Annotated in this window: 39 protein-coding genes (1 of these 39 running past the window's edge); 15 read left to right on the forward strand and 24 right to left on the reverse strand. The window is 67.5% G+C overall.

The genetic code is table 11. The annotated features are described in order from the left end of the window. Positions 1-671, forward strand: partial view of a transglutaminase-like domain-containing protein gene (locus tag AC6EUL_RS16620; protein WP_499871399.1) — the 3' portion only. 154 nt of this gene lie to the left of the window's left edge; the window shows 671 of its 825 coding nt (coding positions 155-825); its start codon lies off the left edge, out of view; it ends in the stop codon at positions 669-671. A gap of 170 nt (positions 672-841) precedes the next feature. On the opposite strand, the gene AC6EUL_RS16625 is transcribed toward AC6EUL_RS16620, so the two are convergent. Beyond that, entirely contained in the window at positions 842-2,617 is a 1,776-nt protein-coding gene (locus AC6EUL_RS16625) for a glucan ABC transporter ATP-binding protein/ permease (protein ID WP_056350040.1), read from the reverse strand. Between the two features lie 248 nt (positions 2,618-2,865). Here AC6EUL_RS16625 and AC6EUL_RS16630 point away from each other — a divergent pair, with 248 nt between their 5' ends. Further along, positions 2,866-3,639, forward strand: coding sequence for a motility protein A (locus AC6EUL_RS16630; protein ID WP_056221112.1), 774 nt, complete (start codon positions 2,866-2,868; stop codon positions 3,637-3,639). Positions 3,640-3,672: 33 nt separating this feature from the next. Further along, a complete protein-coding gene (locus AC6EUL_RS16635) occupies positions 3,673-4,506 on the forward strand; it encodes an OmpA/MotB family protein (protein ID WP_056271697.1) in 834 nt (277 codons plus the stop codon). 199 nt (positions 4,507-4,705) lie between these two features. On the opposite strand, the gene AC6EUL_RS16640 is transcribed toward AC6EUL_RS16635, so the two are convergent. Both AC6EUL_RS16640 and AC6EUL_RS16645 read right to left on the reverse strand, forming a co-directional pair. Continuing rightward, the gene (locus AC6EUL_RS16640; protein WP_499871402.1) at positions 4,706-5,173 is read right to left on the reverse strand and encodes a CAP domain-containing protein; all 468 of its coding nucleotides are present in this window, start codon (positions 5,171-5,173) and stop codon (positions 4,706-4,708) included. Positions 5,174-5,236: 63 nt separating this feature from the next. Further along, the gene (locus AC6EUL_RS16645; protein WP_499871404.1) at positions 5,237-7,909 is read right to left on the reverse strand and encodes a DUF3772 domain-containing protein; all 2,673 of its coding nucleotides are present in this window, start codon (positions 7,907-7,909) and stop codon (positions 5,237-5,239) included. Positions 7,910-8,485: 576 nt separating this feature from the next. Here AC6EUL_RS16645 and AC6EUL_RS16650 point away from each other — a divergent pair. Further along, on the forward strand, positions 8,486-9,034 hold the full coding sequence (locus AC6EUL_RS16650) for an HNH endonuclease (RefSeq protein WP_055950293.1): 549 nt from the start codon (positions 8,486-8,488) through the stop codon (positions 9,032-9,034). A 347-nt stretch (positions 9,035-9,381) separates the two neighbouring features. On the opposite strand, the gene AC6EUL_RS16655 is transcribed toward AC6EUL_RS16650, so the two are convergent. From AC6EUL_RS16655 to AC6EUL_RS16665, 3 genes are all read right to left on the reverse strand, one after another. After that, entirely contained in the window at positions 9,382-10,302 is a 921-nt protein-coding gene (locus tag AC6EUL_RS16655) for an outer membrane protein (RefSeq protein ID WP_056271691.1), read from the reverse strand. 148 nt (positions 10,303-10,450) lie between these two features. After that, on the reverse strand, positions 10,451-11,296 hold the full coding sequence (locus AC6EUL_RS16660) for an outer membrane protein (protein ID WP_499871407.1): 846 nt from the start codon (positions 11,294-11,296) through the stop codon (positions 10,451-10,453). A gap of 256 nt (positions 11,297-11,552) precedes the next feature. Further along, a complete protein-coding gene (locus AC6EUL_RS16665) occupies positions 11,553-12,422 on the reverse strand; it encodes an outer membrane protein (protein WP_056350035.1) in 870 nt (289 codons plus the stop codon). A gap of 239 nt (positions 12,423-12,661) precedes the next feature. Here AC6EUL_RS16665 and AC6EUL_RS16670 point away from each other — a divergent pair, with 239 nt between their 5' ends. Continuing rightward, entirely contained in the window at positions 12,662-12,964 is a 303-nt protein-coding gene (locus AC6EUL_RS16670; protein WP_244472588.1) for an MmcQ/YjbR family DNA-binding protein, read from the forward strand. Between the two features lie 64 nt (positions 12,965-13,028). Here AC6EUL_RS16670 and glmM read toward each other — a convergent pair whose 3' ends face one another. From glmM to AC6EUL_RS16710, 8 genes are all read right to left on the reverse strand, one after another. Further along, positions 13,029-14,372, reverse strand: coding sequence for a phosphoglucosamine mutase (gene glmM / locus AC6EUL_RS16675; RefSeq protein WP_056379416.1), 1,344 nt, complete (start codon positions 14,370-14,372; stop codon positions 13,029-13,031). A gap of 238 nt (positions 14,373-14,610) precedes the next feature. Next, entirely contained in the window at positions 14,611-16,527 is a 1,917-nt protein-coding gene (ftsH, locus tag AC6EUL_RS16680) for an ATP-dependent zinc metalloprotease FtsH (protein WP_056221088.1), read from the reverse strand. A gap of 159 nt (positions 16,528-16,686) precedes the next feature. Beyond that, positions 16,687-17,586, reverse strand: coding sequence for a tRNA lysidine(34) synthetase TilS (gene tilS / locus AC6EUL_RS16685; RefSeq protein ID WP_499871410.1), 900 nt, complete (start codon positions 17,584-17,586; stop codon positions 16,687-16,689). Positions 17,587-17,684: 98 nt separating this feature from the next. Then, positions 17,685-18,653 carry a tol-pal system protein YbgF gene (gene ybgF / locus AC6EUL_RS16690; RefSeq protein ID WP_499871412.1) on the reverse strand — a complete coding sequence of 323 codons (969 nt, stop codon included), beginning with the start codon at positions 18,651-18,653 and terminating at the stop codon, positions 17,685-17,687. 168 nt (positions 18,654-18,821) lie between these two features. Beyond that, on the reverse strand, positions 18,822-19,340 hold the full coding sequence (pal, locus tag AC6EUL_RS16695; protein WP_056221079.1) for a peptidoglycan-associated lipoprotein Pal: 519 nt from the start codon (positions 19,338-19,340) through the stop codon (positions 18,822-18,824). 332 nt (positions 19,341-19,672) lie between these two features. Continuing rightward, on the reverse strand, positions 19,673-20,062 hold the full coding sequence (locus tag AC6EUL_RS16700; protein ID WP_499871414.1) for an Hpt domain-containing protein: 390 nt from the start codon (positions 20,060-20,062) through the stop codon (positions 19,673-19,675). Between the two features lie 146 nt (positions 20,063-20,208). After that, the gene (locus tag AC6EUL_RS16705; protein WP_499871416.1) at positions 20,209-20,472 is read right to left on the reverse strand and encodes a hypothetical protein; all 264 of its coding nucleotides are present in this window, start codon (positions 20,470-20,472) and stop codon (positions 20,209-20,211) included. 138 nt (positions 20,473-20,610) lie between these two features. Continuing rightward, a complete protein-coding gene (locus tag AC6EUL_RS16710; protein WP_499871418.1) occupies positions 20,611-21,615 on the reverse strand; it encodes a WcbI family polysaccharide biosynthesis putative acetyltransferase in 1,005 nt (334 codons plus the stop codon). Positions 21,616-21,699: 84 nt separating this feature from the next. Between AC6EUL_RS16710 and AC6EUL_RS16715 the strand changes: the two genes are divergently transcribed. Further along, positions 21,700-22,749: a GSCFA domain-containing protein gene (locus AC6EUL_RS16715; protein WP_499871441.1), complete on the forward strand. Its 1,050-nt coding sequence runs from the start codon at positions 21,700-21,702 to the stop codon at positions 22,747-22,749. 4 nt (positions 22,750-22,753) lie between these two features. On the opposite strand, the gene hemC is transcribed toward AC6EUL_RS16715, so the two are convergent. Next, positions 22,754-23,677: a hydroxymethylbilane synthase gene (gene hemC / locus AC6EUL_RS16720; RefSeq protein ID WP_499871421.1), complete on the reverse strand. Its 924-nt coding sequence runs from the start codon at positions 23,675-23,677 to the stop codon at positions 22,754-22,756. A 255-nt stretch (positions 23,678-23,932) separates the two neighbouring features. Between hemC and AC6EUL_RS16725 the strand changes: the two genes are divergently transcribed. Together AC6EUL_RS16725 and AC6EUL_RS16730 are read left to right on the forward strand one after the other, a co-directional pair. Continuing rightward, positions 23,933-24,280: a hypothetical protein gene (locus tag AC6EUL_RS16725; RefSeq protein ID WP_056271672.1), complete on the forward strand. Its 348-nt coding sequence runs from the start codon at positions 23,933-23,935 to the stop codon at positions 24,278-24,280. Positions 24,281-24,327: 47 nt separating this feature from the next. Further along, positions 24,328-24,747, forward strand: a complete 420-nt coding sequence (locus AC6EUL_RS16730; protein ID WP_499871423.1) for a hypothetical protein — start codon at positions 24,328-24,330, stop codon at positions 24,745-24,747. Positions 24,748-24,754: 7 nt separating this feature from the next. Here AC6EUL_RS16730 and AC6EUL_RS16735 read toward each other — a convergent pair whose 3' ends face one another. Then, entirely contained in the window at positions 24,755-25,054 is a 300-nt protein-coding gene (locus tag AC6EUL_RS16735) for an antibiotic biosynthesis monooxygenase family protein (protein ID WP_056350023.1), read from the reverse strand. A gap of 32 nt (positions 25,055-25,086) precedes the next feature. After that, complete coding sequence (gene kdoO, locus AC6EUL_RS16740) at positions 25,087-25,953, reverse strand: Kdo hydroxylase KdoO (protein WP_056491326.1); 867 nt, start codon at positions 25,951-25,953, stop codon at positions 25,087-25,089. A gap of 279 nt (positions 25,954-26,232) precedes the next feature. Between kdoO and AC6EUL_RS16745 the strand changes: the two genes are divergently transcribed. Together AC6EUL_RS16745 and AC6EUL_RS16750 are read left to right on the forward strand one after the other, a co-directional pair. Beyond that, positions 26,233-26,691 carry a hypothetical protein gene (locus AC6EUL_RS16745; RefSeq protein ID WP_056271663.1) on the forward strand — a complete coding sequence of 153 codons (459 nt, stop codon included), beginning with the start codon at positions 26,233-26,235 and terminating at the stop codon, positions 26,689-26,691. Positions 26,692-26,778: 87 nt separating this feature from the next. Then, positions 26,779-27,084, forward strand: a complete 306-nt coding sequence (locus AC6EUL_RS16750; protein ID WP_056271659.1) for a hypothetical protein — start codon at positions 26,779-26,781, stop codon at positions 27,082-27,084. Positions 27,085-27,157: 73 nt separating this feature from the next. Here AC6EUL_RS16750 and AC6EUL_RS16755 read toward each other — a convergent pair whose 3' ends face one another. Further along, entirely contained in the window at positions 27,158-27,631 is a 474-nt protein-coding gene (locus AC6EUL_RS16755) for an Hsp20 family protein (protein WP_056350020.1), read from the reverse strand. A 179-nt stretch (positions 27,632-27,810) separates the two neighbouring features. Between AC6EUL_RS16755 and AC6EUL_RS16760 the strand changes: the two genes are divergently transcribed. Further along, positions 27,811-28,794 (forward strand): alpha/beta fold hydrolase, encoded by a 984-nt coding sequence (locus tag AC6EUL_RS16760; RefSeq protein ID WP_056271652.1) that lies wholly within the window; start codon positions 27,811-27,813, stop codon positions 28,792-28,794. Positions 28,795-28,853: 59 nt separating this feature from the next. Here AC6EUL_RS16760 and AC6EUL_RS16765 read toward each other — a convergent pair whose 3' ends face one another. Continuing rightward, entirely contained in the window at positions 28,854-29,564 is a 711-nt protein-coding gene (locus tag AC6EUL_RS16765; protein ID WP_056350018.1) for a glutathione S-transferase family protein, read from the reverse strand. Between the two features lie 109 nt (positions 29,565-29,673). Here AC6EUL_RS16765 and AC6EUL_RS16770 point away from each other — a divergent pair, with 109 nt between their 5' ends. Beyond that, entirely contained in the window at positions 29,674-30,237 is a 564-nt protein-coding gene (locus AC6EUL_RS16770) for a TetR/AcrR family transcriptional regulator (protein ID WP_056379402.1), read from the forward strand. Between the two features lie 171 nt (positions 30,238-30,408). Here AC6EUL_RS16770 and hisN read toward each other — a convergent pair whose 3' ends face one another. Together hisN and AC6EUL_RS16780 are read right to left on the reverse strand one after the other, a co-directional pair. Beyond that, a complete protein-coding gene (hisN, locus tag AC6EUL_RS16775) occupies positions 30,409-31,197 on the reverse strand; it encodes a histidinol-phosphatase (protein ID WP_499871427.1) in 789 nt (262 codons plus the stop codon). A gap of 120 nt (positions 31,198-31,317) precedes the next feature. Next, positions 31,318-33,270, reverse strand: coding sequence for an AI-2E family transporter (locus AC6EUL_RS16780; RefSeq protein ID WP_499871429.1), 1,953 nt, complete (start codon positions 33,268-33,270; stop codon positions 31,318-31,320). A 584-nt stretch (positions 33,271-33,854) separates the two neighbouring features. Between AC6EUL_RS16780 and AC6EUL_RS16785 the strand changes: the two genes are divergently transcribed. Next, positions 33,855-34,895 carry a methyl-accepting chemotaxis protein gene (locus tag AC6EUL_RS16785; protein ID WP_499871431.1) on the forward strand — a complete coding sequence of 347 codons (1,041 nt, stop codon included), beginning with the start codon at positions 33,855-33,857 and terminating at the stop codon, positions 34,893-34,895. A 6-nt stretch (positions 34,896-34,901) separates the two neighbouring features. Here the strand turns inward: AC6EUL_RS16785 and AC6EUL_RS16790 are convergent, their stop codons facing one another. Further along, positions 34,902-36,194 carry a nicotinate phosphoribosyltransferase gene (locus AC6EUL_RS16790; protein ID WP_056271641.1) on the reverse strand — a complete coding sequence of 431 codons (1,293 nt, stop codon included), beginning with the start codon at positions 36,192-36,194 and terminating at the stop codon, positions 34,902-34,904. A 424-nt stretch (positions 36,195-36,618) separates the two neighbouring features. On the opposite strand from AC6EUL_RS16790, the gene AC6EUL_RS16795 reads away from it, so the two are divergent. Beyond that, positions 36,619-38,781, forward strand: coding sequence for a molybdopterin-containing oxidoreductase family protein (locus AC6EUL_RS16795; protein ID WP_499871434.1), 2,163 nt, complete (start codon positions 36,619-36,621; stop codon positions 38,779-38,781). A 291-nt stretch (positions 38,782-39,072) separates the two neighbouring features. On the opposite strand, the gene AC6EUL_RS16800 is transcribed toward AC6EUL_RS16795, so the two are convergent. Both AC6EUL_RS16800 and AC6EUL_RS16805 read right to left on the reverse strand, forming a co-directional pair. Beyond that, complete coding sequence (locus AC6EUL_RS16800; protein WP_056221034.1) at positions 39,073-39,576, reverse strand: pyridoxamine 5'-phosphate oxidase family protein; 504 nt, start codon at positions 39,574-39,576, stop codon at positions 39,073-39,075. 65 nt (positions 39,577-39,641) lie between these two features. After that, positions 39,642-40,925: a GGDEF domain-containing protein gene (locus tag AC6EUL_RS16805; protein WP_056379393.1), complete on the reverse strand. Its 1,284-nt coding sequence runs from the start codon at positions 40,923-40,925 to the stop codon at positions 39,642-39,644. A gap of 447 nt (positions 40,926-41,372) precedes the next feature. Here AC6EUL_RS16805 and AC6EUL_RS16810 point away from each other — a divergent pair. Continuing rightward, the coding region (locus tag AC6EUL_RS16810) for an iron-sulfur cluster assembly protein (RefSeq protein ID WP_499871437.1) at positions 41,373-41,689 on the forward strand (317 nt) is incomplete at its 3' end.

A 41,689-nucleotide genomic window follows, 5' to 3' on the forward strand; every position in this document is an offset into this window, starting at 1 on the left:
ATGTCTTCGGCAATCGGACCGTGCGCTTCATGGCTCCCGCCGGTGCCCTGACCCTGAGCGTGCATGCGGAGACGGAGGATGACGGCGCCCTCGATCCGGTGGTGCTGGAAGCCGAGGAGCACGCGGTCGAGGATCTGCCGGAAGAGGCGCTGCCGTTCCTCGTAGCGAGCCGCTACTGCGAATCCGATCTCCTCTCGAGCGAGGCCTGGCGGCTGTTCGGGGACCTCGAGCCCGGCTGGTCGCGGGTGCAGGCGATCTGCGACTACGTCCACGGACACATCACCTTCGGCTATGGGTATGCCCACGTCGACCGCACCGCTGCCGATGCCTTCGCAAGTCGGCGCGGCGTGTGTCGCGACTATGCTCACCTGTTCGTCGCCTTCTGCCGGGCCCTGAATATCCCAACCCGCTACTGCACCGGCTATCTCAGCTTCATCGGCGAGCCCGAGCCGCATGCCCCGGGGGACTTCGCCGCCTGGACGGAGGTCTATCTCGGTGGCGCCTGGCACGTCTTCGACCCGCGCAACAATGCTCCGCGCCGAGGCCGGATCCTGGTGGCCCGTGGGCGCGATGCGGCGGACGTGCCCCTGACCCATACCTTCGGACCGAACCGCCTGACGAAGTTCCGGGTTTGGGCGGAGGACGGTGCGACGTCCGCCGCCTCGGATTGATCGCCTGCACCTGAAGACGCCGCATCGAGTGGGACGCGGATACCGTTCAGACGCAAGCGCAGCGTGAAGCCATAACTTTCAGGGTGCCGTCTAAGTCCTTGGCAAGACAACCAAAAGCCCTCGTCCAAGAACCGGCGAGGGCTTTTGGTTGTCGATTTGCGCTGCGCGGATCACGCCGCGAGCGGCATGCCTTGCGGCTCGGACCCCGCCATGAACTGGGCTCGCGCGAGATCGGCGAAGCGTCCGTTCTGAGCGACGAGCTCGTCGAAGCTGCCCGATTCGACGATCCGGCCCTCATGAAAGACGAGGATGCGGTCGGCGTTACGGATCGTCGCCAGGCGGTGGGCGATGACGAAGGTGGTGCGACCTTCCATCACGGCCTCCAGGGCACCCTGCAGCTTGCGCTCAGTGGTGGCATCGAGGGCCGAGGTGGCTTCGTCGAGGATCAGCACCGGCGGGTTCTTGAGGAGCGCGCGGGCGATGGAGAGGCGCTGGCGCTCGCCGCCGGAGAGCGAGCGTCCGCGCTCGCCGATCACCGTATCGAGGCCGTCGGCTTGGCGGGCCATGAACTCGGTGGCCTGGGCCCGCTCCAGGGCGTCGAGCATCTCGGCATCGGTGGCGTCCGGGCGGCCGACCTGCAGGTTCTCGCGGATCGAGCGGGCGAACAGCATCGGCTCTTGGAACACAACACCGATGTTGTGGCGCAGGCTGGACAGTCCGATGTCGCGGATATCGCTGCCGTCGATGCGGATGGCGCCGTGGTCCGGGTCGAAGGCGCGGTGCAGAAGGCCGAGCGTGGTCGACTTGCCCGAACCGGTGGTGCCGACCAGGGCGATCGTCTCGCCGGCCCGGGCTATGAAGGAAACATCTTCCAATGCCTTGCGGCGAGCGTTGTACGAGAAGCCGACGCCTTCAAAAGCGACCTCACCGTCGAAGCGCGTGACGTGCTGGGCACCCGGACGGTCGTGGACCGCTGGTGTGGTGTCAAGGATTTCGAAAAACTCGTCGATCTTGGGCATCTGCTGGAACAGGCCGTTGATGCAGGTCGCAACCTGGTCGAGGCGCGAGACCAGCATGGTCGCGAGGCTCATGAAGGCCACGACCTCGCCGACGCTCGCCTGACCGTGCTGGTGCAGGGCGATGCCGGTGATGAAGATCGCCGTCATGGTCAGGGTCGCGGAGGCGCGGGTGGCAACGTTGGCGAGCGCCCACCAGGACAGAACCGGGATCTGCGCGGCGAGCAGGTTGCGGATGATGTCGTGCATCGCGTCCTTCTCGGCCTTGGCACGGGTAAAGGATTGGATGACGGCGACGTTACCCAGCGCGTCAGAAGCGTGCTCGGCCAGGCCCGACTGGTAGGCCTCGACCCGGCCCTGCAGGGTCTCGGTACGACGCATGACCATCGTGGTCAGGGTCGTGAAGGCCAGCACGAGCACAACCAGGATCGAGCCGAGCTGCCAGTTCACGAACAGGGTCATCGGCAGGAGGACGATCAGGGAGACGAAGGCCACGAAGTGATCGCGGAAAAAGCCGAGCCAGAGCCAGAACATGCCGTTTGAGCCCTCCAGCATCGCCTTCAGGACGCGACCGGAATGGTTCGAGGAGTGGAAGGCGAGCGGCAGCTCGAGCACGTGCTCGAAGTAGTTGGCCATGGCGGTCAAACGGTTGCGGTGGGCCAGCCGGTCCGCGTGCAGGGCGATCGTCACGCCGGCCGCGATGGTGAACAGGCCGAAGGCCACCCAGGCGCCAATCAGGGGCGCCAGCGTCGTGAAGGCATTGGTGCTGCTCTTGAGGTGGGTGAGCTGGTCGATGATGCGGCCCATGAGAAGCGGCTCGGCGAACGCCGCCACCGCCAGGGCCACATTGGCGCAGGCCAGGACCGCCGCCAGACGGCGGTCGGAGCCCAGAAGACCCATGACCCGTACGTAAAGACGAACCAACGACATGATACCGTGTGCTCCGATCCCTGACCGGGTTGCGCGAACGCGTCCCGGCGGAAGCCGCCAAATCCTTGGCGTTGCGTGCCTTATGCGGAGCGCTCCCTGAACGGTGCATGACGCGAACCCCTCGGGTTTGGCCAGAGTCCGGCGGTGTTTTTTACGGTTCGTTCAACCTGAATCCGTAACGGTGGGGACGGCGCCTCGTCGTGCGGCGCCAACGCGGCATGCGGGCAGCCGCTCAGGCTCGAGTGATCATGGATCTCGCAACCGGTATCGGCCTCGTCGGCGGCTTCGCCGTCGTCTTCGTCCTGATCATGATCGACGGCGGCAACTTTGCCGCCTATTTCGACAAGCACGCCGTCATCGTCATCTTTGGCGGCGCCACCGCCGCGACGATGATGCGCTTCCCCTTCTCGACGATGATGCACGGGCTCCCGATGGGCCTGCGCTACGCCTTCTCGATGCGCGCCATCAAGCCACGCGACCTCATCGAGGAGATCACCAAGATAGCCGACGTGGTGCGGAAGTCCGGCCCGATGGCCTTGGAAAACATGGAGATCTCCGATCCCTTCCTGGCCCAAGGGGCACGCTACATCGCTGATGGTTATGACCGCGAGTTCATCCGGGACACCATGGAGCGCGACCGCGACAACTTCCTCATGCACCTCGACGAAGGCTCGAAGATCTACCGCGCCTTCGGCGACTGCGCCCCGGCCTGGGGCATGATCGGAACCATCCTCGGCATGGTGACGATGTTCGCCAACATGTCGGACCCCTCGAAGCTGGGCCCGGCTATGGCGACTGCCCTCCTCGCCACCCTCTACGGCGCCCTGATCGCCAACATGATCACCCTGCCGCTCGCCGACAAACTCCACGTGAAGCTGGAGGAGGAAGATGTGTCGCGCTCGCTTATCATCGACGGCATCCTGCTCATCCGCGACGCCAAGAGCTCCTCCCTGGTGCGCGAGATGCTCATCGCCTACCTCCCGCACAACCACCGCGACGAACTCGTGGCCGAGCCGGCGTGATGGCGCGCACCCGCATCACGCGCGACGGCGCCGATGGCTAAAAAGAAGCGCGGCGGCGCGCATGGCGGCCACGGCTGGTTCGTGACCTTCGCCGACCTGATGGCGCTTCTCATGAGCTTCTTCGTGATGATCGCCGCCTATTCGACCCAGGACCAGAAGAAGATGCAGGCGGTGGCCGGCTCCATGCGCGACGCGTTCGGCGTCAACAAGGAGTCGCGCTTTGCTGGCATCATCGAGAAGGACGGCCTCGCCCACGCCGACAAGGTCAAGTACAAGCGCGACATTCCCCCTGACCTTGCCTCCGATCACACCACCCCGCCCGCGGTCGACGGCAACGTTGACGAGGGTATGCCGGACAAGGGCTACCCGGACGGCGCCGGTCTCGCGGCAGCGAGCCTGCGTCAGGCGTTGCAGGACATGCCCGAGGTCGCCGAGCTATCGAAGAACATCATCGTCGCCCCCTCGCAACGCGGGATCGACGTGTCGATCGTCGACCAGGATGGCGCCTCGATGTTCCCCGATGGATCGAGTCGGCCCAATGCCCGTACCCGACGCCTCTTGGAGCGGATCGCCGGGACCTTGCGCAAGATGCCTAATCGCATCGCCATCACGGGCTACACTGCGACGGAGAGACCCGGAACGCGACTTCTCGCTCCGCCTTGGGAGCTTTCGGCCAATCGCGCGATCAGCGTGCGCGAGATCCTGGCCGGCAGCGGCGTACCCGATGACCGTTTCGCATCCGTGACCGGGAAAGCCGATACGGAGCCGCTGTTTCCGGACAATCCCTACCTCCCGGCCAATCGCCGGGTGACGGTGACGCTCCTCAGCGAAACGTCACCGACGCCTCGCATGAAGAACTTTCCCTGAGCCGCCGCGCCTGCGCCTCGTGCACCGTCCGGCCCGACGGCTGGCTCGATCGAGAGGCGTCATCGGCAACGGGAAAGTTTTTCTCGCCCAGCCATCCGGGGAGGCCTCTCTCCCCCCACCCCCTGGAAAACGCGCTCGCAGTCTGACGTCCGGTGGCTGTGCCAGCTTCCGGCCGGGACAGGTTATCCCCGGATAAAGCCTACTGTGCCAATAGGAGGGCCCAATAGACCTTGTACTTCGATCCTGGTGCGTAGGCGGTGGCGATGCCCATACGCTGCACACCGGGCGCAAGCATCGCTGCGTTGTGTGCCGGACTGTCGCGCCACCCGGAGAACGCCTCGGCCAAAGTGTGATACCCGGCCGACAGGTTGGCCTCTGCTGACTCGAAGCCGAGCCGCTCGACGGCATTCTTGACGGTCTGAGCCCGGCTCGGTCGATCGGCGGCGGCCATGGAGGCCGCCTCCGCCTCCGCCAGCTTCTGCAAGTCAGGATCAAGGCGCAGGGGCCCCGCGCCGTTTCGCGCGCGGTAGGCCGAGATCATGTCACGTGCAGTCGCCGTATCGACCTGTGCCGACTGCGTCGTCATCGACCAGTAGAGGCTGGGAAGCGTCGCATTTACAGGCTCCGGGGTAGCGCAGCCGGTGAGCAGAGCCAGACCGCCGGCCATCACGCCGGCTCCGAAAATCAGTACCGTCCTCCGCCCCACGCCTCGGTCTCCCTACGCACCGTGTCAGCTCCCCGCGCGCCGCCTCCCCGCCTCCGCGGAGCGCATCGGCTCGGCCTCGTCGAGCCGGTCCTCAACGCGCTGCGGCGCGGTTTGGTCTCCGGAGCGTTGCGGTTGGGCGAACGCGCTGGCGATCTGCCCTACGGCGCTCTGGAAAGAATCCAAGCCTTGCACCGTGACCACGCTGGACCCCGGCCCGAGGGCGGGGATCATTCCAGCCTGCGACAAGGTCTGAAAGACCGTAAGGTTCAAATCGTTCTGCACTTTCAGGCCAAGACTGACGTCGACGATCATGACGATCAGCTCGAATTCCAGGAAGGGATCGCCGATCTTGCGGAAGACGACGCGGGGCGGCGGTTCCTTGAGCACGTCCGGTTGGGCTTGAGCGCAGCCCATCAGGAGTTCGGCCGCGTGAACGGGGTCCTGGTTGCGCAGAACGCTGACCGTGATGCTGACGCGGCCGGTCCGATCGCCACGGACCCGGTTCTTCACAATACCGGAGATCAGGTTCGAGTTCGGCACGATCACAGCCGAGCGGTCGAAGGTCTGAATCTCGGTGGAACGCACCGAGATGCGTTTCACGATGCCTTCGCTGTCTCCGATCAGGACCTGATCGCCGACGCGGATCGGGCGCTCCCAGAGAAGAAGCAGGCCTGAGACGAAATTGTTGACGATGGATTGGAGACCGAAGCCGATACCGACCGAAAGGGCACCGGCCACGATGGTGAGTTTCTCCAGGCTCAGGCCCAGGTAGGAGAAGGCCAGCGCCAGGGTTAGTAGGAAGCCGATATAGCCCGCGATCGTCGAGATCGAATTGCGCAGGCCTGCGTCGAGGTCGGTGGCCGGCAGGTAGGTCTGTTCGAGCCAGCGCTGGATCGCCCGGGTCACCGCCATGCCGAGGAGCAGGAGACCGATGGCGAGCGCGATCGTGGAGAGCGAGATCGTGACGTCGCCGACCTTGAAGCCGAAGAAAGCGCTACGAACCGAGCTGAACACGTCGGTCGAGTCGAGGCCCCAGGGCGCCAGGGCAAGCAGCGCGGCCACGAGGACCAGTACCACTCGCGCGAGGCCGGTCGCCAGCACGGCGATCTGATTGATCGAGCGCTTGCGCAAGCCGGTATTGGCCTGGAGCGCGGTGGCGATCTTGGTGTCGTCGCAGAGCGTCCCCCCGATGAAGGTGTCGGCGCTGGAGATCAGCAGGAACAGCAGGACGAAGAGCCCCGCCGTCCAGACGAGCTGGTCGATGACGAAGGCCGCGAAGGCCACGTAGCCGACGAGGGGGGCGATGGCGATGACCACCACCGCCGCCCAGCCGAGAAGCCGCGCCGGGCCGCCGATCCCGGTGGTCGCCTCCGGCGCCACGTAGGGGCCGAAACACGCCTCCTCCTGCTCGGCCGAATCGGCGAAGCGATGCAGTCCGATGGCGAGGATCAGCGCTGTGGCGAGCGCGCCGATGCCGCGCGTGGCGATGGAGATGGGCAGCGCCGCCGAGATCCCCGAGTTCAGGGCCTCGATCGACTTGACCACTGTTATGACGATGGCGATGCCGACGGCTAGACGGGTCACCCGCGCAGCGGCGGCGTCGCTCATGGTCGCGACGCGCCAGGACGGCTTGTCGGGTGAGAGCAGTGCGTCGGCCAGGGCCTCCACGAAGGCGATGAAGGCCAGGCCACCGAGGATGGCGCCCGCCACCGGCAACAGGCGCAGGGGCAGGAGATCGGTGGCATCGAGGGCGTAATAGACCGCGTAGCTGCCGATGAACGCCGGGATGGTGCCGAGGAGGAACACGCGCCAGGCCGCGAGGAGCTTCCGGCGCTGCGAGGGGTCGAGGGCCTTGGCATCGCGCCGGCCGAGGCGTGGGGCGATGTTGCGACGCCCGAAATACAGGGCGATCGAGATACCGAAGGCGATCCCGAGCAGCAGCAGGTTTCCGATGGTGCCGTTGCGGGCGAACAGGGCCGCCGTATCCTCCACAGCGCCTTGCAAGGCGCGTCCGTCGCGTGGGATGTCGGCCGCGATCCTCATCCACAGGTCGGGATTCACGAGGGCGGTCGATCGCTCGAACAGGCCGCGAGTGAAGGCCGCGCGACGGCGGTTCGAGACCTGATCGACGATCTGGTCACTCTGGACCAGGAGGGAGCGGGCAAGTCGCTGGGTCTCGTCGATCTCCGCGACGGCGTGCTCGCGCTCCGTCCGCTCGCGCGCGACGTCCTCGCCCTCCTCACCGTCCTTCGGCTTCGGACCGAGCTGTGTCAGCCGCTCGCGGGCCGCATCGAGGCGCGGGGTGGTGATGTCGATGACGTGACGGATCTTGTCCGCGATCACCTCGATGCCTTCGCGGGCGCGGGTCAGGTCGCCGCTCCCGATATTCGGTCCGGTGAGGATTTTTTCGCGCTGCTCCAGATCCGCCTTAGCGCTGTCGAGCTGGTCGCGGACGTTTTGGATCTGCTCCGAAACGGCCGGCTTCGGGGCTACCGCTTTGGGGGCCGGCTTGCCATCTGCGGGGGCTGCTGGCGCAGGGGCCGGGGCAGCCTTCGTCGGGGCCGCGGCGGGCGCCGCCGTGGGCGTGCCCTGCCCGACTGCGCCCGCAGGAGCCAGGACGAGGACACCCAGCCAAGCGGCGATCAGTGCCGCACCTCGGGTGCCTCGGGTCGTCTGGCCTCTCGGGATACCGCCCATGATGATCCTTTCGCGCTGCGCCGTCGCGTGGTTCTGGCGCGCTGTCGCGCCTCGCCTCGTCGGGCCACTGGCAACCCGCATGCCCGAACCGGACGGGTAGAACCTGCACGACTCGGAAGCACGGGGAGCGACCGGAAACCGCCCCATCGCCGAGCAATGGGGCGAAAGGCTGACGGTGCGGCAGATACAGGCAGCCGATCGGTACGGATCGCCGGTCTGTGGGCGCGACCTCGTGGAGAGCGGGGGTGACCTTCACAAGCGTGTCACGCTGATATTAGACTAAATCCCGATGGACTTGGCCTTTTCGTTCCCGTGCGAGGAGGTGGCGACGACCATCCGCGCCGATGTGCGTCGCCACGAACCGGGCGTTCCCGCCCGATGCGACGGCTTTTGGCCAATGCCTGGCTCTCCCGCCCCTCCTCGGCGCTTGTCGAGCGGCTGGGCCCTACCCCCATTTCCGCCTGCGCCACGACGCTCCGGGACGCGGAGATGTTTGATCTTTCACCAACCTGGGACGATGCGCCCACCGACCTCCGCGCGTTGTCCCTCTGTTGACCCGTCGAGAGGGTAGCGCCGATGCTGGATCTTCAAACGCTCGTACTGAATGCGGATTATCGGCCGCTCTCTTATAATCCGCTCTCCTTGTGGTGTTGGAAGGATGCCTTCACAGCATTGTTCCTCGATCGAGTCACGCTGGTGGCCAGCTACGACGTCGAGGCTCGGTCCCCGTCTCGCTCGCTGCGCGTGCCCAGCGTCGTTGCACTGAAGAGCTATGTGACGCTGGCACGTAGCCCGGCCTTCACCCGCTACAACATCTACCTGCGAGACACTTTTTCCTGTCAGTATTGCGGCCTGCGCCTTCCGGCGGGTGGCCTAACCTTCGACCATGTCGTGCCCCGGTCCCGCGGCGGCCTGTCGAGCTGGGAGAACGTCGTCGCGGCCTGTTCCCCCTGCAATCTGCGCAAGGCCAATCGCACCCCGGCAGAGGCGGACATGCCGCTGCTCCACGAGCCGCACCGGCCGACACGGCACGAGCTGCACCGCCGCCAGCCGGAGTTCGATCACCGGGAGTATCACCACACTTGGCTCGATTATCTCTACTGGGACACCGAGTTGGAGACCTGAGTGCGGTCAGAGCGCCTGGAAGCGCGGCGGAGGCTCATTGTAGAGCGGTAGTGCGAGAGAGCGCGGCACGCGACGGACGGGAATCAGGACGACCGGGCGTCGCGGGGCAACGTAGACCGGATCCCGGTAGGCGATGTGCGGCGGGAGGAGAGGACGCCGGTCGCCCCGGCCGGGTTCGCCGCCTGCGTGAGCGGGCGCTGCTCCCACGAACGAGGCCGCAGCGCTCGCGAACAAGGCCGCGGCGCTGCCGAGTAAGATGTGGCGACGCATGAACGAACTCCCGGCGGCGGCGTGGTCGCCGCGCGGACGACCGTAAAAGAAAAGAGCGAGCGATCGCTTAAGGGCCTTCAGAATTTCACGGCGGCGCCGGCCCGCACGGTGCTGATGGCGATCCGGTTCGCGGCACTCTGCTGGAAGTCGTTGAGCATGACGTACTGATATTCGCCACGCAGGAGGATGTTGCTCGTCAGGGCGAACTCCAGGCCGCCACCAAGGACGAAGCCGCCCATGGTCTTGGTCTTGGCAGTGCGGACCACCTGGGTGGCCGGAGTTCCGGATTCCGGGTTGTTCGGGTCGAAGCCGTTCGCTGTGTAGCCGAAGTTCTTGACCGCCACGGGATTGCCCGTCGTCAGAGCTTGGTTGGCCTTGTAGGCGATCGTGTCGTAGCCGTAATCCTGAATCGCGACGGATTGCTCGGTATGGACCCGGCCGATGGCGAGGCCGCCCGTAACGTAGGGCAGGAAGTTTCCGATCGCGTAGCCGCCGCGGGCGCGAATCGTGCCGTAATCCTCGATCCGCGCGGTCGCGGCACCGGTCAACGAGACCGTCTCCAGGTAACCGTCGGATCCGACCTTGAACCGGCTGAGGCTGTCCCGCGTCGAGGCTGTCCGGTCGAACCGCGTATAGTCGGCCTCAAGGCCGATCACGGTCTCGTCGAACTGGTAGTTGAAGCCCGCGAAGGCGCCGTAGCTGGCCCCTTCCATATTGCCACCCCGGGACGCAAGCAGGCTGGAGGCGTTGAAGGTCGTTTCTGCGGTGGAGTAGCGCAAGGCGTTCGACACCAGCGGCGTGTAGGCGTTCTTGAAGCCGGCGGTCGCCGACGAGTACCCGCCGTGTCCACCGAAATAGACGCCGTTCCAGTCGATGATCTGGACTTCGGGTTCGTAGTCGGAGCCGCGCAGGATGCCGTAATCGAGGTCCGCGCCCCACGCCGGCACGACGATTCCGACAGTGAAACCGGTCAGGAGCGCGAGGGAAACGGTACGCATCGATGTCGTCCTTAGGGCGTGAGCCCGATGGGTCAGATGGCTGAGCCTATGGTTCGGTTTTACTTGAGTAACCTTAACGTTCCGTTGCCCTGTCCTTCGCGGGAACGGTAAGGAGCCCGGCGGCGAGGCGCTCGCCGGGCCGGGTCCCTTATTCGTAGGGATTTCGGTTCCAGCTCGCACCGGGGAGGCTCGCCGGACCGCCAGCGAAGCGGTAGCGCAGGCCGACGCGGACCTCATGCGAGGCGAGGTCCTTCAGGCGCGAATCGAAGCCGTAGGTGTCGAGCCCTGTCTTGGCGCGGCCGAGATCGACGTAGCGATAGCTGGTGTCGAGGCTCAGGCCGGCGCCGATCTCGTAGGACACGCCGCCTGTGAGGGCCCAGGCCAAGGAAGCGACCGAGCGGCGCGGGCGCCGCACAACGTCGCGCAAGCCGGTGCCCGCATTGCCGTCGCAGGCTTCCAGGATGCAGGTCGTCTGGGTGTAGGCCTTGCCGAGATGCTTATCGGCGAAGCCGATGCCCCCGCCAATATAGGGCGTCAGGCCCCACCAGGTCCCGAGGTCGGCATAGATGTTCACCAATCCGGTGAGGACGTCGAGCTGAGCGGATTCGATGTTGTAGCCCGTCACGAAGCCCGAGCCCGACGAATAGGCGCTGTAGCGGGCGGGCATCCGCTGATCGATCGTGGCGTCCACGCGCAGCCAGTTGTTGATGCGGTAGCCGACGCCGCCGCCATAGCCGGGAACCGTCTCGAGATTCAGGCGCGTGAGGGGATTGAGGGGGCGTCCGTCGGCCGGCGCTGGGGTCGCATCATGGGGACGGGCATAATCGCTGACCGTCGCGTCGACCCGGAGGTACCACCCCTCCCCGATGGCGACTGGGGCCGGTGGCGGTGGTGGCAGGGGGCGAAGATCCGCCGCCGAGGCGGTGGGCGCCAGCCCTTGAGCAGCGAGCATCAGCCCGAAGGCCGTGACGAACCGGAACGTGGATGCGGCCATGACACTCTCGAACGCTGAACGATTTGAAGCGATCGAAGGGGCGCGCGGCACGCCTCGGATCACGCAACGCCGCACTTTAGAGCGGAACCGTTAGAGAGGACTTAACCCTAACACTTTGTCGCAACGGGGTTTTTGATGATCGCCGACGCCCGGAAACGGACGAAGGCCGAGGACGCGGCACCCCGCGTCTTCGGCCTTCGGATCCATCCGGTCTCTGTCCCTGCTGGGGGGAGCCACCCGGCAGGGCACGCCTCCGTCAGTATTTGCGAACCAACGGGGCCGGCTCGGGCTGATACTCGGCGACTGCAGGGGCGACGATGCCACCGAGCAGCCAGCGCATGCCTATCCGGACGTCGTGGGAGGTGACCTCCTTCACCTTGTAGACCGCGCCACCGCAATCCTGGTTGATGCAGTTCACGACACCCGAGCGCACGTCACCCAGATTGAGGTAGCGATAGCCGAGTTCCAGCTTCAAATTGGGCGTCACGCTGTAGGCGAGACCGGCCATAGCCGCCCAGGCCAGCGTGTTCGAATGTTTGTCCTTCGCGAATCCATACCCGCCGGTCGCGTTGCCGAAGCCGCGATCGTTGAATCCGGAAAAGTCGTGGAACGCAGTGCCGACGCCGCCGCCGACGAAGGGCGTCACGCCATACCAGGTGCCGAGATCGATGTAGCCGTTCGCCATTACGACGACGGACGCCAAGTTGGCCTGATACGCGTTGACCCCGCGGCACCCATCCGAGCGGCAATCCGCTCCATAGCTGTCCTGGAAGGTCAGCTTGCCGCCGCCGCGGTACTCGGCCGTGATATCGCCGTGGAAGTAAGCGCCGAACTGATAGCCGACACCGCCGCCGGCGAAGAATTGGCTTTCGATGGCCTTCTGGTCGTATCGGTACCCGTCCGGAAGCGATCCCTTCAGGACCGTGGTCGAGATGGCGCCCACGCTGGCTGCGCCAACGCCGACGTCGCCGCGCAGGTACCAGCCGCCGCCGATCTCAACGGGCGGGGGCAGCGGCTCGGGCGGCAGGGGCGGAAGCAGATCCGCCGCTTGGGCGAGGCAGGGCGCTGCCACGCTCGCAAAGAGCGTGATCGAGCGCGCCAAGGCAGACAGCTTGGTGCGGCGCATCGGATGTCCTTCAATCGACCGTGTGCCGGAAGCCTGAAATGCCGGCGGGATGACGGGGACATCATGGGATCCAAGAGTTAAATCGGATTTAACGTTAAATCTTATCCTTGCGGATGCGTTGACGGCTGTCACACAACGCTTGGTCCGTGACTACGGCGGTATGCACGCTCGTTTTGAGTGGGAATTTAAGCGACAGGGAAACACTGCCCGTGCCCAGCAGACCAGAGGATGTTCGCCGCTTGGCCGGGGCACTTCCTGAAGTAACCGAGGGGGCGCACAACGGACACCCGGACTTTCGGGTTCTTGGGCGGATCTTCGCGACGCTGTGGGTGGAAGAGGAACGGTTGGTTCTGCGCCTCTCGCGAACGCTGCAGGCCGAGTGGATCGAGGCCGAGCCCGATCTCTTCGAAGCGGTGGACGGCGCTTGGGGTCGGCGCGGCTGGACTTGTCTCACCCTTTGGGAGGCGGATGAGGACATGCTGGCCGCAGCTCTCCTGGCCGCCTGGCGAGAGGTCGCACCTGCGGCTTACGATCAGATCTAGGGTCTCGCATCTCGAACGGGCCAAAGCATCTGTGCCGAGCCGTTTTAGTCAAACCCGAGCGAATTCACGCCGCAGCTTTGGCAACAGCCTCGACTACATCATCCACCACCTCCGTGACGAGGCCCCGGTCGTCCCCTTCGGCCATCACACGGATCACCGTCTCGGTGCCCGACGGGCGGATCACCAGGCGGCCGGAATTGCCGAGGCGCTCACGCGCCTGAGCAATTGCCGTGACGACCGAATCCGCACTCAGCGGCTGGCCGGACCGGTAGCGTACGTTCTTGAGGATTTGCGGCAGCGGCTCGAAGCAGTGGCAGACTTCGCTGACCGGGCGCTCCTGACGCTTCACGACGCTGAGCAACTGCAAAGCCGCCACGAGGCCGTCGCCGGTGGTGGCGTAATCCGACATGATGATGTGTCCGGACTGCTCGCCGCCGAGATTGTAGCCGTGCTCCCGCATGTGTTCGAGCACGTAGCGGTCCCCCACTGCGGTGCGCGCCAGATTCAGACCGATGCCACCCAGGAAGCGCTCCAGGCCCAGGTTCGACATGATCGTTGCGACCAGCCCCGGCTGCGTTAGGCGGTCATCCTCCTTCCATGACCGGGCGACCACGGCCATCAGCTGATCACCGTCGACGGACTGGCCCTTCTCATCGATGATAAGGACCCGGTCTGCGTCGCCATCCAAGGCGATGCCGATATCAGCGCGCAGCTCCCGAACCTTGGCCGCAAGCGCAGCCGGCGCGGTTGAACCGACGTCACGGTTGATATTGAAGCCGTCTGGCTCCACACCGATGGCGATCACTTCGGCACCCAACTCCCAGAGGGTTTCGGGTGCCACTCGGTAGGCGGCGCCGTTCGCGCAATCCACGACGATGCGCAGGCCGTCAAGGGTGACGTTGCGCGGCAGGGAGCGCTTGGCGAATTCGATGTAGCGGGCGTGCACGCTCTCGATGCGCTTGGCACGTCCAAGGTCCCGCGAACCTGCCAGACGCTTATGCAGTTCGCCGTCGATCAGTGCCTCGATCTCCCGCTCGACATCGTCACTGAGCTTGAAGCCGTCGGGCCCGAACAGCTTGATGCCGTTGTCCTCAAAAGGATTGTGCGAGGCCGAGATCATTACCCCGATATCGGCACGCATGGATCGGGTGAGCATTGCAACGGCCGGGGTTGGCATCGGCCCGAGTTGGAGTACGTCCATGCCCATCGATGTGAAGCCGGCAATCAGGGCGGTTTCAATCATGTAGCCCGAGAGACGCGTATCCTTGCCGATCACGACTCGATGGCGGTAATCGCCGCGCTGGAAGATTAAGCCTGCCGCTTGACCGACCTTCAGGGCAAGTTCCGGCGTGATGACGCCGTTGGCCCGTCCCCGGATACCATCCGTGCCGAAATACTTGCGCGACATGCTTTTCGCGTCCCGTCTGCTGTTCTCGTGTGTAGGGGAACTGAGTCCGCCTTAAGACGCAATCCTCCGACTGACCGCCGGTGATGATGCTTCGGCATTAGGTTCACCCATGGGATGAAAATCCGGTTGCCGGATCCCGCCCTTGAAGACCAAATCCATCATATCGTTAGGACGGCCTTGATACGAACGAGCCCGCCGGTGGCGGGCTCGTGATGTCAGATGTGGCTTATCTCAGGTTTTAAGCCTGTGGCTGAGGCTCCAGTCCATCACTGCCGCGTGGACGGCCACGGCCGGCAGACGGAACGGATGAGCCGCGCAGCGTGGTCGGTCCATCGCCCGCGTCCCGTATCGGAGGTTTGCCCGCGATGAGGTTCTTGATCTCGTCACCGGACAGGGTTTCGTATTCGAGGAGACCCTGAGCCAATGCCTCTAGATCGTCCTTGTGCTCACCGAGGATGCGGCGCGCCTCTTCGAGGCCGGTTTCCACGAGGCGGCGAACCTCCGCGTCGATCTTCTGAGCGGTCGCCTCCGAGACCGTCTGCTGACGACCCATCGACATGCCCAGAAAGACCTCGTCGTTGTTCTCTCCGTAGGCCACGGTACCAAGCTCGGGCGAGAAGCCCCAGCGAGTCACCATCATGCGGGCAAGACGGGTCGCCTGCTCGATGTCGGACTGTGCACCCGAGGTCACCTTGTCGGCGCCGAAGGTCATCTCCTCGGCGATGCGTCCGCCCATCATGATGGCGAGGCGCGAGGTCATCTGTTCGAAGGACATCGAGAGCTTGTCGCGCTCGGGCAGCTGCATGACCATGCCCAGTGCCCGGCCGCGCGGGATGATCGTAGCCTTGTGGACAGGGTCCGTCGCCGGGACGTTGAAGGCCACGATGGCGTGGCCGCCCTCGTGATAGGCGGTCAGCCGCTTCTCGTCCTCGGTCATGACCAAGGTGCGCCTCTCGGCACCCATCATCACCTTGTCCTTGGCATCCTCGAACTCGTGCATCGTGACGATGCGCTTGCCGCGCCGCGCGGCGAGCAGGGCCGACTCGTTGACGAGGTTCATCAGGTCGGCACCCGAGAAGCCGGGGGTGCCGCGCGCGATGACCTTGAGGTCGACGTCCGGCGCCAGAGGCACCTTGCGGACGTGGACGCGCAAGATGCGCTCACGGCCGACGACGTCGGGATTCGGCACCATGATCTGGCGGTCGAAGCGGCCCGGACGCAGCAGGGCGGGGTCGAGCACGTCGGGACGGTTGGTCGCCGCGATGATAATCACGCCCTCGTTGGCCTCGAAGCCGTCCATCTCCACGAGGAGCTGGTTCAGGGTCTGCTCGCGCTCGTCGTTGCCGCCGCCGAGGCCGGCGCCACGATGGCGGCCGACCGCGTCGATCTCGTCGATGAAGATGATGCAGGGGGCGTTCTTCTTGGCCTGCTCGAACATGTCGCGCACGCGCGAGGCACCGACACCGACGAACATCTCGACGAAGTCAGAGCCGGAGATGGTGAAGAAAGGCACGTTGGCTTCGCCCGCGACCGCCCGGGCGATCAGGGTCTTACCCGTGCCGGGGGGGCCAACGAGGAGCACGCCGCGCGGGATGCGGCCGCCCAGGCGCTGGAACTTCTGCGGGTCACGCAGGAACTCGACGATCTCCTGCAGGTCCTCCTTGGCTTCCTCGACGCCGGCGACGTCGTCGAAGCTCACACGGCCGGAGGCCTCGGTGAGAAGCTTGGCCTTCGACTTGCCGAAGCCCATTGCGCGCCCTGCCCCGGACTGCATCTGCCGGGAGAGAAAGATCCAGGCGCCGATGAACACGAGGATCGGCAGCCAGCTCACGAGCAGCTGAATGAACCATGGCGTGTTGTCGGATGGGGGACGAGCGGTGATCTGCACGCCCTTGCTTTGCAGCTTGGACACGAGGCTCGGGTCGTTGGGGGCATAGGACGTAAAGTTGCCGCCGCCGACATAGGTGCCGCTGACATCCTGCCCGGAGATCACAACCGTCTGAATCTTACCGGAATCGGCATCATTCAGGAGCTGGCTGTAGGCGATCTCGGAACCGCCACCACGATGACCCGGGTTCTGAAACAGGGTCACAAGGGCGAGCACGAGCAGGAAGATGACGACCCACAAGGCGAAGTTGCGGAAATTCGGGTTCATCGATCAATCCCTGGAGGCATCGGGGCCCGCCGCGCGAATTGGGGCGGGTCGCTCCTGACGCTCCCCGCCAATGTAGGCAGCGAGTCCCCCCTTGCCAAGTCGAAGGGGAGGCCGTGCCATGGCCATGCCGCCGCGGCAGGGCCGCATCGGATGGGAGGGTTACGAAGATTTCCTTCCCCGGCGCAGTGGCGCCGAGGTCAGCACCAGATCCCCTGCCCGCGTCACTTCGAACAATATCCCACGCAGAGTCCGGCGTACCGGAATCCCCTCATGCAGCGCGGGTCGAAGGTCATCCAGAACGAGGGCTTCGAGCCGTTCCAGCCGCTCCGGGCTATCGGGCTTCATCTGCTCCGCCGCGAGGCTCGCAACACGAAGAAGTACGGCGTCCGGCAGGAAGCGGAGATGGGGACCGTCCAGGTGGATGCCGGGGCGGCACTCGGGCCGGAGTGCCGTCACGAAAGCGATCCGCGCCGCTTCCGTCAAGGCCGCGTCGTCACGAGCGCAGCGCGCCGCGAGACGGCAGAGCCGATCCGGACTCAGACCTTCGCGGGTGAGGTCCGGTATGAGCCGGCGCAGGCGTGCTCGGGCGAAGCGTTCGTCGTCGTTGGATGGGTCGCGCACGAAGGCGAAGTGCCGGCGCTCGCAATAGTCCACGAGTTGAGCCTTTGCGATTTTCAGGAAGGGCCGTGCCAGTCTGATGGAAGGTGTCAGGGATCGCTCGGTGCGCATACCCGCGAGGCCTGCCGGCCCGCTCCCCGCCAGGAGACGCATCAGAACGGTCTCGGCCTGATCGTCCCGGGTGTGCCCGGTGAGCACGAGGCCGGCACCGATGGTTTCGGCATGGGTGGCAAGGAGAGCGTAACGCGCGATGCGGGCGGCCTCCTGAAGCCCCCGCGACGGCTTTGGCCCGGTCCAGGCCAAGGTTCGGTGGGGGAGACCGACAGCTTCGGCGAGGCTGGCGACCGCCGCGGCTTCCACGCCCGCTTCAGGCCGAATGTTGTGATCGACCGTGGCGACGTGGACGGTCGCCGCAGGATCGACGGCCGCCGCGGCAGCCATCAACGCGGTCGAATCGGGTCCGCCGGAGACCGCGAGGAGGACCGTTCCGCCAGTCAGATAGGGGCGGAGCGCGTCCTCGACCGCGTCGACCGGTTTGCTCAGGCGGCGCAGCGCGCGCGCTTCTGTTCGCGGGTCACGCCCTGGCGGACGCTGGTGCTGGCAGAAGGAAATTTACGCTCCAATTCCGCGAGGGTCGCACAGGCCTGCTCGCGGGCTCCGAGCGCATTGAGCGAGGCTCCGAGCTTCAACATGGCATCCGGCGCCTGCGCCGAGCGTGCATAGTCCGTGGAGACTTTCAGGAATTGCTCGGCCGCCTCGCGGTTGCGATTGCGCTGTAGGTAGCTCTCGCCGAGCCAGTAGGTTGCTGATGGCACCAGTGCGTCGCGCGGGTGGGATTGGATGAATTGGCGCAGGCCCATCTCGGCCTGCTCGTACTGGCGCTGAAGGATGTAGGCGTAAGCCATCTCGTAATCGGCGCGCGCATCCCCCGTCCCCGTAGCAGCGACGCTGCCGGCCCGGGGCGGATTCGGAAGTGCACCGGTGGTCGGAACGCGGGCGGGCGGTGACAGGTCGACTGGGCCGCCGAGACCAGGCGGCGTCAGGCCGGGCTCCTCGTCATCCGCCTCGACGACCGCCGGAGGCACGTTGCGAGCCCGGGGCGCTTCGGCCCCCGCCCCGCTCGGCGTGGTGGTACCCAGCTGCATCGGCGCGCCCGGTTTGCCAAGATTGTGCTCGGGATCGAAGGCGTCGCTGCGCTTCTGGGGCTTGGCCGGAGCCGGATTGGTCCCCGATGGAGCGCCGCTGCGGCCCCCCTTCGCCTCCTGCAGGCGGAACTCCACGTCCTCCTGAAACTTACGGAGCTGCTCCTTCAACTGGCGATTTTCATACTGCAGCGTTTCGATCTGCCCCGCGGTCTGACGCGACTGGTTCTCCAGCCGATTGAGCCGGACGACGAAGTCGGACGCGTCCTGCGCCATCGCGGGAGCCGACATCCCCCAGAGGATCGATCCCGTGACGGATCCGGCTGCGGTGGCGAGGCGGGTCGCGAGGAGGAGGCGGGCAAGCATGACGGGCGTTACCGGTGGTCGAGGAGCGGAGGTGCGTTCGCGAAGATCGCAGCCCGCCGATAGCAAATGCTGTCCTACGCGGCAAAAATGCGGCCATGCCGCGGCACATCGTTTCGGGCGCGGGATCCTGAGGAGGGTTCGGCTCCGAGATCCCGCGGCATCCTTGCGTCAGGAACCAGCGCCGCGATCGAGCACGGTGACGGCGCGGCGATTCTGGGACCAGCACGAGATGTCGTTGCACACGGCCACCGGACGCTCCTTGCCATAGGAGACGGTACGGATCCGCCCATTCGCGATGCCGCGCGAGGCCAGGTAGTCCTTCACAGACTGGGCGCGGCGCTCGCCGAGGGAGAAGTTGTACTCTCGGGTGCCGCGCTCGTCGGCGTGCCCCTCGATCAGGAAGGTGTAGCGCGGATAGCGCTGCAGCCAGTTGGCCTGCTTGTCCAGGGTGGCGGTGGCGGTCGAGGTCAGATCGGTGGAGTCCGATTCGAAGAACACCCGGTCGCCGATATTCACCACGAAGTCCTGGGCACTGCCGGGGGTGTTGGCGCCGCCGTTCATGCCACCGCCGGCGCCGAACCCGGAGGCGTCGGCCAGATCCTTGTCGTTGGTGCAGGCTGCGACGCTGAGGGCGGCGCAGAGGGCGGCCGCCAGCGGAAACACGCGGAAGCGCGCAATCATGGACATGATCCTGTTCTCCTCGGGCACAGCCGCCGGATCCCTGATGATCAGACCGACGACGTCGCCTCATGTGACCCCCTCGGGGACACAGCGGCGGTTCTTATGCGGTCTCGGTTAAGCGAAGGTTCCGTCAACCTTGAACGGATCTTTCCGAAATCGGCCAAAGTCTCGTGAAACCCAGTCTCCATGCACGCCCGCTCCGGATCGCTCCATCGACGGCGAGGTGAGACGAACCCCGGAGATCGGCCCCGATTGCGGCATCGGCGCGACGCTGAAGTCGATGTTTGTACGCGCGTCCAATCCGTGGCGGCATGGCAACATACGAAGCCCCGCGGGCTTTAGGATTGGTTTCGGATCGCACGGATCGCCGTCACCGCGGCTTCGGCGGATCGCCGGACGGCTGCCAAGGGCGCCGCAAGATCGGTTCCATCCAGGCAAGCCCGCTCCATCTCCGAACAGCGCTGGGAGAGATCGAAGAAGCCCAGGGACCCACTCGCGGAAAGCAGGATGTGGGCATCCTGCCCGAGGACGATGCGTTCCGAGGCGGGCGCCTGAAGCCGTCGGCCGATCTCGGTTCTCAAACGGTCGAGAAGATCCATTAGGCGGGCCCGGCCGAAGATGTCTTCCAACTCCTTGAGTGTGCGGGGCTCGTAGATCGGCCCTATCCGCGGGGAGGGCGCATCAGGGGCTGCGGACGTCTCGGCCTCGCGGGTCGAATGGTCCGGCATGAGGTCGTCCAGACTAGGTCGAGGGCGGGACTTGGCCCAGCCACCGCCTCTGTTGATCGGTGGTTAACCTCTACCGGACAAAGCCCACTGTGCAAAGAGTTGGTGCGATCCATGCACCGGCGTCAGGTCCTCGTCGTCGGGGACAATCACCGGCTTCCTGAAATGCTGACCGCCCTGTGCCAGCGGAACGGCATTGCCGTGGTCTCGGTTTCCGGCGGCGAGGCGGCTGTGGCCGTCCTCCGGCAGGCCAGCGCGACAGAGAACGGAGTGGGCAATACTTCGTACTCCTGTTCACCGCCATCAACCTTCCAGGCCTCATCGACGGCTGGTCCGTTGTGCAGGCTTTTCGCGCGCTCGATCCCGATGGACTGGTCGTCTGTTCGTCGACCCGCGTCTGCAAAGATCGCCATGCCGTGCCAGACAGCGTCTTCCCGGCAAGCCCTTCCGGACCCGGGATGTGCTTGTTTTCGCCGGCTCGCTAAAGCGTGAACCCGCCGCCGGATGGGAGCCGCTGAGTCTGCCGGCGACAGGCTGATGTCGGGGCGCAGTCAGGCCCTGAACAATGCCCGCACGGCGGGGTTCGCCCGCCAGCCCGCGACCCGGATGCATCCGAGAGCCTCCGGCGCATGGCGCCGATAGATCGCGAAGCTCGCCGCAATGAAGGCCCGTAAGTCGTATAGCTTCGGGTCGCCCCGGCGGGCCCGGTCCTTGAACAGCATCGTGCCGGTTAGGCCATAGTGCACCGCGAGGTCAGGGTAGAGGGGCCAGACCACGTCGGCGGCCAGATCATCCGGGAGATAGTCCTCGACCTGGGCCGGAAGCGGTTCAAGGCCCGCTTCAGTAGCGAGCCGCCGGGCAATATCAGCCAGCACGAACAATTTGGGATGGTTCAGGACGTGCATGAAGCAGCCGCGTCGGGACCATCGGGCGAGCTCCGCCTCCAGCGGAAACATGATGTCGCGTGCGCTGCCGAGAAGCTCCGCTGCGGCGACGTTCCAAGCTTCGTAGAAGCCGAGTCGTGTGTAGACCGACTCGCGGAACAGCTTCACGGTGTCCTCCAGTCCCAGCCCTTCCAGATAGGCGCACAGGACGATAGCGGAGTGATAAGGACCTGTCGGCGAGGCGATGAGGCGCGAGGCGGAGAGCGCACCGACATCACCCACGAGGACCATGTCGGGCTGATAGCCCGGGAACAGGATGGTCGGGTACAGGCGGAGGCGCGGATCGCCGTCGCCGAGGGCATGGACGTTGCCGCCCTCGACGAACCCTTCGGGGAAGAACTGTGTGAAGACGTGGTCGAAGGGGGCGAGATCGGCCTTCAGGCGCTCGAGGCTGCCATACCGTCGTCCGAGGCCGTCGAAGGGTACGAGGTGGACCTGCGCGCTCGGAAGCAGCAGTCTCAGAGATTGGGCGACGCCCTCGGCCTGGCAGTTGCCTAAGACCGCTATCCGCGATCCGTCCCGAACCGGGTCAAGCGAGTCGATGCGGGGCTTGCGCCATGCTCCCGCCCAGGATCGCCACGATGAACCCGGGCGTGCGAGGGAGGCAGCCAAGGCCGCGACAGAGTCCGGGACCAGTGTCTTGGTGGACGTGCGCGGCAATGGCCTGAGCGATCGGATGGAGATGCCGCCGTGGTGATGAACCCTTACGCCGATCTACCGGCCGAGCGATTTTGGCGCAAGGCCGTGGCAGGCGTGGCGCCCTTCGCCCTGGCACCCGCCCCGAGCGGCCGCTTTACCATCGCCCCCGAGTCCCGGGTGGCGACCGCTGGTTCGTGTTTCGCCCAGCATGTCGCCCGCGCCCTGACCCGGGCAGGGTTCGGGCATTATCTCGCCGAGGCCGCGCCCGACGGCATGGCGCCCGAAACCGCCGCCGACCGTCAATACGGGATCTACTCGGCCCGCTACGGCAACCTCTACACCGCCCGCCAGCTTCTGCAGCTCTTCGACCGGGCTTACGGCACCTACGCCCCTGTCCTCTCGATCTGGACGCGTCCGGACGGTCGCCTGGTCGATCCGTTCCGCCCCGGGATCGAGCCGGCGGGCTTCGCTGACGCGGCCGAGGTGGATGCCGATCGCCGGCGGCATCTCGCGGCGGTCCGGGCGATGTTCGAAAGCCTCGACGTCTTCGTCTTCACCTTGGGACTGACGGAGGGCTGGATGCATCGCGCGGATGGCGCGATGCTCCCGGTGGCCCCCGGGGTCATCGGCGGCAGCTTCGACCCGGATGCCTACGCCTTCGTGAATGCGCGGGTGGGTGACGTCCGCGACGACATGCTGACCTTCCTCGAGCGGCTGTTCGCGGTCAATCCAGCCGCCCGGGTCATCCTCACGGTCTCGCCGGTGCCCCTGATCGCGACCTACGCGGACCGGCACGTTCTGGTCTCCAACACCTACAGCAAAGCTGCTCTGCGAGCCGCGGCCGAGGAGATCGTCGCGGCCGAGCCGCGCGCCGTCTACTTTCCCGCCTACGAGATCGTCACGAGTACCGCCAATGCCGTGCGCTACTACGAGGACGATCTGCGTTCGGTTACGCCCACAGCGGTCGCCCACGTGATGCGGGTGTTCCTCGACGCCTTCACCACACGGGCGAAGGCCCCGATCCTGACTCAGCCCCTCGGAATCGAGTATCGCCGCGCGGCCAGCGTGATCTGCGACGAGGAGGCCATCGAGCGAAGCCTGACGTGAGCGCCTACTGGAGGTGCCGTGTGTAGGTGTCGCCCGCCGCGCGCTTCAATTCGGCGCCGGCCTCGCGCCCGATGCGGACGGCGTCCGACACGGCGCCGGAGCGCTGGACGGCCCAGTGGGCGCTGCCGTCGGGCAGGAACAGCAGGCCGTCGAGGTTGAGCGTGTCGCCGCTGATCCGTGCCAGGGCGGCGATCGGCGTCCGGCAGGAGCCATCGAGCTCGGCCAGCAGTCCGCGTTCGGCCTCGAGCTCGGCGGTGGCGGTGGCCGAGACCAGGGGGGCCAGGAGGGCGCGCACGGCGGCGTCCGCCGCGCGGCACTCGATGCCGAGGGCGCCCTGCGCAACGGCCGGGAGCATCTCGCCGACATCGAGCACGCTCCGGGCCATGTCGGCCATGCCGAGGCGCTCCAGGCCGCAGAGCGCCAGGAGCGTGGCGTCGCAGGTCCCCTCCTCCAGCTTGCGCATGCGCGTGTTGGCGTTCCCGCGCAGGGGTACGATCCGCAGGTCCGGACGGCGCATCAACACCTGCGCCGCGCGGCGCAGGGACGAGGTGCCGACCCGGGCCCCCGACGGAAGCTCGGCGAAGCCGGACGCGCGCGGCGACAGGAAGGCGTCGCGGGGGTCATCTCGCTCCAGGATGCAGGCGATGACGAGCCCGTCGGGCAGCCAGGTCTCCACGTCCTTCATGGAGTGGACGGCAACGTCGACCACGTCGGCATAGAGCGCCTGCTCGAGTTCCTTGGTGAACAACCCCTTGCCGCCGATCTCGGAGAGCGGGCGGTCGAGGATGCGATCCGCGACGGTGTTGACCACCACGATCTCGGTCTCGAGGCCCGGATTGGCCGCGACGATCTTGTCCCGGACCATTCCGGTCTGGGCCAGGGCCATCGGACTTCCGCGCGTTCCGATGCGGAGGGGACGTTGGATCATGGGCGAGGATCGCTCGGTGGTGGGGGGCCGGAACCCGGGGGATCGGGCCGGTCCGGTCTGCTGAAACCTAGGTACGCAGTCCGCGCGCGGATGTCACCGGGACCGCGTTCGATCCGCCGCCGGCCGCTAAGTATTCCGAAACCACGCGTACAGGTCGCGCCTCCCGCGCCCCGCGATCTTAGGCCAAGCTTATCGCTCTCGGCGTGTATCTCGTGCGACGAGGATGTCACGAGCCAGGTCGGCGGACGCTCACCGATGAAGCGCAGCAAGCTTGAAGCCTATTACGAGCAGGAGTTCGGTCCGCGCGACGACGAGCCGGACGACCGCCCGCTTCGGCGTTCGTCCGGTCGGGATCGGGCGCCGGCCAGGCCCCGGCGGCGGCGCGGCGGGTTCGGCATCGTCCGTCTGCTCAAGGTCACGCTGATGCTCGGACCCATGACGATCCTGCTGGCCGCGAGCCTGCTGATGGATTGCCAGGGGGGCGTCAGGGGATCCTGGGTCCCCGACATCCTGCGCAGCACCGCCTGCGCCCGCCGCGACCTGGCCGGCCGGGTTCTCCATCTCGACAGCGACCTTCGAACGGTCGCGAACGGCCTGCGGTAGCGCGGCGTGATCGGGACGGACCATCGCGATCGTGGCGGGAGGCCGCGGTGAAGCTCGGAGCTCGGACCATGCCCCTGGAGACGCTCGCCGCGCCGGTGCGGGACGACCCTGCGGCCGACGCGGCCACGCCCGCGCACGCCCGGATCCGTGAGGCGATCATCCGCGACGGCCTGCGCACGCCCCGGACGGTGCGCCGGTTCGGGGAGCTTGAAGGCGAAGCGGACGCGGAGGTCCGGTCCTTCACCTTGGGCTGGGCGCCGTCCCTCCTCCTCAACCTCCTCCTGCTCACCGCGCCCTTCGCTCTGGTGATCGGGCTGCCGCCGGTCCTGGCCTGTCGCGAGCGCGCCGAGCAGTTCGGCTTCTTCGCCGGCGAGACCCTGTCGGGTTGTGCCGCGCGCGGCGTCCGCGCGCGGATCGGCCGGCTCGACGACCGCATCAAGATGCTGGTGCGGGGCTCCGGCTCGTGACGCGGCCTCAGAAGGCCTGGAGCGCCAGCTCGGTGTGCTCGACGCTGGGCGGCGCCTCGAAGCAGGGCGAGACCATGGCCCGGTAGTCCTTCCAGGCCTGGGAGCCGGTGAAGTCCACGGTGTGGTTCTCGAGAGTCTCCCATTCGATGAGCAGGCGGTAGCGCTGCGGCTTCTCGATGGAACGCCGGACGGCGAAGCTGCGGCAGCCCTTGGCGGATTTGAAGATCGCCGCCGCCTTGGCGATGCCGGCCTCGAACTCGGCCTCCAGGCCTGGCTTGATGTCGATCTGCGCGATTTCGAGGATCATGAATCTCTCCGGCCGTAAGGTTCGAGGGGGGATCAGCGAAGGGGGCGGCCGAGGGCCTGGGCGAGCAGGCGCTGCGGGCTGCGCTCGGGGCGGGCCTGGTCGGCCACCGCGAGGTAGGCGGTCTGCTCCAGCATGTACTGGCCGCCCATGGCGCCGTGCATCACGAGGTCCGAGAAGGTCACCCAGGTCTGGCCGGGGGAGAAGTGGACATCGGCCTGGGGCGCCGTCTCCTGGTAGGTCATGTCCTGCTTCAGGGCGTCGTGCAGGTGCAGCATGAGGTGGTCGTACTCGCTGCGCCGCGCCTTGGTGATCTTGAGGAGCGCCAGCATCCGGGCCGAGAGCGGCGAGTAGCCGGGCAGGCGCGGCAGGAATTTCCGCGCCATGGACGGAAAGTCCTCGCCGACCCGCCAGTGGCGCGGCTGTCCGTTGGGGTTGATGTTCCGGAAGATGCGCAGGATGCGCTTCTCGCCGATCGGGTTCGACGGGAAGGCGTCCACGTGCAGGCGGGTGTCGTCGCGCCGCCAGCTCAGCTTGCGCTGGTCCACCTCGAAGGGGCGATAGGAGGTGCCCGCGAACGAGACCTTGCCGGCATAGGCCGGCAGGTGCTCGGCGACCAAAGCCTCGGCGAAGGCGCGGTAGCGGATGAGGACCTGGCGCAGGGCCTCCTGCTCCTCCGGCGTGCCGGCCGCGCCCCGCAGGGTGGCTTGCGGCCCGCGGATGTTGACGTTCTTGGCCTTGCCGTCGGCGAAGGGGCGCTCGACGAAGCGCTCCTCGAAGGGGCTGAGGGGAAAATCGAGGTCGGGGAACATCAGGACCGCGCCGCCCTCGAGGGCATCCACCAGAGACGGCGTGCCGGGGGGCGGCCCCGCGCGTGAGACGGATACGATCGGGCTGATCATCGGGCGGGGATCCTCGAAAACCGCGGCGGGACCGGCGGTTTAGCCGAAGCGCACGCGCCTGACCACGGGCGTGGCGGCCCGCCGTCGATCCCCCTGCCCGTCTCGGCCCGGATCGGTCCCGACGGATAGCGGTGGATGACGGCGCTTGCCTGTTGTCACACCGCCCGAACCGGCCCAACCCTGACGGCCTGTCCGGAGCAACCCTGGCGTTTCGGTCGCGTTGATGGAACAGTCGCGGTTCCGACCTCACGGAACCCTGCGGCGATGAGGATGCCGACCATGGCGACGTTGAAGGAATTCGAGGAGTCCCTGCGCGAGCACGGCATGCACATGGCCCTCGCCCTGCTGGAGCGCCTGCGTGAGCGGGACCGGGCGACGCGGACGATCAAGCCGGCCCGGCGCCTGACTGGCCAGAAGATGACCCCGGAACTCGCCCGCGCGATCCTCGACCTCCACGCCTCCACCGGCATGACCCAGCAGGAGATCGCCTTCAAGGTCGGCGTGAACCAGGGCCGGGTCAACGAAGTGATCAAGCGCGGCAAGTGGCTGGACGACGATCCCCACGCCCCGGAGGCGGTCGCCCGCGACAGGGCGAAGGCCCGCCTGCGCGCCGATCCGCCGGCCGAGCGACCGGCCGCCCGCCGGTCCGTGGGCAAGCCCGCGGCCAAACGGGCGAAGGGAACGCCGCCTGCGCGGCGTCCGAGCCCGCAAGGACAGCTGATCTTCGGCGACCTGTGATCGCACCCGGCGGTCGAGGAGCCTAGGCGTGGGGCGTTCCGCGTCTCTCTCGCGGGATCGACCGGGCGGGCTGCGCGTTGGCCCGCCATGCCGAACCGCGTCGCCCTCGCCGCCCTCGTTCTTGCCCTCTGCAGCGTCCCGGCGCTCGCGCAGCGGGCCTCGACGGTTGCCATGTCCTGCGGTCAGGCCAAGGGGCTGGTGGACCGGCGGGGCGGCCTCGTGCTCGGAACCGGCGGGCAGACCTATGACCGCTTCGTGCGCGATCGCAGCTTCTGCGAGGTCACCGAGATCACGGTCCCGGCCTTCGTGCCGGCACAGGATACGCCGCGCTGCTTCATCGGCTACCGCTGCAAGGAGCCGAGCCGCAGCGACTGGTTCGACGGCGGTTTCTGACGCGATCGCGTCGCCCCATGGGAAAGCGCCCCGGCCATGGGACCGGGGCGCTCCGAACGTCCGTCTGGGCCGATCAGGCGGCCTGCTGCGTCGAGCCCTCGATCACCGGGGCCCGCGGGGTGCGGCCGGTGGCGATCTGGATCTGACGCGGCTTCTTCGCCTCCGGAATCTCGCGGACGAGATCGATGTGAAGGAGGCCGTTCTCGAGGGCGGCCCCCGTCACCTGGACGTAGTCCGCCAACTGGAACCGACGCTCGAAGGCGCGGGCCGCGATGCCCTGGTGCAGGAATTCCGCCGGCTTGGCGGGATCGGACTGACGCTCGCCCTTCAGCGTCAGCGCATTCTCCTTCACCTCGATCGCGAGATCGGACTCCGTGAAGCCGGCCACCGCCACCGTGATCCGGTAGGCGTTCTCGCCGGTGCGCTCGATGTTGTAGGGCGGATAGGTCGGGGCCGCGTCGGCGCTCACGAACTGGTCGAGGGCCGAGAACAGGCGGTCGAAACCGACGGTGGAGCGATAAAGGGGAGCAAGGTCGAACTGACGCATCACATATTCTCCGTAAGAAGCAACATGCTGGTTCTGGGTCCGCCCGAGGGCCGGACCAGTCGCACCGCCGTATTGGCCGGTGCTCACCTGATATCGGAGCCGGGTTTCAGCCTCGCAAGAGCCTCAGCCGGCGCCTCGGCCAAAAAATTCGGTTCCTTTCTTGCCGCGAGACTGCGTCGATGCTGACCCTGCGTTCCACCCCGGACAATCCCGTTCCACCGGGCGGTGCCCTGAAGGCGGTGCGCACCGATGACGGACTCGAGCTGCGGGCCGCCCATTGGCGTCCGACCACCCGCCTGGTGAAGGGCACCGTTTGCCTCCTCCAGGGCCGGGCCGAGTTCATCGAGAAGTACTACGAGACGATCGCGGACCTGCGCGGGCGGGGCTTCGCCGTCGTGGCCTTCGACTGGCGCGGACAGGGCGAGTCGCAGCGGCAGGTCGACGATCCGCATCGGGGCCACGTCGCCCATTTCGACGATTACCGCCTCGACCTGAAGGCGATCACAGATGCGATCCTGCATCCCCTGATGCCGCATCCGCATCTCTGCCTCGCGCACTCGATGGGCGGGGCCGTCGCCCTGACCGGTGCCCATGACGGCTGGTTGCCGTTCCGGCGCGTCGTCATGGTGGCGCCGATGCTGTCGATCCGGATGGTACGATGGCCGGCCGGGGCGGCCCTCCTAGCCGGCACCCTGCACGCGATCGGGTGGGGCCGGCGTTACATCCCCTTCGGCTCGGCGGTTTCGATCGCGACGAAGCCCTATCCGGACAATCGCCTGTGCCGCGATCCGAAGCGCTACGCCCGCAACGCGGCGGCCGCCCGGGATGTCGGGGCCGGTGCCGTGGGCGATCCGAGCATTGCCTGGCTCGCGAGCGCCTTCCGGGCGATGAAGCGCCTCGCCGACCCGCGCGTGCCGGGCCGGATCTCGGTGCCGACCCTCATCGTTGCGGCAGGCGCCGACCCCGTCTGCGGCACCTCCACCACCGAGCGGTTCGCCCGCCGCCTGCGCGCCGGGCACATCCTGGTGCTGCCCGATGCCCGGCACGAGATCCTGTCGGAGCGCGACAGCATCCGGCAGGACTTCTGGGCGGCCTTCGACGCCTTCATGCCCGGCTCCGACGCGACGGAACCGACCGACACGCGCGTGCGGCAGGAGGCGTGAAGTTCAGGAGCGGGAAGCGGCGCAGGACTCGGGAGCAAGGAGGGGTGTGCGCTTCAGGATCAGGTGCGGTCGTCCAACTCCGCGACGCCGCTCTGACGGTCCGCATAGGCCGCTTTGAAGGCCGGGCGCTGCTGCCAGCGCTTCCAGAATGCGTCGATGTGCTCGAAGCGCTCATCCAGCGGCGTGGCGTTGACCGGGAACTTCGAGAAGGCAATGGCGGTCGCCATGGTGATGTCCGAGAAGGTGGGTGCCGCGCCGCCGAGAAGCCATTCGCGACCGTCCGACAGATGCTGGTTCACCAGGCTCGCATGCGCCAGGGCTTCCTTGCGGCAGTGTTCGCCCCAGGCCGGGTTGCTGGTGAGTTCGAGCTTCGGCCCCAGGCCCTGGTGCAGAACGTGGAACGCGGTGACGATCCGGTAGAGGATGTGCACCCAGATGCGGTTGTCCCACATCGTGTCGAGCCCCTGCTGCAAGGGGTCTTCACCCATGATGCGCCGACCGGGGAACGCCTGATCGAGATATCGAACGATCGCGGCCGTCTCCGAGAGGACGCTCCCATCCTCCAGCTTGAGGGTCGGCGTTTCGCCCCAGGGGTTCATCTTCAGGTGCGGCCACTGCCGTTGCTCGCCGCCCGGTGACATGTCGTAGACCCGTTCGGCGAAGTGATCCGCGATGCCTTTCTCGTACAGGAAGATGCGCAGACGTTGCGGATTCGGGAATGCCGAGGGCGAGGTGAAAAGCTGGAGGCGGGACGCGGTCTCGGTGGTCATTCAAATCTCCCTGTCTGTCAGTAGGCAGGCGGAGAGCTAGGGCTGTCCTTTCGATCGGTCAACACCTATCTGCCAACTGGCAGGCACTGAAGGAACGCGAGGCGGCGCGATGAAGGCAGACAACAAGGAGGCGATCCTCGCAGCAGCGAAGCGGACGGCGATGGCGCATGGCTACGCTGGCTTGAACTTCCGCGATCTTGCGGCCGAGGTCGGCATCAAGGCAGCGAGTGTCTACTACCATTTCCCGGGCAAGGCCGAACTCGGTGTGGCGGTTGCGAAGCGCTATTGGGAAGACATCGCCGCCGATCTCGACGCCATCTCGAACCAAGCGTCTGACCCTCTTGCCAGTCTGCACAGATATCCCGAGATTTTTCGCACGTCCTTGCAGAACGACAACCGCATGTGCCTGTCGAGCTTCATGACGGCCGAATACGACGATCTGCCGGACGTCGTGAAGCACGAGGTGCGGGCCTTTGCCGAGGTGAACGTCGCTTGGTTGAGCGACGCTTTGACCGCAGCGGGGGTGGTGGAGGCGGTCGACAGCGACGGGCGGGCGGGCGCCATTTACGCGGCCGTTGCGGGCGCCCAACTCATGGCGAGAGGTCGAGCAGATCTCTCGCTCTTCGACACTCTCATCGACCACTATCGCGCGACCGGCCTTCTCCCCGCGTAGGGATCCGCCCATTACGGAAGAAGGTCCGCTCCTGATCCGACGGCGGTCGTCCGGAGCGACTCGATCGGGTTGCCGCTGACTGTTCTTTGTAGGCCTCCCGAGGGAGGACCAAGGGCCAGAGCTGGACCACTGGGCGGGTGAGCCCCGAGGAGCGTCAGAAAGCCGTGCGCCTCACGGATTGAGGTGGCGCAGGGCCGCCTCGTGCAGGCGGCGGTCCCCGGCGGCGACGATGCGCCCGCCCCCCGTCGCCGGTCCGCCGTCCCAGGTCGTCACGATGCCGCCAGCGCCCTCGATGATCGGGATCAGCGCGACGATGTCGTAGGGCTTGAGCCCGGCCTCCACCACCAGGTCGATCTGCCCGGCCGCCAGCATGCAGTAGGCGTAGCAGTCGGTGCCGTAGCGGGAGAGGCGCACCGCGCCCTCCAGGTCGAGGAAGCGCTCCCGCTCCGCCCCATTCGCGAACAGGCGCGGGTCGGTGGTGGCGAGGACCGCCTGGTCGAGGGCGGTGCCGCGGCGGGTCAGCAGCCTGCGTTCGCCGCGGGGCGACCGCAGGCGGGCCTGGGCGCCGTCGCCCGAGAACAGTTCGCCGAGATAGGGCTGGTGCATCAGGCCGCGCACCGCCGCCCCGTGATGGGTCAGGCCGATCAGGGTGCCCCAGGTGGGCAGGCCAGCGACGAAGGCGCGGGTGCCGTCGATGGGGTCCAGGACCCAAACGCATCCGGCCTCGAGGTTTTCGGACCCGAACTCTTCGCCGAGGATGCCGTGGGTCGGCAGGTCGCGCCGGATCATGCCCCGCATGGCCACCTCGGCGGCCCGGTCCGCCTCCGTCACCGGATCGAAGGCCGCCCCGCCCCGCGCCTTGTCGTCCATGCCGAAGGCGGCGCGGAAGAAGGGCAGGATCGCTTGTCCCGAGGCCGCGGCGAGATCGTCCATGAACCGCGCGAGATCGACGACGCTCATCGGCATACCCCTCTTCCGGTCGGTGCCCGCCGGACAAAGCCCCATCCGGCAGAGATCCATCGGGATGGTCGGGGAGCGAAGCGGAGGGAGGGGGCGGCGGTCAAGCCCAAAACCGTGCCGTCAGACCGGCATCGGTTGGACCGGGGCGAATTTTGTCCCGACCGCGGGCGGTTCGTCGGCCGGACGACGGGTCCCGTGCGCGGCGGCCACGACGGCCTCCACAGCGGCCTTCAGGGACGACACGTGGATGTCGGCCTCCACCGCCCGGCGCCGGGTCGCCTCGTCGAGGCTGGCATCGTCCGCCTGCCACAAGCCCAGGACGAAGCAGGCGCCCGGGAGCTTGCGGTGCAGGCGGTCGGCCAGCCGGCGCAGGTGCGTGGGCTCGCCGCTGATCGCCATCGACACGATGCAGACGAGCTTTGCCGGGCCGGGATCGAAGGCGTCGATCCGCGCCCGTGCCACGTCGGCGAACGGCACCACCCGGGTGCCGATCCCGCGCTTGGCGAGGAGCTGGGCCAGGATCGCGCAGGCGGCCTCGTCGACGAAGCTGCGCCCGGCGACGCACAGCACCGTGCCGTCGGGCCGCCAGGCTTCCGGCACCGGGTCCGGGCGCGGGGCGTCGGGGTCGGCCTTCGCCTCGGTGTCGCCGCGCAGGTCGTCGCGGTCGGCCATCTCCTCGATCAGTCCGCCGACACTGGCCCGGATGTCGTTCTTCTGCTCGGTGGTGAGCACGCCGCGGGCGGCGTCCCGGGCGGCGAGCTCGAGGCCCCTCACCACCACCTCGTCGTAATAGGCGGTGAGCGAGCAGGTCTTCAGGATGAGGTCGGCATGCTCCTGCGCCTCCTCCGGGTCGTCGGCCAGGATGCGCTGGTAGAAGTTCTCCACCGGAGTCAGGGCCGGCCGGTCGCCGAACAGGACATCGAGGAATTCGAGCTTGTCCACGTGGCGCCCGAGCACCACGAGGCAGACCGTCAGCGGCGTGGACAGGAGCAGGCCGACGGGTCCCCAGAGCCAGGTCCAGAACAGCGCCGAGACCAGGACCGCGAAGGGCGACATGCCGGTGGACTGGCCGTAGAGCATCGGCTCGATGAAGTGCCCGACCAGGGGTTCGAGGATGAGGAACAGGATCAGCGTCCCGATCACCATCGACCAGCCGGGATCGACCGCGGCGGCCAGCGCCAGGGGGAACAGGGCCGACACGAAGGCGCCCACATAGGGCACGAAGCGCATTAGCGCCGAGAAGATGCCCCACAGGACGGGATTCGGCACGCCGAGGAGGTACAGCCCGATCCCGACCACGAGGCCGAAAGAGGCGTTGAGGCCGAGCTGGACCAGGAAGTAGCGGCTGAGGCGCTTGGCGGCGTCGTCCATCGCCACGGTGGTGCGGTGGAGGTCGCTGGAGCCGGCGAGCCGGATCATCCGGTCGCGCAAGTCCTCCCGCTGCATCAGCAGGAAGAGCAGCACCACGAAGACGATGCCGATGGTGGCGAGGGGGTGCAGGATGGGCGAGATCAGCGTGCCCGCCATGGTCACCGGTCCCGGCACGCGCTCCTTGACCTCCACCAGGATCGCCTTCTCGGGCGGGGCCGGATTGGCCTGGGATTCCGGCTTGGTTTCGGGCTTCGGTTCCTCGTGGCTCTCGTGCATCGTCCGGCCGATGCTGGCGACGTAGCCGGCCAGGCGCCCGGCGGGCGTGTCGTTGAGGCCCTCGATCTTGCGCTCGATCGTGCTGCGGTAGCGCGGCACGTCCTTGGCGATGTCGGCGAGCTGCACGCCGATCAGCGTCGCCAGGGCGGCGGCGGTGCCCAGCGCCAGGAGGACCGAGGCCGCCACCGAGAGGAAGCGGCCGAAATGCCAGCGCCGCAGCAGGTTCACCAGGGGGCCGAGGACGAAGGAGAGCAGGATCGCGATGGCGATCGGGATGAGGACGTCGCGGCCGACATACAGTCCCACCATGATCAGGGCGGCGACGATGATCGGCGACGTCACGGCCTGGGTCGGCGTGCCGGCGGCCGCGATGCGCGTGGGTCGCGGGGGGACGAGGGACGGCTTCGGGGGGGATCGCAGGGCCATTCCGATTCCGTGTTCGAGACGCGACGCGCGGGCCGCCGACGTGGCCGGCACCGACGCGGTGAGAACGACCCGCGCGCGCGAATCGATCCCTCCCGGGGGTTCATCTCGTCGCGAAACCGTGATCGAGGCGGGTTGAGCCTGCCTCCGATGCATAGCTGAGCGGCGGCGCCGCACCGGTCTTCGCGCCGTCCGCCCGGGGTTGCCGCGTATCCGTCCGCCTGGACGCCGTCATCCTGAACGTTCGGGTTCCAGCGGGAGGACGAGCGCTTCGTCGATCCTCGGGCGTGTCTTGCGCCGAGGGCGGTTTGACCTGATCGCGCCCGGGGAGGATGGGCCGATCGTGTTCGACGCCGCATGGAGACGTGCTTGGACTGCGCGAATTCTATGTCTGTATTGGGATACCTGCGCTAAACATAAGATAATTTCGGAGTCTATTTTGGGATGTGCAGGCGCAGCGATTGGCTTTAATGGAACTCTAAGCTTGGTTGCGTACGGTGTTCGACAGCGAGGGGACGGGGCCCGTCCGACGATGGCTGGAGGCAGGTGTGCACGACACGGCGAGTGATGCTGGCACGGGACCCGGCGTGGCCGATGCCACCAACCTGCGGGGCATTGCCGCCGAGATCGCGGCGCTCCAGCGCATCGCCTCCGACAAGAGCCGGCGCATCCAGTCGATCACCGGCCAGGTGAAGATGCTCGCCCTCAACGCCCTGATCGAGGCCTCCCGGGCCGGCGAGATGGGCCGCGGCTTCTCGGTGGTGGCGCAGGAGGTGCGTGCGATCGGCGCCGAGGTCGAGACCGTCGCCCGCGCCCTCGAGGTCGAGCTCTCGAACCGCATCGCCGGGCTCCAGGTCCGGGTCCGGAGCTTCGCCGACGAGTCCCAGACCCAACGGCTGATCGACCTCGCGCTCAACGCCGTCGAACTCATCGACCGCAACCTCTACGAGCGCACCTGCGACGTGCGCTGGTGGGCCACCGACGCGGCCCTGGTCGCCTGCGCGGCGGAACCAAGCCCGGAAGCCGCCACCCACGCGACCCGGCGGCTGGGCATCATCCTCGACGCCTACACGGTCTACCTGGACCTCTGGCTCTGCGACCTGAAGGGCAACGTGATCGCCCACGGACGCCCCAACCGCTATCCCGGCCTCATCGGCCGGAACGTCGCCGACCAGGACTGGTTCCGGCGCGCCGCCGCCCTCCCCGACGGGGAGGCCTACGTCGCCGCCGACGTCATGGTGCAGCCCGGTCTCGGCGGGGCGCAGGTGGCGACCTACTGCGCGAGCGTCCGCGCGGACGGCGACAGCCGGGCCGGGCCGATCGGCGTCCTGGCGATCCACTTCGACTGGCAGGCCCAGGCCCGGGCCATCGTCGACGGCGTGCGGGTGGCGCAGGAGGACCGGGCCCGAACCCGCGTGCTCCTCGTCGACGCGCGCAACCGGGTGATCGCCGCCTCGGACGGGTGCGGCGTCCTGGAGGAAACCCTGCCGCTGGCCGCCGGCGGGCGGCTGAGCGGCGCCGACCAGGATCCCCGGACCGGCCGGATCGTCGCCTTCCACCGCACGCCGGGCTACGAGACCTATGCGGGCCTCGGCTGGTACGGTGTCATCGTCCAGACGCCGGAGTGAGCGCGCTCAGACCAGGACCGGCATCGCGGCCTGCCCCGCGGCGCCGAAGACGCGGGTGTAGCGCTTGATCTCCTCGGCCGGGCCGATCGCCTTCGACGGATTGTCGGAGATCTTCACGGTGGGCCGGCCGTCGGCGGCGATCACCTTGCAGACGATGGAGATCGGGTCGAGGCGGCCGTCCGGCACCAGGCCGCGGAAGTCGTTGGTGAGCAGTGTGCCCCAGCCGTAGCCGATCCGCATCCGGCCGTGGAAATGGGCGTGGATCGCCTCGATGGTGTCGATGTCGAGCCCGTCGGAGAAGATCGCGAGCTTTTCGCGCGGGTCGGAGCCCCGGGAGCGCCACCAGGCGATGGCCTCCTCGCCGCCCGCGATCGGCTCCTTCGAGTCGATGCGGATGCCCGTCCAGGCGTTCATCCAGTCGGGGGCATTCGCCAGGAAGCCCGTGGTGCCGTAGGTGTCGGGCAGCATCACCAGGAGGTTACCGGCGTAGTCCTGCTGCCAGTCGGCCAGTACCGCGTAGGGCGCGCGGGCGAGGCCCGCATCGTCGTCGGCCAGCGCCGCGTAGACCATCGGCAACTCGTGGGCGTTGGTGCCGACCGCCTCGACCTCGCGGCGCAGGGCGATGAGGCAGTTCGAGGTGCCGAGGAAGCGGTCGCCCAGGGCCTCGTGCATCGCCTCGACGCACCAGTCCTGCCACAGGAAGCCGTGGCGGCGCCGGGTCCCGAAATCCGCGATGGACAGGCCGGGCAGGCGCTGCAGCCGCTCGATCTTCTCCCAGACCCGGGTCATGGCCCGGGCATAGAGCACCTGCAGGTCGAGCTTGCCGAGGTGGCGCACGACGCCGCGCGTGCGCAGCTCGTTGAGGATGGCGAGGGCCGGCACCTCCCACATGGTGGTCTCGAGCCAGGGGCCGTGGAAGGTCAGGACGTACTGCCCGTCCCGCGCCTCCAGCTCGTAGTCCGGCAGGCGGAAGCCCTCCAGCCAGTCCATGAAGTCGGCCGAGAACATCTGGCGCTGGCCGTAGAAGGTGTTGCCGCGCAGCCAGGTGGATTCGCCCCGGCTCAGGCGCACCGAGCGGGCATGGTCGAGCTGCTCGCGCAGCTCGCCGGCATCGACGAACGCGGCCAGCCGCACCTGCCGCGAGCGGTTCTGGATGCCGAAGGTGACGCGGGCGTCGCGATGGCGGCGGAAGATCGTTTGCGCCATCAGGAGCTTGTAGAAGTCCGTGTCGAGCAGGGACCGGACGATCGGGTCGATCTTGAAGCTGTGGTTGTACACCCGCGTGGCAAGATCGAGCATGGTTCGGATCACGGCCCCTCAGGCGGCGCCCCCGGGCGTCCGCGCGGCCGCAGAGGCGCACGGCACCGCGGGCCGAGTCAATCGGTGACACGAAGCGGTTGGGGGGGCGGCTGTGGGCGAGGCGGCGACCCGGCCGGTTCGGGCGATGGCGGGTGCCGCGGCGGCATCCACGTCACCGGTGCTCCACGCTGAGGGTAGGTTCTCAACGACTGCCCGCGACCTGACCTCGCCGCCTCGCAGCGCGGCGCGGACGAGAATCTCGGTCCGAGCGCGATCCCGTCTTTACCGAAATGGAATGCGTGGCCGAAACGGGATTCTTGGCCGAAACGGAATTTGGAATTGTTCGCACTTGAGTGCATCCTGCCCGGGCATCGGGCCGGCTCGTCAGGAACAATAAGACGGGACGCTCGGCCGTGGAGGACACATGAACGAGATCGTCAAGCCCGACTCCCTGATCGTCGCTGAGGCCGAGAGCCTGACCGAAACCTTCTTCGGCGGCTGCCCGCACGATTGCCCCGACACCTGCTCGATGCTGTTCGAGGTGAAGGACGGCGAACTCATCGGGGTTCGGGGCAACCCGGATCACCCGATGACCCGGGGCGGTCTCTGCGTGAAGCTGAAGGACTACGAGAAGCGCCACTACCACCCGGACCGGCTTCTCTACCCGATGAAGCGGGTCGGGCCGAAGGGCTCCAACCAGTTCGAACGCATCACCTGGGACGAGGCCCTCGACACCATCGTGACGCGCTGGAAGGCGATCATCGATCAGCACGGGCCGCAGGCCATCGCGCCCTACAGCTATCTCGGCAACCAGGGTCTCGTGCACGGGCTGAACGGCGGCGACGCGTTCTTCAACCGGATGGGCGCCACGGTGATGGAGCGGACCTTCTGCGGCGAGGGGTCCTGCACGGCGTGGCTCCTCACCGTCGGCCCGACCGCCGGCCTCGACCCGGACAGCTACATCCACTCCAAGTACATCGTGATCTGGGCCTGCAACTCGGTCAGCACGAACCTACACCACTGGGCTATCGTCAAGGACGCCCAAAAGAAGGGAGCCAAGGTCGTCGTCATCGACACCTACGCCTCGCGCACGGCGAAGGCGGCCGACTGGCACATCGCGCCGAAGCCCGGCACGGACGGGGCGCTAGCCATGGCGCTGATCAATTCCATCATCGAGCAGGGCCTCGTCGACCAGGACTACGTCGACAATCACACCGTCGGCTTCGAGGAACTGAAGGAGCGGGCCAGCACCCGCACGCCGGAATGGGCCGCCGCAATCACCGGCGTCCCGGCCGCGGAGATCCGTAAGCTCGCCCGCGAGATGGCGACCGAGCAGCCCGTGGGCATCCGCATGGGCGTGGCGCTGGAGCGCCACTACGGCGGTGGCCAGACGATCCGTGCCGTCACCTGCATTCCGGCGCTCACGGGCGCCTGGCGCCACGTCGGCGGCGGCGTCACGCAGTTCGGCGTCTGGGAGCACCCCTACAAGTTCGACGTCATGTGCCGGCCCGACCTGATCCCCGAGGGGACCCGCGTCGTCAGCAACCTGCAGATCGGACGCGCGCTCACCGGCGAGATGAAGCTCGACCCGCCGATCATGTCGATGATGTGCTGGAATTCGAACCCGGTCACGCAGGCGCCCGAGACCGACAAGATCGTCGAAGGGCTGATGCGCGAGGACCTGTTCATGGTTTCCGCCGAGCACTTCATCTCGGATACCGCCTCCTACGCCGACATCCTGCTCCCGGCCACGATGGGGGCGGAGATGGAGGACATGATCCTGTCCTGGGGCCACCTCTACCTGACCTACAACACCAAGTGTGCGGACGCGCCCGGCGAGGCGATCCCGAACAACGAGATCTTCCGTCAGCTCGCCGCGCGGCTCGGCTTCGAGGAAGAGAACTTCAAGTGGACCGACACGGAGTGCCTGGAGCACTACGTCGACTGGAACGCCCCGGCCTGCGAGGGCATCGACCTCCAGTACATGCGCGCGCACGGCTTCGCCCGACTCAAGGTCGGTACGCCGGACGACCGGGCGCCGCATAAGGAGGGCAACTTCCCGACGCCGACCGGCAAGTGCATGTTGATGGTCGAGGGTGCCACGAACTTCGTCGCCCCGCCGTTCCGTCAGATGTACGAGGGCTTCCAGCCCGGCGAGGCTCTCGACCCGCTGCCCGACTACCTGGGCCCGCGCGAGTCCCACACCAACGATCCGGAGCTGGCCAAGCGCTTCCCGCTCAACATCGTCTCGCCCAAGAGCCACTACTTCCTGAACTCCTGCTACGCGAACATGGAGGACAAGCAGAAGGGCCAGGGCGAGCAGTTCGTCATGATCAGCCAGCACGACGCCGATGTCCGCGGCATCCGGGACGGCGACCGGGTCCAGGTCGCCAACGATCGCGGCGCCTTCAAGGGCGTGGCGCGCATCACCGACGACGTGAAGGCCGGCATCGTGGTCGCGACGCTGGGCTACTGGCGCCAACTCAACGAGGGGACCGTCAACAGCATCTCGTCGGGGGCCTTCACCGACATGGGCCACGCACCGTCCTTCTCGGACAATCTCGTCGAGGTCGCGCGGGCGAATTGAGGGCGTCGCCGGCGAGCGGGGCGACCCCTCGAACCGAGGCGCGCAAACGTCCCACGGGACGCTTGTCTTTCGCGCCGCAGCCCGCGTGCCGGATTTCCCGGCAATCGGCAGGGACGCAGCCCGCGTGCCCGTCGCCGGTTGGCCCGGCGCGGCTCCCCTGCCCGCCCCCGGGATGAGGCCGGGCCACGCGGTCGTTCCGGCGCGATGCCTGTCCGCAGACGGCACCCTACAAACCAAGAGGGCGGCGCGCCCTTCGGCACGCCGCCCTCCGGTACGACACGGGCGTCCGATTCAGGCAAGGTCGACCTTCTTGGTCTCGGTCTTGGGCGACTCGCCGGTCAGCGCGGCCTTCACGTAGCCGTAGATGTGCAGCATCGTGGCGTTCGGGCTGTCCCAGTATTCGCCCTTCTCGGGATGGACGCGCAGCAGGGCGACCTCGGGATCCTCCTTCCCGTTGGGGAACCAGGTCTTCAGGCTCTCGCTCCACTTGTCGTTGATGACCGCCTGGTCGGTGACGATCTCGGCCTTGCCGGCGATCGAGACGTAGGTCTGGCTCGACGGATCCGAGTAGGCGAGGTTAATCTGGTTGTCCTTGCTGATCTCGGCGGTCTTCGGGGAGTGCAGCTTGGTGAAGAACCACAGGTCGCCGTTCTCGTCCGCCTCCTGGCACCACATCGGGCGGCTGTAGAGCTTCCCGTCCTGGTCGGCGGTGGTCATCATCGCGACCTTGACGTCCTTGATGAGGGCGAACAGCTTCTTGGCGCCCTCGTGGTCGCGGTGGTTGCCCTGGTGCATGGGATCGCAGTCTCCAACTCGTCGAAAGGGTTTCCGGCGCGATCATCAGCAACCGGATCGTGGGCTCAACGAGCCAGGACCGCATTGGTTTCGGAGAGGCGGGCCGGCGCCGGCGGCGCGAGCGCGGCCGGGGGCGACGTCCGGGCGGGCTTGCGACGCATCGCGCCGAGCCGGCCGAGGCGGCGGTCATCGAGGATCACGGCCGCGTCGCCGATGACTCGGACCACGTGGCAGTTCCGGCCCAGGCCCTTGGCTTCGTAGAGGGCGGCATCCGCCTCGGCCAGGAGTTCGGCCGGGGACGTCGTCCGTCCGGCTGGCACCACGGCGACGCCGATGCTCACGGTGACGAAGGGATGGCCGTCGCCCCGGGCCACGTGCGGGATCTGCAGGCCGGCGATGCCGGCACGCAGGCGTCGGACCACCCGGGCGACGGACCGGGCGTCGCATCCGCGCATGAGCACGGAGAACTCCTCACCGCCGTAGCGGGCGACGCAGTCGCGTCCGCCGCGCGTCTCCCCCGCGATGGCTTCCGCGATCCGGCGCAGGCAGGCGTCGCCGGCCGGATGGCCGTAGGCGTCGTTGAAGCGCTTGAAGTGATCGACGTCGATCATCAGCAGGGCGGTGCCCCGCGCCTGGCGGGCCGTCCTGGCCAGGGCGGCATCGAGGGCGCGGCGGTTGGCGAGGCCCGTCAGGGCATCCGTCTCCGACAGCACGGTCAGGACCCGGCGATCCTGCTCGAGGCCGGCCGAGCGCAGGATCTCGCGCAGGGAGACGAGGTAGGCCCGGCGGCGCACGCCCTCGATCTGGTGGTTTCCGTAGAGGACGAAGAAGGCGCCCGCCAGGGTCTGGAACGCGAGGCAGAGGGCGAGCTCCGGGGCGAGATCCGTGCGCAGGGCGATGCTCGCGAACGAGGCCGCCGCGCTGAGGCCGGTGAGCAGGAGCGCATGGGGGAAGCGCAGCACCAGCATCATGGTGGCGAACACCATCATGAGCGGGTACTCGATGTAGCAGATGGCGCTCATCGCCTCCCGCTCCAGGCTGAACAGCAGGATCGGCACCGCCGTCACCAGCAGCATCGTGGCGGTGACCATGCGCTCGCGCCGCGGCCCCGGCATCCGGGTGACGGACCAGGCGAGCAGCAGGCCGAGGGGCGTGACCAGGAACAGCCGCAGGCCGATCGCCAGGGGCAGCATGCCCGGCATCAGCAGGGCGGTGGTGAGGTTGTAGGCGTTGTGGAAGACGAGGCCGATGAGGATCGTCCGGCGCAGATGGAGCGCCCGTTCCCGGCCGGTATCGATTTCGTAGCGGGCCGAGACGGGCCGGGAGAACCGCAGGAGATACGGGCTCATGGTCAGGTCGCCTTGAGCGACGTCGCCGCGCGGGTGCCGTCTCGCTGGCCGCGCGGGGTCGGAAAACCTGTATCGGATCCAGGCGTACACGAATGAGCGTTCCTGCAACGGGCGAGACCGCCGCCGGGCGGTCTCTTTGTGTTGCATCGAACGTTGCGGCGGGCCGCGCGGACCCAAAACCGCGGCCGTCCCGTCGACTCATGCCTAGCGAAACCTGAACGCCTCCGTGGAAACCCCGGGCGCGGCGCCCCGTCCCGGCATGTTCCGGCCCCCGCCGCGACCAGGGGTCTCGCCCCCGGCAGATCAGGGAAGCGCTTGCACTCCGGCACCGCCTGTGCTGTCGCATGGGTTCGTCGCGGGTGGGCCGGCCGAGGCCGCAGCGTCCGCGATCCCCCGTTTGTCGCCGCGCCTCGGCTCTCCGGCCGGACGCGGCCAGGAGCCCGAACCTTGGCGATCACCCGTGACGACGTGCTGAAGGTGCTCTCGACGGTGACCGTCGATGCCGCGGGCACCACCCTGCCCGCCTCCGGGCGCCTGTCCCAGGTGGTGGTGGATCCGACCAACCGTGTGATGTTCTCCATCCTGATCGACCCCAGCGAGGCCGAGCGCTTCGAGCCGATCCGGCGCCGGGCCGAGGGCGCGATCCTGGCGACGCCGGGGGTCTCGGGCGTGTTCGCCAGCCTGACCTCCGAGCGTGGCCCGAACCAGCCGGCCCAGAACGCCCCGCAAGCCGCCCCTCCGCAGCCGCCCGCCCCCGGCCGTCC

The organism is Methylobacterium sp. 001424705, assembly GCF_059816145.1.

Coding starts and splice junctions, on each gene's coding strand:
- AC6EUL_RS16625 (WP_056350040.1), bottom strand. CDS start 2,617: ATGTCGTTGGTTCGTCTTTACGTACGGGTCATGGGTCTTCTGGGCTCC.
- AC6EUL_RS16630 (WP_056221112.1), top strand. CDS start 2,866: ATGGATCTCGCAACCGGTATCGGCCTCGTCGGCGGCTTCGCCGTCGTC.
- AC6EUL_RS16635 (WP_056271697.1), top strand. CDS start 3,673: ATGGCTAAAAAGAAGCGCGGCGGCGCGCATGGCGGCCACGGCTGGTTC.
- AC6EUL_RS16640 (WP_499871402.1), bottom strand. CDS start 5,173: ATGGCCGGCGGTCTGGCTCTGCTCACCGGCTGCGCTACCCCGGAGCCT.
- AC6EUL_RS16645 (WP_499871404.1), bottom strand. CDS start 7,909: ATGGGCGGTATCCCGAGAGGCCAGACGACCCGAGGCACCCGAGGTGCG.
- AC6EUL_RS16650 (WP_055950293.1), top strand. CDS start 8,486: ATGCTGGATCTTCAAACGCTCGTACTGAATGCGGATTATCGGCCGCTC.
- AC6EUL_RS16655 (WP_056271691.1), bottom strand. CDS start 10,302: ATGCGTACCGTTTCCCTCGCGCTCCTGACCGGTTTCACTGTCGGAATC.
- AC6EUL_RS16660 (WP_499871407.1), bottom strand. CDS start 11,296: ATGGCCGCATCCACGTTCCGGTTCGTCACGGCCTTCGGGCTGATGCTC.
- AC6EUL_RS16665 (WP_056350035.1), bottom strand. CDS start 12,422: ATGCGCCGCACCAAGCTGTCTGCCTTGGCGCGCTCGATCACGCTCTTT.
- glmM (WP_056379416.1), bottom strand. CDS start 14,372: ATGTCGCGCAAGTATTTCGGCACGGATGGTATCCGGGGACGGGCCAAC.
- ftsH (WP_056221088.1), bottom strand. CDS start 16,527: ATGAACCCGAATTTCCGCAACTTCGCCTTGTGGGTCGTCATCTTCCTG.
- tilS (WP_499871410.1), bottom strand. CDS start 17,586: ATGGCTGCCGCGGCGGCCGTCGATCCTGCGGCGACCGTCCACGTCGCC.
- ybgF (WP_499871412.1), bottom strand. CDS start 18,653: ATGCTTGCCCGCCTCCTCCTCGCGACCCGCCTCGCCACCGCAGCCGGA.
- pal (WP_056221079.1), bottom strand. CDS start 19,340: ATGTCCATGATTGCGCGCTTCCGCGTGTTTCCGCTGGCGGCCGCCCTC.
- AC6EUL_RS16700 (WP_499871414.1), bottom strand. CDS start 20,062: ATGCCGGACCATTCGACCCGCGAGGCCGAGACGTCCGCAGCCCCTGAT.
- AC6EUL_RS16705 (WP_499871416.1), bottom strand. CDS start 20,472: ATGGCGATCTTTGCAGACGCGGGTCGACGAACAGACGACCAGTCCATC.
- AC6EUL_RS16715 (WP_499871441.1), top strand. CDS start 21,700: ATGAACCCTTACGCCGATCTACCGGCCGAGCGATTTTGGCGCAAGGCC.
- hemC (WP_499871421.1), bottom strand. CDS start 23,677: ATGATCCAACGTCCCCTCCGCATCGGAACGCGCGGAAGTCCGATGGCC.
- AC6EUL_RS16725 (WP_056271672.1), top strand. CDS start 23,933: ATGAAGCGCAGCAAGCTTGAAGCCTATTACGAGCAGGAGTTCGGTCCG.
- AC6EUL_RS16735 (WP_056350023.1), bottom strand. CDS start 25,054: ATGATCCTCGAAATCGCGCAGATCGACATCAAGCCAGGCCTGGAGGCC.
- kdoO (WP_056491326.1), bottom strand. CDS start 25,953: ATGATCAGCCCGATCGTATCCGTCTCACGCGCGGGGCCGCCCCCCGGC.
- AC6EUL_RS16745 (WP_056271663.1), top strand. CDS start 26,233: ATGGCGACGTTGAAGGAATTCGAGGAGTCCCTGCGCGAGCACGGCATG.
- AC6EUL_RS16750 (WP_056271659.1), top strand. CDS start 26,779: ATGCCGAACCGCGTCGCCCTCGCCGCCCTCGTTCTTGCCCTCTGCAGC.
- AC6EUL_RS16755 (WP_056350020.1), bottom strand. CDS start 27,631: ATGCGTCAGTTCGACCTTGCTCCCCTTTATCGCTCCACCGTCGGTTTC.
- AC6EUL_RS16760 (WP_056271652.1), top strand. CDS start 27,811: ATGCTGACCCTGCGTTCCACCCCGGACAATCCCGTTCCACCGGGCGGT.
- AC6EUL_RS16765 (WP_056350018.1), bottom strand. CDS start 29,564: ATGACCACCGAGACCGCGTCCCGCCTCCAGCTTTTCACCTCGCCCTCG.
- AC6EUL_RS16770 (WP_056379402.1), top strand. CDS start 29,674: ATGAAGGCAGACAACAAGGAGGCGATCCTCGCAGCAGCGAAGCGGACG.
- hisN (WP_499871427.1), bottom strand. CDS start 31,197: ATGAGCGTCGTCGATCTCGCGCGGTTCATGGACGATCTCGCCGCGGCC.
- AC6EUL_RS16780 (WP_499871429.1), bottom strand. CDS start 33,270: ATGGCCCTGCGATCCCCCCCGAAGCCGTCCCTCGTCCCCCCGCGACCC.
- AC6EUL_RS16790 (WP_056271641.1), bottom strand. CDS start 36,194: ATGCTCGATCTTGCCACGCGGGTGTACAACCACAGCTTCAAGATCGAC.
- AC6EUL_RS16795 (WP_499871434.1), top strand. CDS start 36,619: ATGAACGAGATCGTCAAGCCCGACTCCCTGATCGTCGCTGAGGCCGAG.
- AC6EUL_RS16800 (WP_056221034.1), bottom strand. CDS start 39,576: ATGCACCAGGGCAACCACCGCGACCACGAGGGCGCCAAGAAGCTGTTC.
- AC6EUL_RS16805 (WP_056379393.1), bottom strand. CDS start 40,925: ATGAGCCCGTATCTCCTGCGGTTCTCCCGGCCCGTCTCGGCCCGCTAC.